This window comes from Nocardia sp. NPDC057455 (assembly GCF_042802775.1).
GTDB lineage: Bacteria > Actinomycetota > Actinomycetes > Mycobacteriales > Mycobacteriaceae > Nocardia.
Genome location: NZ_JBHVDM010000003.1, coordinates 97588 through 152506, shown reverse-complemented (window position 1 = coordinate 152506; position 54919 = coordinate 97588). Strand labels below are relative to the sequence as shown.

Here is a 54919-nt window from a genome sequence, read left to right as displayed (position 1 = left end):
GCGATGCCCTCCGTCGGCGGTGTTGCGCGGATGCCACGCCATCCCGATCGCGACCTCCGGCAGCGGCAGCGGTATCTCGAACACGCCCAAACCGATCGCGGGTAGGGTGCCGGCGCTCGACATGGCGGGCGCGGAGCAGACCAGGTCGCTGCCGCGCACCGCGAACAGCGCGCTGGTCAGCGTCGGCACGGTGGCCACCACACGCCGGGTGCGGCCGTGCAGGGCGAGACGGTCGTCGATCGGGCCGTGCGAACGACCGTTGCGCGAAATGCTCACATGCGGTGCGGCCGCGTACGCGGCGACGGTGACGCGATCGGTGACCAGGGGATGGTCGGCGGCGGCGACGCCGATCACGCGGTCGGTGAGCACTCTGCGCACGGTGGTCTCCGGGTCGGTGTGGTCGATCACTCCCACTTCGAGATCGACACGCCCGTCGCGCAGCGCGGCGGTGCCCTCCAGGATGTCGGGCAGGAAGCGCAACGTGACGCCCGGCGCCTGGGCCCGCACCGCGGCCAGCAGGGGCCCGGCCAGTTCGGTGAGCACCATGTCGCCGGCCTGCACCGCGAACGTCCGGCGCAGCGCCGCCGGGTCGAGGTCGTCGCGCGGTGTCAGCAGCGCGCGCCCCTGCTCGACCAGCGTGCTGACCTCGTAGCGCAATTCCAGTGCACGTGGTGTAGGCACCAGGTTGCGACCCGCGCGCACGAGCAACGGGTCGCCGAGCACCCCGCGCAGTCTGGCCAGCGTCCGGCTCATCGCGGGCGGCGAGGTATGTAGGCGCTGCGCGGCCAGGGTGACGCTATGGGTGTCCAGCAGTGCGTCGAGGGCCACGAGAAGATTCATGTCCAGCGCTTCCACCCTTGGATTATCGCCAACGCAAACAGCGGCTCCCGGTATTGCGCGGGCGATAACCGGGGGCGAGTCGCACCGGAGCGGCGACTCCGGAGGGTAATCGACGAAACCGTCCACGATCGAGCACGTCATAGCACCGTCCCTCGTCCTCATGTGGCCTGCTGACCTCCGGATATGCCCTGCACGCGTCGGCTATGGGCCGCGGAACACGCTCGGATGACGGCGCTGGAATCGGGCGATTCGCGCGGGCTCCCGCATACCAGCCGGACGCCTCGGCACGACTTCGCCGAGCGACGCCCGAGTTCGGCAGTCGATGCAATTGTGCGCACGCACCATTCCGCCGACCGATGACCGGAAAGAAGTGCCGCGCGCACCACAGCCCACCGTGTCCGGCGCCTGCCGCGTCGCACGAGAGAACCGGAATGTCGGATCGAACAATCTCACCGCACGACCCGCCAGTGGCGGAACACCGCCGGGAAGTACGGGCACGGAGGCCTGCCTAGTGGTTGACCCGGCCGCTGCCGCCCTCGTACGGAAGCAGTTCCGCCTCGATCGGGTCCGTCGGGGGCGCCACCGGCCCCTGCCCTGCCTTGCGGCGGGTGGCCAGTCCCCGGTAGGACTCCGGCTTGACTCGGCGGAACACCTGCGCCATGCGGGTGTGCAGGGGCAGACGATATTTCAGATCGCCGAGCATCTCGTCGATGTTCTGAATGGAGAACGGGACGACTGCCGTGCCGTGCGCGTGGCGGCCCGGCGTGCGTTCCTCCATCCAACTCAGGCGGGCGTCGATCTGCTCGTCGAGTTTCGCGGCGGGCGGCAGAGTGAGCCTGCCGGTGAGCAACGCAGCGGTCCAGTGCGCGGCGACTTCCGCGTTCAGCGTGCTGATCACCGACGAGTTGTAACCGGCGAAGGTCAGGTTCGGGACCTCGAGCGGCAGGATCTGGCGGTGCAGGCGGAAGTTGCCGTGCTCGTCGGTGAGCCTGCGCTGGATATACGGCGTGAGGAAGGGCACGCGCTGCTGGAATCCGGTCGCGCAGATCACCACGTCGGCCTGCAGCACCTGCCCGGTGGACAGCCGGACCCCCGGCGCCGCCTTCGGGCCGCCGCCCATCTCGGTGATCGTCGTGTCCCGATGCACCGTGATGCGTCCGTTGGCCACTTGCTCGTAGAAGCCCTCGCTCACCAGGCTCACGGTGCTGTCGGCGATCTCCTCGAACCGCCCGCCGGGCACCAGACCGAGTTCACGCAGGTGGGAGTGCTTGGTGACCAGTTCTTGGATCAGGTCGAAGTTGCTGATCCGGACCGATTCCCCGGGACCGTCCAGGAACCGGTCCATCCAGCGGGGCCGCAGGTAGTGGAAGTGCGCCTCGCCGAAGCGGGTCAGCATCAATCGTTCGTAGTCGATCACCCGGGCCAGCTTGCGCGGCATCTTCCACAGCAGCCGTCGGGCCACCACCGAGGTGGACGCCGCGACCTCGCTCACCGCGGTGGCGATGTCGCAGGCGGACTTGCCGTAACCCACCACGACGACCGACTTGCCGCGCACCGACTCCAGATCGGTGAACTCCGAGGAGTGGCACAGGCGGCCGCCCGCCGCGCGGAACCAGTCGGCGCCGCGGTACTCCGGCATCGCGGGGTCGCTGAAGATGCCGTTGGCGATCACCAGGTGGTCGCACGACGCCCGATGAATTCCGCCCTCGTCGCGAATTTCCAGCAACCAGCCGCTGTCCACCGGATCGGCGGCGACTACCTCGGTACGCAACCGCAGGTGCTCGGTCAGCCCGAAGTGCTCGGCATAGGCGGCCAGATATGCCTGCATATGCGGCCCGTCGAGGACGCGCGGGTAGTCGGCGGGCATGGGGAAGTCGGAGAAGTGATAGGTGTCCTTGGAGTTCTGCGTTTGCAGTCCCGGGTATCGCCGGGTCGCACTCCACACGCCACCGACATCGGGTGCGCGGTCGAAAATCTCGACCGGAAAACCCTCCTGTTTCAGCACTTTCGCGCAGGCGAGACCTGCGATACCCGCACCGACGATCCCGATGCGGCTTCCGCTTGTCATGGGCAGGAGACTACGTCGCCAGCGGCGCGCAGCAAAGTCGGTCGACCGAATCCGCTCGTCAGCGTACTGCGGGCGCACTCACCGGAACGACGGGAAGCTCCTGCAGCCCGCGGATCAGGATGCTCTCTCGCCACCGCAGGTCCACGTCGTCGAAGGCGGGCCGCAGCAGCGGATAGCGCCGCACCAGCCGGGTCAGCGCGACGCGGGTTTCGAGCCGGGCCAGACCCGCCCCCAGGCAGTAGTGGATGCCGTGGCCGAAGGCCAGGTGGCCGTTGGCGCCGCGGTCCGGGTCGAATGCCGCCGGCGCGGGGAAGTGCCGTCCGTCGTGATTGGCCGATGCCACCGAGACCAGCACCAACTCCCCCGCCGGGATGACGCTGCCACTCAGCGGGACCGGCGCGGTGGTGTACCGCAGGGTCGCCACATTGACCGGTCCGTTGTAGCGCAGCATCTCCTCCACCAGCGGTGCGACGCCCGCGGGGTCGTCGCGCAGTGCCAGGTAGCGGGATGTATCGGTGAGAAGTTCCAGCACGGTGTTGCCGATCAGGTTCACCGTGGTCTCGTGACCGGCGACCAGGATCAGGAAGGCCATGGAGATCAGCTCGTCGTGGCTGAGCCGGTCCCCCTCCTCGGTGGCGAGCAGCAGCTGGGAGATCAGATCCTCGCCCAGCCCTTCCTCGCGCCGTCGGGCGATCAGCCCATCGAAGTAGGCGACGATGGCGTCGGTGGCGGTGCGCATACCCTCCGGGGAGGACATGGGACTGTCCACCACCGCCGCCGACCACTCCCGGAACCGCGCGCGGTCCTCGACCGGCACGCCGAGCAGTTCGCAGATCACCGTGATGGGCAGGGGGAACGCGTACTCGGCGAGCAGGTCGACCGGCCCGGCGTCTGCGGCGCGACCCATCGAATCGAGCAAATCGTCCGCGATCGCCTCGATCCGGGGTACGAGGGCCTCCATTCGCGCGGGCGCGAATGCCGGGGTGACGAGTTTGCGCAGCCGCGAGTGCCGCGGCGGGTCGGCGTTGAGCAGATGGTGGCTCAGGCGTTGGTTGACCGCCGTGACGCCGCTGTCGCCCGCGGCTGAACGCCGGGCGTGGGCGCCCACCGGAGTGTGCGGGTCCTTGCGGACGTCGGGATGGCGCAGCACCTCCTTGGCGGCGTCGTAGTCGACCACCAACCAGGCACGAACGCCGGTGCGCAACCGGATCCGGTGCACCGGCCCCTCGGCACGCAACTGCTGGTAGAAGACATGCGGCGTGCGAAAGAAGTCCGCGGGCAGCTCTCTCATCCGGTCGGTTCCCCCTCGGTTCGCGAGTGTTGTTGCGGCCCTTCGATAGTGACACCGATCACCGGCGGCGGCCAGGCCACGCGCCCGGACCGGCCGTCCGATCACCGTGGCCGATAGCCCCGGCCGGGGCTGCCGCGCGCCGTTGCCACTGTCCGGCTACCCTGCGCCCATGAGTTCGATCGCGCCCGTCCTGCGGCGCGCCCGGATCGCGAACTCGTTCGCGTTCGGTCTGCAGGGTTTCTTCCTCGCCGTGGTGCTGACCGAATTGCCGCAGCAGAAGGAGCAGTTCGGCCTTTCGGACGGGGTGATCGCCGTCTCGGTCGTGCTGATCTCGTTGCTGGCAGGCGGCGGCAGTGTCCTGGCGGAACGGCTGGCGCTGCGCTGGTCCAGCCGCGCAGCGGTGCGGATCGGGCTGCTGCTGGTGGCCGTCACCGGCTCGGCGGCGGCGTTCGCGCCGAACACGGCGCTGCTGGTGGCCGCGCTCGGCTGTTACGGAATCGCGGTCGGGATCGTCGACGCGAGCACCAACATGCAGGCGGTGTTCATCCAGCACGGGTACGGGACGTTCATCCTGTCGTCGTTCTACGCCGCGTGGAGTGCCGGAACCATAGCCGGAGCGCTGTTCGTCTCCGGATGCGAGACACTGGAGGTGCCGCTGCGCGAATCGCTGCTCGTGGCCGCGGCGATCGTGCTACTGCTCGGCTGGGCGCTCGGGCCGGGGCTGCTCGGAGCGCGGGACGCGGAGACGAGTCCCACCGAGACCGCCGCGCCCGGCCCGGCGGTCGCGCTGCGCGCGTATCTAACGTTCGGGATCGCGGCGGCGTTCGTCTTCGCCGTCGACCTGGCGGTGGGCAACTGGTCGGCTCTGTACCTCACCGAAGACCTGCTCGCCGGTTCGGCGACCGCGGCACTCGCCTTCGCCGCATATCAGGGGACTTCGCTGGTCGCCCGCGCCGCAGGCGATGCGCTGGTGCGCCGCTTCGGCCCGCGCACTGTGGTGCGGGCCGCCGCGGGCACGGGGGTTCTCGGTCTGGCGCTCGTGGTCGCCGCGCCGAGTCCGGCCGTAGCGATCACGGGCTTCCTCATCGCGGGTGCCGGCCTGCCCGTGATCGCGCCGTTGTGCTTCGGCGCGGCCGGGCAACTCGCGACGGGACGGGAACTCGACGCACTGATCGCGCGTCTCAACCTGTTCAACTATGCGGGAACCCTGCTGGGCGGCGGCGTGGTCGGCGTGGTCGCGGCGAGCGCCGGGCACCGCGCGGGCTTCGTGCTCCCGCTGCTGTTCGCCGTGGCCTTGATCGCACTCTCCCGCGTCTTCGGCCCGCGGCGCGCCGCAAGCGCGCCGACCGCTCCCGATCCGCGAGAAACGACAGCGACGTAGCCCAGCGCGACCGCGCTGACCGCGCCGAGGACGATCGGCATTCGACCGGAACGAGCGCGATGGCGAGAATTCGCTCGGCGGCACCCAAGGGATGACGAAATGTCGCTTAGATTCCGGGAAATGAGATCGACACCTGGTCGTGTGCTCTGATGGAGGTATGAGCAACGTCCCAGTCATCGTCGACCGGGCCGGACTGTGGGACGCGGAAGCGCTCAGTGATGTCGCGGCGGCGACGTTTCCGCTGGCGTGTCCGCCCGAGGCGACGCCCGACGACATCGATGTCTTCGTCAGCGAAGCGCTGTCGGGCGAACGATTCGGCGAGTACCTCAACGACCCGGCCCGGATCGTGCTCAAAGCCGTCGCGGACGACGACATCGTCGGATACGCGATGCTGGTCACGGGCGGCCCGGCCGACCCCGCGGTGGCGGAATCGGTCGGGCCGCACCCGATGGTGGAGATCAGCAAGATGTACGTGCTGCCCAGCCATCACGGCACGGGGGTCTCCACCGCGCTGATGAAGGCCGCACTGGATTGGGCGCGCGCGGAGGGGCGCCCCGGAGTCTGGCTGGGCGTCAATCAGGAGAACGTGCGCGCCCAGCGCTTCTACGCCAAGCACGGCTTCGCCGAGGTGGGCACCAGGGCATTCACCGTCGGCAACCAGGTGCATCGCGACTACGTACTACGGCTGGTCTTCTAGCTCCGGCTCAGCGCAGGAAATCGACGAGCGCGGTGTGGAACGCGGGGTCCAGCACCGCCATCAGGTGATCGCCGGGCACCACGGCGAGTGCGCCGTTGGGCAGCGCCGCGGCCAAGCGCTCGGGTTCGGCGGCGAACGGGTCGTCGGCTCCCGCCAGCACCAGGGCGGGCACGGTGATGTCCGCCAACGTCTCGATGGGACGATCGTCGAGACCCGTCGCCACCGCGTGGATGGCGTCCACGTCCGCCCCGACCGCGTCGGCAAGCACCCGGAACATCTTCGCGGTCGGCGACGCGCCCGTGCCGTCCCCGGTCATCGCGGCTCGGAGGTCGGGCAAATCGATGACGCGGCGGTCGACACCGCCACAGTCCAGCACGCCCGAGCCGATGCCGCCGACGGCCAGCCGCCGCACCCGCTGGTCGGTCGCGGCCACCAGAAGCGAGATCACCCCGCCCATCGAGTATCCGACCTGCGCGACCTCCTCGAAGCCCAGCTCGTCGTAGAGCGCGCGCACGTCACGCGCCATGGCCTGCCACGAGTACCGCGCCGCCTCGTGCGGCTTACCGGAACGCCCGTGGCCGCGCGCGTCCAAGGACACCACGGTGCGCCCGGCGGCTTGCAGAGCCGCGACCACGCCGGTGCTCATCCAGTTCGCATTGGTGTCCGCGACCACCCCGTGCTGCAGCACGACCGGGACGCCCTCGCCCTCCCACACCCGATAATTGAGTTCCAGGCCGTCCCATGTCTCAAACTTCGCCATGCCGGGATCGTAGTGCACGCGACGGCACCCGATCGCCGAACTGGACGTTCGACCGAAACGCCGCTCAGCCCAGCAGACGGGCCCGCAAGGCGGTGATATCGCCGTCGGTGAGCCGCAATCCGTCCCGGACGTAAGCGTCGAAACTTCCGTAGGTCCGGTTCGCCTGGTCGAAGGCGGCGTCGAGCCACGACGCCTGGACGCCGTTGAGCGGATCGTCCTGACTCGCATTGCGGAACCGGTTGGACAGCAGGTAGTCCTCGGTGACGGTGGCTCGGTCTACGCCGAGCAGGGTGAGCAGCACCGCCGCCGCCCAGCCGGTGCGATCCTTGCCCGCGGTGCAGTGGAACAGCACCGCACCGTCGGCGCCGATGATGTCGCGCAGCACCGACGCGAACGCCTCGTCGGCACCGGGCGCGGTGATGAACGCGCGATACAGCCCGTCGCCTCCGGTCAGCGTGGTGGCGACGACCTCCGGCGGAGCCTGGCCGATCACGTCGGCCCAGTGCGCCGTCGCGCCTGCGGGAAGCCGGTCCGGCCCGAGTGCCCGCTCGTAGACCGTGCGCAGGTCGTGGACCGAACGCACACGGCGATCGCTCAGCGCGGCCAGATCCTCCGGCGTCGCGTTGTTCAACTGCCCCGTTCGATACACCAGACCGGAGCGCACGACCCGGCCGTCGGTCGTGCGGTACCCGCCGATGTCACGGGCGTTCTGCACCCCCCGCAGGTGCACAGCGGGATCGGCTACGACGGCCGCGGGCGGGTCGGCCTGCGCGACGCCGGCTACCGGTCCGAAAGCGACCGCCAGACCGGCCGCCATCGCGACCGGGCCACGGAAACGAGGGGCCATTCGGCTGCTCCAATCATCGGTCTGCGGGCTTGCACGTCGTCCTCGCCGAACCAGCGAGGTCGGTCGCTAGGCCGCGATTTCGAACCGCGACAGTGCGAGCAAGCGCGAGATGGCGCGCAGGTACTTCTTGCGGTAACCGCCCTCGAGCATCTCGGCGGAGAAGATCTCGTCGAGCTTCGCGCCCGATACCGTCACCGGGATGCTCGCGTCGTAGAGCCGGTCGGCCAGCACCACGACGCGCAGCGCCACGGCCTGATCGGTGACCGGATGCACGTTCGAGACGAATACCGACGAGACCCCGGAGATGAGCGCGCCGTACTTCGACGGATGCAGTGTGCTGAGGTGCTTCAGCAGCGCGTCGAACTCGTCGAGCGTCGACCCCGGTGTGATCGCCGCCCGCTCGGCCAGTACCTCCGGCGCGGTGGGCTCCGGCGCGGGCGGCAGGTCGCGGTGGCGGTAGTCCGGCCCGTCGACGCGCACCGCCTCGAAGATGGCGCCCAGCTTCTTGATCTCGCGCATGAAATCCTGTGCGGCGAAACGTCCTTCGCCGAGCTGGCCCGGCAGGGTGTTCGACGTGGCCGCGATCGAGACGCCGGCGGCGGACAGTTCGGTCAGCAGCCGGGAGACCAGCATGGTGTCACCGGGATCGTCGAGCTCGAATTCATCGATGCACAGCACACTGTTGCCGGAGAGACGGTCGAGGGCGTTGGCGAAGCCGAGCGCGCCGACCAGGTTGGTCAGCTCGCCGAACGTGCCGAACGATCTGGGCGCGGGCGAGCTGTGGAAGATCGAGGCCAACAGGTGGGTCTTGCCGACACCGAACCCGCCGTCCAGGTACAGGCCCGCGCCGTTGACCTGCTTCTTCTTGCCGAAGAAGCTCTTCTTGTGCGCGGCCTTGCTGATCTCGGCGACCTGCCCGGCGAACTCCTCGGCCTTGCCGACCGCCGCCGCCTGGCTCGGTTCCTTCGGGTCGGGGATGTAGGAGGCGAAGCTCACCTCGTCGAACATGGGCGGAGGCACCATCTGGGCGACGAGCTGATCGGCCGGGACCTCCGGGTGACGATCGACGAGGCGTTCTTGCATGGACGAAGCCTAGAGACGTGGTGTGATCTGGTCTCATGCAGCGTAGCCAGAATGCGATCCAGCTCACAGGACTCAGCCCCGACGACCTCGCGCAGTTGTACGCCTTCCCCGCCGCGCGCGACGCGCCCTGGGTAAGGGCCAATTTCGTCTCCAGCATCGACGGTGCCGCGACCAGCGGGAACCTCACCGAAGGCCTGGGCACGCCGGCCGACCGGACGGTGTTCATGTTGCTGCGGGAACTGGCGGAGGTGATCGTGGTCGGCGCGGGCACGGCGCGCGCGGAGAACTACGGCGGGGCCCGTACCGACCCGGCGCGCCGGCGCGCGTTCCACCAGCGCGGCATCGGCGGCCATCCCGACGGCGCGCCGCCGCCCATCGCGGTGGTCACGGCGAGCGCGGCGATCGACCCCGGCGCGCGCCTGTTCACCGATACCCAGGTGCCGCCGCTGATCATCACGACGGCCACCGCCCCAGCGGATCGCAAACAAAGCTTGGCGGACGCGGGCGCCGAGGTGATCGAAGCGGGTGACATCGCGGTCACGCCCAACGGGCTGCTGCGGGTGCTCACCGAGCGCGGCCTGCTACGCGTGCTCACCGAAGGCGGCCCGCACCTGTTCGGCGAACTGCTGGAGGCCGACGTGGTCGACGAACTCTGCCTGACCACCGCCCCGCTGCTGGTCGGCGGCGCGGCGCGGCGAATCTCGCTGTCCGCGCACGAGTTCCGTGTCCGCATGACGCGCGCGCACGTCCTGCTGGACGACGACGGCACGATGCTCACCCGGTGGGCCCGTCGATGAAAGAACAGCCCGAACCTGGCAGGCTGTAGCAATGCGCTGGACTCGGGCCGCCGTGCTTGCCGCCACCCTCTCGATCGTGACCGCCGGTTGCGGCGCGGGACCGTCGGATCGTCCCGGTGTCGCGGTGCAGCGCCCGCCCGTCGCGGGCACCGCGACGACCTCCGCCGCACCCGCGCCGCCGCCGAACGCGGAGCTGCCCAAAACCGATCTCAGCTGGCGTGAATGCACCCAGCCGACGTTGGATCAGCTCGGGCTCGGCCCCGCGCCCGAGGGACTCGTGCTGGACTGCGCGGAGTACTCCACCCCGATCGACTCGACCGGGGCGGTGCTGGGCAGCTTCCGTGCCGGCGCGTTGCGGGCCAGGCTGGCGCAAACCCCGGCCGACGCGCCGCCGCTGGTGCTCACCTCCGGTTCGGATCGCTCCTCCTCGGCCACTCTGGCCGGACTGGCCGCGGGCCCGGCCTCCGCGCTGCTGGCCGCCCGCCCGATCGTCGCGGTGGACCGGCGCGGCATCGGCACCTCGCAGCCGATCGACTGCCTGCCACCGGACATCCGCCACGGCCTGGCCGAGAACGCCCAGTCCGCGGGCGACCCGGTGGCGCGGATGACGAAGCTGAGCCAGGACGGCACCATCGCCTGCCGCGACTTCCTGCAGCCCTATGAGGGCGCTTTCGACGCGCCGCACGCCGCCGACGACATCGAACAATTGCGCAGGCAGTGGCAGGTGGAGCACATCGCGCTGCTGGGCACGGGCAACGGTGCGAAAGTCGCGCTCAGCTACGGCCGCAAATACGGCGACCACCTGGCCCGGCTGGCGCTCGACTCCCCCGAGCCGGTCGGGACCGATTCCGTGACCCGTGCCGAACAGGCTGTGCAGGGCGCCGAGGCGGCGCTGACCGCGTTCGCGCAGCGCTGCGTCGGAGTCGGCTGCTCACTCGGCGCCGACCCGCGTGCCGCGGTCACCGATCTGGTGAACCGGGCCGCGACCGGCGGGCTCGGCGACATCTCGGCGAACGCTTTGCTCACCGCGGTGTCGGGCTTCCTCGGCAGTCCGCGAGCCGATCAGGCCACCCGGGTCGCCGAACTGTCCGACGCGCTCGTCGCGGCCGGCCGCGGTGACCGGGGCTCGCTGAGCGCTCTGGTCACCCGCGAAACCGCCGCGATCGGGAGCGACGGCCAGTTCGTCAACCGGTGCACCGACACGCAGCTGCCGCCGACGCCGGACAAGGCCACCGAGCTGGCCGGTACGTGGGCGGGCAAATATCCCGTCTTCGGCAAAGCGGCGGCCATCGGGCTGATGGAGTGCGCTGCCTGGCCGGTGTCGGCGGCACCACCTATGCCGGAGAAGCTGGGAGTCCCGGTGCTCGTGCTGGGCGGGGTCGCCGACCCGGTGGTCGGCAACGGTGGGCAGTCGTCGGTGACCGGCGCGCTGGGTTCCGCGGGCGCCCGCCACGCGGCGCTGTCCTGGCAGGGCTTCGGCCATCCGGTGTCCGCCCACTCCGGCTGCGCGCAGCGGGCGGTGGTCGACTATCTGAAGGACGGCAAACTCCCCGCCGACGGCACCGCCTGCCCGGCCTGACCCCGCTCGAGCAGCTGTTGGAGCGGCGAGTCGGGCAGGTCCGGCCAACCGCCGGTAACCGATTCGGTGTACCGTGCCCCAGTGTTCCTTCGACAGCTCGAGCCCCGGACCGCTCGCACCACCGCCGAGGTGATCAAGTTCGCACTCTGGCCCCTGGCGGTCATGACCGTGCTGAACCGGGTTTTCATCAAGGCTGTCAACGGCTTCATCACCGACGACTACCGGCCGGTCTACCAGGCGTCGCTCGACTTCTTGAACGGGCGCCCGGTATACACCGCGAACTTCGACTCGGTGGACCCGCATTACCTGTACCCGCCCAGCGGCACCTTGCTGATCGCGCCGATCGCGGCCATCGACTACGAGAAGTCGCGCTGGCTGTTCATCGCGCTGAACGCGATCGCGATCCTCATCGCCTGGTATCTGCTGCTGCGATTGTTCCGCTACACACTGAACTCGGTCGCCGCGCCCGCGCTGCTGCTGGCGATGTTCACGTCCGAAACCGTGATCAACACGCTGGTGTTCACCAACGTCAACGGCTGTGTGCTGCTGGCGGAGCTGATCTTCATCCGTCTGCTGCTGAAACGGCAAGACCTCTGGGCGGGCGCGGCGCTCGGATTGAGTATCGCGGTCAAACCGACCCTCGCCCCCTTGCTGTTGATCGCGCTCGTGCGCGGGCAGTGGAAGGTGTTCGTCACCGCGCTCGGGGTGCCGCTGGCGCTTACCGCGATCGCCTGGCCGCTGTCGAAGGATCCGGAGAAGTTCCTCACCCGCACCGCGCCTTACATCTTCGAATCCCGCGACTACTTCAACAGCGCGATCGTCGGCAACGGCGAGTACTACGGGCTGCCCCCGTGGCTGACCTGGGGTATGCGCGTAGTACTCGGCGTACTCGTGCTGATCTCGCTGTGGCTGCTGTACCGCTACTACCGCGAGGACGAGCTGTTCTTCGTCTGCACCTCCTCCGGCGTACTGCTCACCGCCTCGTTCCTGCTCAGCTCGCTGGGGCAGATGTACTACTCGATGATGCTGTTCCCGTTCCTGATGACGGTGGTGCTGCGCAACTCGGTGCTGCGCAACTGGCCGGCCTGGCTGGCGATCTTCGGGTTCATGAGCTACGACAAGTGGCTGTCGGACCGCTGGCAGCACATCGGCCGCAACCTGGAATACCTGCGCATCACCTTCGGCTGGGGCCTGCTGCTCATCGTCGTGTTCTGCGTGCTCGGCGACCGCTATCTGGCCGCGCGGCGGGAAGGCCGACTGCCGTTCGGCATCGATCCCGCGTGGATGCGGTCCGCGCCGGACCCGCGCGGCGAGGCGCCGCAACGGCCCGCCCCTGCTCTGCCCGCGGAAACTTCCACGCCGCATAACGGTGCGGCGCCCGTGGAGCAGGATCGTATTAGCGTGGAGCCATGAGTTCCGAAGCCGACACGTCCCTGCCCGCGCCGCGCATTCAGCTCACGCCCCAGGAATGGCGGTTGAAGCTGGACCCCGAGGAGTACGCGGTACTGCGCGAGGCCGCCACCGAACGGCCGTTCATCGGCGAGTACACCGACACCACAACCGAGGGCGTCTACATGTGCCGGGCCTGCGGAGCCGAGTTGTTCCGCAGCACCGAGAAGTTCGACTCGCACTGCGGCTGGCCGTCCTTCTTCGATCCTGCGGCGTCCGAGGCGGTGATCCTCCGCTCGGACGACTCGCTCGGCATGCACCGGGTCGAAGTGCTGTGCGCGAACTGCCACAGCCACCTCGGCCACGTGTTCGAGGGCGAGGGGTACAACACGCCCACCGACAAGCGCTACTGCATCAACTCCATCGCCCTGCGGCTGCACCCCTCGGACAGCGCAGCGGAGTAACAGCCCGACGCTCATCGGCAGCGTACGGAGCCCCAGCGCTCGGCGCATGCCCCGAAAACATTGGGCAAGCGGTCCGGTGCGGCATCAGGGCAGGGCTGCGATCAGCTTCTCGACCTCCACGCGGGGGCCGGTGAAGAACGGGATCTCTTCGCGCACGTGCCGCCGGGCGTCGGTGGCCCGCAGGTCGCGCATCAGATCGACGATGCGGTGCAGTTCGGGCGCCTCGAAAGCCAGGATCCACTCGTAGTCGCCGAGCGCGAACGAGCTGACGGTATTGGCCCGCACATCCGGGTAGTCACGCGCGGCCTTGCCGTGTTCGGCCAGCATCCGGCGGCGTTCCTCGTCGGGCAGCAGGTACCACTCGTAGGACCGGACGAACGGGTACACGCAGATGTAGGCGCCCGGCTCCTCGCCGGCCAGGAATGCCGGGATGTGGCTCTTGTTGAACTCGGCGGGACGGTGCAGCGCCGTGTTGCTCCAGACCGGCGCGCTGGCCCGGCCCAGCTCGGTGGTGCGGCGGAAATCTGCGTACGCGGCCTGCAAGTCCTCGACCCGCTCGGCGTGCGTCCAGATCATGAAATCGGCGTCGGCGCGCATCCCGGCCACGTCGTAGATGCCGCGGACCACGATGTCGCGGTCGGCCAAGCCGTCGAAGAACGCCTTGGCCTCCTTGGTCGCGGCATCCCGGTCCTCACCCAGCACTCCGGGCTGCACCTGGAAGACCGAGAACATCAGGTAGCGGATGGTGGAGTTGAGAGCTTGATAGTCGAGTCGCGCCATAGCACTATCGTGCCACTCGCTCCGGAACACCCGCGTCGCCGGGCGCGAACTGCTCGATGTACGCCCCGGGCATCCGGAACCTCGAGGGCGCGCAGCTGACGCTGGATTTCGCTAGGCACATATGCGGACCGCAGACGTAGACGTCGGCGGGCAGGTTCGGTGTCAGTAGATCGACCCGGGCCGTGCCGGACGCCGGGAGCCGGTTCCTCGTTTGCCCGCCGCTACGCCGATTCGTGCGCATCTTCAGCGGGAATTGCCGAGCAGGGCCGCGAAAATCGGCGATATCACATCAGCGGTATCGCACCGGATCTCGTTGTCCCGGCGGGCACGCCCCCGGTCCGCTCAGCGCGCGCTGTCCGCACCCACCGTCGCCGCGATCCGCTGTGCGGCGGCTGCGCCGGAGGCGACGCACGCGGGCACCCCGACGCCGTGCAGGTACGCGCCCGCTAGCGCCAGCCCGTCGAGCGCCGCGACCTCGGCTTCGACGGCCGCGATGCGGGCCGGATGGCCGGGCGCGTACTGGGCGAGGCCGCCCGGCCAGCGCTGCACGACAGCCTCGATCGGCTCGATGGCTGCCCCGGTGACGGTGGCCAGGTCCTCGGTGGCGGCGGTGACGAGTTGCGCATCGGGCCACGACAGCGGGGAGTCGTCCCCGAATTTGCCGAACGAGACGCGGACGAGGGCCGTTTCGCGTTGCGCGAGATGCGTCCATTTGCGGCTCGACAGGGTGAACGCCTTCGCGCGCAGCGGCTCTCCGGTGGCTACCAGGATGCCGGAGTTCTGCGGTAGCGCGGTCTCGCGGGGCAGTGCCAGCGCGACCACCGCCGACGAGGAGAGTTCGACGCCCGCCAGTTCCGTCGCGGCAGCGGGAGCGACGGTCCTCAGGAGTCGCGCGGTCACCGGCGCAGGGGTAGCGAGCACCACCGCGTCGACGGCACCGATCGGGTCGACCACCCAACCGCGCAGCCCCCTGGCCAGACGTGTTCCCGGGGTCGCGGTGACGAACCTCGCCCCGGAGCGTTCGGCGAGTGCCTCGAGCAGCACCCGGTACCCGTCGCGGATGGCACCGAAAACCGGGGCGTTCGAAGGTGGTGGCAGCGCGGCGCCGACGGCGGCGGTGAGGCTGGGCGCGCCGTTGTCCAGCGCGGCGGCGAGGGTGGGCAGCGCGGCGCGGACACCGATGGATCGGGAGCTTCCGGCGTACACACCACCGAGCAGGGGGTCCACGCTGCGCTCGGCGACCTGCGTGCCGAAGCGGTCGGCGACCAGATGGTAGACGTCGATATCGGAGCCCGGCTTCCAGGTCAGCGGCCGGTCGGGTTCGGCGGCGATCCGCCGCAGCGTCTCGGCGTCGACCAAATCGCGCATCGACTCGGCGTTCGATGGAACACCCATCAACGTGCCCTCCGGAAGCGGATGGGCGGCTCCGGAGGACCACACCAGTGGCCGCAGACCGGCAGGCGTCACCAACTGCGACTCGAGCCCGAGTTCCCGCAGCACCGCGGGTACCTCCGGCCGTCGGCCGACGAACGCTTCCGCGCCGAGATCCAATGACTCCCCGGCCAGTTCACCGGTGTAGAGGATGCCACCGACCCGTTCGGCGCGATCGAGCACGACCACGTCGGCATCCGGCCCGAGCAACGTCCGCAACCGATACGCGGCCATCAGCCCGCTGACCCCACCGCCGACCACCGCGATACGCATGCCTCGACCGTATCGTGTCCCGCCACGGCGACCGTCCAACGGTCGACGCCCGAATGACCCGTAACACGTGGTGTTCACCGCGACAGCAGCCGTGCCGCACGCGGCTACCGCCCGGACCGGAACCCCGCCCGATCAGACGAGCCTCGCGGCGGACGGACACGCGTGGAGCCGGTGGACGCGGTTCTCCTTGTGCACCGGCTCGGGCGACCGAGGCCCGGCGGGTCAGTCAGCGCATGCGGACTCCCGACCGGCATTGCGGTTGCCCGCTTCGGCCTTCCCCTACAGCTCGTGCACGAGCTCCACCAAGGCGGTCAGCACGCCGGGATCGGTCTCCGGCAGCACCCCGTGGCCCAAGTTGAAGATGTGTCCGGTGGCGCCGAGGGTGATCGCCTCGTCCGCTTCGCGCGCGATCCGCCGGGCCTGCTCCTCCACCGCGGCGGGGCCCGCGAAAAGCACGGCGGGATCGAGATTGCCCTGCAACGCTTTTCCAGGCCCGACACGGCGGACGGCCTCGGTCAGCGGCACCCGCCAATCGACACCGACCACGTCGGCGCCGGCCTCGCCCATGGCGCCGAGCAGTTCACCGGTCCCTACCCCGAAGTGGATGCGCGGCACCCCCGCCTCGGCGATCTCGGCGAACACCCGCTCCGAATGCGGCAGCACGAAACGGCGGTAGTCGGCCAGCGAGAGCGCACCCGCCCAGGAGTCGAACAGCTGCACCGCGTCCACCCCCGCCACCAGCTGGGCCTGCAGGAACGCGATGGTGATATCGGTGAGCACGCCGAGCAGCGCGTGCCAGGTCTGCGGGTCGGCGTACATCATCGCCTTGGTGCGCTCGTGGTTCTTGCTCGGGCCGCCCTCGACCAGGTAGGAGGCGAGGGTGAACGGCGCGCCCGCGAACCCGATCAGCGGCGTCTCCCCCAGCGCGTCGATGAGCAAGCGCACGCCGTCGGTGACCGCCCCGACCTCCTCGGGGCGCAAACGGGGCAGCGCGCGCACGTCGTCGACCGTCCGCACGGGCGCGGCGACGACCGGCCCCACGCCGGGCACGATGTCCAGATCGATCCCCGCCGCTTTGAGCGGAACGACGATGTCGGAGAACAGGATCGCCGCGTCGACCTGGTGCCTGCGGATCGGCTGCAGGGTGATTTCGCACACCAGCTCCGGGTCGAAGCAGGACTCGAGCATCCCGACACCCGCGCGCACCTCGCGGTACTCGGGCAGCGAGCGTCCGGCCTGGCGCATGAACCACACCGGACGCCTGCTGGGCGTCGCGCCGGTAGCGGCGGCCAGGAACGGGGCATCGGTCAACCGGCGGCGGGTATGAGTGCTCATCACGGCTATCGTATGCGGGCCCGGCAGGAGGGGCGGACGCGGAGGCGGCAGCGATGACCGCACGGACGCCGCGTGGCCCGCAGCGGCGCGCCTCCGACTGCGCCGGGGGCACAAGGTCTACCGTCAGCATTCGTGACACCGCTCGACTTCCGCGACGGCGCCGCACCGACCGAAGGACCTCATGGCGAGCCAGCTCAATTTCGCGCCGCGGTCGAGGCGATGGGCACCGCAACCGTGCATCCTCGGATCGAGCTCGCGCCTATCCGGCCCCCGCAACGGCTCGCACCGTACTCGTACGCCATCGGCGCTGAGGTCGCCCATCCCGAAACCCCCGTCGTGCCAGCCGATTCCGAAGGCGACGCGTTCGGCAGATTGATCTTGCTGCACGATCCGGACGGCGACGACACCTGGCACGGCACGCTGCGTCTGGTCGCCTACATCCAGGCCGACATCGACGCGGCGCTCGCCACCGACCCCCTGCTGCCCGAGGTGGCGTGGAGCTGGCTGGTGGACGCCCTGGAATCACGGACGGAACCGTTCACCGCGCTCGGCGGCACGGTGACCTCGACCAGTTCGGTGCGCTACGGAGACATCGCCGGGCCGCCGCGCGCCCATCAGCTGGAGCTACGCGCCTCGTGGACGCCCGTCACCACCGATCTGCGCCCGCACCTGGAGGCGTTCTGCGAGGTGCTGGCCTACGCGGCGGGCTTACCGCCGGCCGGGGTGACCCAGCTGCACATACCACCCGGCCTGTCCGGCGATCGTCCCTGAGTAACCCGCCGGTGTGGCGTGACCTGCGCCGGAATCGCCGTCACCCGGCTCACCGGGCACATCGTGCGCGATCGGTCGACACACTTATGCGCCGATAGGACGGCGGCGTCGTAGAGTCGACACGTAGAGTTCAACACCATGTCCGTACCAGACCAATCCGAACCCTCGGCCGCGACGCCGCTGCTCGCGCCGGTGGAGGGCGTGCCACCGGTACTGGACACCGCCGCCGAGATCAGCGCAGCCGCCGCCCGGCTGGTCGCGGGCACCGGTCCGCTGGCCGTGGACGCCGAGCGCGCCTCCGGGTTCCGCTATTCGGCGCGCGCGTATCTGATCCAATTGCGCCGCGCGGGCGCGGGCACGTTCCTCATCGATCCCATCCCCGTCACCGACGCCCTCGGCCCGCTGGCCGACGCGATCAACGGCCTGGAGTGGGTGCTGCACTCCGCGGACCAGGACCTCCCCGGGCTGGCCGAACTCGGCTTGCGCCCGGCCCGGCTCTTCGACACCGAGTTGGGCGGACGCCTGGCGGGTTTCGAGCGCGTCGGGCTCGCCGCGATGGTGGAGCGGCTCCTGGGCCGTGCGCTGCGCAAGGGGCACGGGGCGGCCGACTGGTCTACCCGCCCGTTGCCCGCCGACTGGCTGAATTACGCCGCCCTGGACGTCGAACTGTTGCTGGAACTGCGTGACGCCGTGGCCGCCGCTCTCGACGAGCAGGGCAAAACGGATTGGGCGGCACAGGAATTCGAGCACATCCGCACCTTGGATCCGCCCGCGCCGAAGGCCGAGCGCTGGCGGCGCACCTCGGGCATCCACACGCTGCGCCGCACCAGGCAGCTCGCGGTGGTGCGCGAGCTGTGGACCGCCCGGGACGCGCTGGCCCGCGCTCGCGACGTGGCGCCCGCCCGCATCCTCCCGGATGCCGCGATCATCGCCGCGGCGTCCGCGGAGCCCAGATCCATCGCGCAGTTGCGCACCCTGCCGGTGTTCGGCGGTCCACGGCAACGCCGGTACTCGCGCGAATGGCTCGCCGCGATCGAGCGCGGCCGCACCTTGCCGGACAGCGAACTGCCGCCACTTACCCAGCCGTTCGACGGCCCGCCGCCGGTCAACCGCTGGGAGCGCCGCGATCCAGCCGCGGCGGCCCGCCTGACCCGGGCGCGAGCCGCCATGGGTGAGCTGTCGGGCGAGCACTCGATCCCGGTGGAGAACTTGCTCGCGCCGGACCTGGTCCGCCGCCTGTGCTGGGACGGGCTGCCCGACTACGACATGGTCGACCCCTCCGCCGTCGACGGATTCCTGAAGTCCGGCAGCGCCCGGCCGTGGCAGCGAGAGCTGGCCGTGCCACGGCTGGCCGAGGCGTTGCTGCCCTCGGACTAGCACCCGCCCGACCGGTCCGGCTTCAGCGGGCGGCGAGCCACCCGCTGATCCGCCGGGCGATATCCGGGCCGGTGAGGCCGAGTTCGGCGTGCACTTCGCCCCGCGCGGCATGGTCGAGGAACTGCTGCGGAACTCCGAGGTCGCGGGTCGGGATGTCCAGCCCCGAGTTGCGCAGGCGAGCCGACACCGTAGAACCGATGCCACCGTGCAGCCCACCGTCCTCCAGCGTGACCACCATCCGGTAGTTCTCCGCGAGCTTCAGCAGGGTGTCGGAGACCGGCAGCACCCAGCGCGGGTCGAGGACGGTGACCGAGATCCCTTCGGTATCCAGCAGATTCGCCGCTTCCAGGGCCGCACCGGCGAACGAGCCCACCGCGACGAGCAGGACATCGCCGTGCACCGCCTGCACCGAACCGCCCTCCGGCTCGGCCATCCGCAGCACGTCGATACCGTCGAGCCGTTCGACCGCCGAGATGTCCTCGGCCACGCTGCCTTTCGGGAAACGCAGCGCGGTCGGCCCGTCGTTGACGGCCAGCGCCTCGGCCAGTTCCTCTCGCAGTGTCGCGGCGTCGCGCGGAGCGGCGACCCGGATGCCCGGAATGATCCCGAGAACCGATAGATCCCACATGCCGTTGTGGCTGGCGCCGTCGGAGCCGGTGATGCCCGCGCGGTCCAGCACCACGGTGACCGGCTGCTTCAGCAGCGCCACGTCCATCAGCAACTGGTCGAAGGCGCGGTTGAGGAACGTCGAGTAGATCGCCACCACCGGATGCATGCCGCCGAGCGCGAGCCCCGCCGCGGAGGCCATGGCGTGCTGTTCGGCGATGCCGACGTCGAACATCCGGTCGGGAAAGCGCTCCCCGAACGCGGCCAGCCCGGTCGGGCCCGGCATCGCCGCTGTGATGGCCACGATGTCGGCGCGGCGCTCGGCGTGCGCGATCAGCTCGTCGGAGAACACCGAGGTCCAGCCGCGTGCCTTCGGGCCGCCGACCGGGACGCCGGTCAGCGGATCAATGGGATCGCAGGCGTGCATCTGGTCGGCGACATGGTTCTCGGCGGGCGCGTAGCCGCGGCCCTTCTGCGTCACCGCGTGCACCACGACGGGGCCGCCGAAGTCCTTGGCCCGGCGCAGCGCGGCCTCCAGGGCGACGACGTCGTGGCCGTCCACCGGCCCGACGTACTTGAGGCCGAGGTCGCTGAACAGTTCCTGCGGGCTGACCGCGTCCTTGATGCCCGCCTTCACCGCGTGCACCATCGAGTACGCCGATTCCCCCACCCCCGGGATGCTTTTCAGGATGCGCTTGCCCGCGTCCAGCGCGTGCTCGTAGGCGGGCTGGGTGCGCAACGCGGTCAGCCGGTCGGCCAGGCCGCCGATAGTGGGCGCGTAGGAGCGGCCGTTGTCGTTGACCACGACGACCACCGGGCGGTCCGAGGCGGCGATGTTGTTGAGCGCCTCCCAGCACATCCCGCCGGTCAGCGCGCCGTCGCCGACGACCGCGACCACGTGCCGGTCCTGCCCACTCAGCGCGAACGCCTTCGCCAAACCGTCCGCATAAGACAACGCCGCGGAGGCATGCGAGGACTCTACCCAGTCGTGGGCGCTCTCCGCCCGGCTCGGGTAGCCGGACAGGCCGCCCTGCTTGCGCAGCGAGTCGAACTGATCTTTGCGCCCGGTCAGGATCTTGTGCACGTAGGCCTGGTGCCCGGTGTCGAAGATCAACGGGTCGGCCGGTGAGTCGAAGATCCGGTGCAGCGCGATGGTGAGTTCGACCACACCGAGGTTGGGGCCGAGGTGCCCGCCGGTCGCGGCGACTTTGCGCACCAGGAACTCGCGGATCTCCTCCGCCAGCTCACGCACTTGCGGCGCGGTCAGCCGGCGCAGATCATCGGGCGTATCGACCCGGGAAAGCACTCCCACCTGAACTAGCTCCCTCCGGATAGCGCATCTGATCCGATCAGTCTACGGAGCGGCGGCTGATGCTCCCGCACGAGAACGATCACACCAACCGACATGGCGTCGAAATGTGAACCTCGACATACGGTACCCGGACGGAGTGACAAGGTGTTCCGGCCCGGGCAAGTGATCTCGCTGCGCGAAGAAGCAAGCGGGTGCCTGCGCCGATCGGCGGCAATCTCCACCCCGAGCAACTCGCCCGAAGCTCTCGCGGGAGACGACATCCGCCGCGGCCCTCGAAGCAGGCACGATGGTGCGGTACGCACCGAGAGCGAGCGACGAGGAGAACGCTGTGGGCAAGAAGACCGATTCGCGCGCAGGCACCGTCACGACCTACGGGCACGGCACCGCCCGCGCCACCCCCGATCTGATGCGGGTGACGATCTCCGTCGAATCGCGGGCGAGCAAGGTCGCGCTCGCCTACAGCCATGCCGGTGAGCGCGTGGCCGCGGTGACGCGATCGCTGCGCTCCGACGGCGTGGACGGCGCGGACATCGCCACCAGCGGACTGTCGGTGCAGACCGAGACCGTGTGGACCGAGGGACAGGGCAACCGCATCACGGGATATCTCGCGAGCACGTCGCTGACGGTCGCGTTGCGCGACGTCGGCGAGGACGCCGATCCCGCCCCTGGCACCGTCATCGCCAACTGCGTCGAGGCGGGCGGTGACGACGTCCGCCTCGGTGGGCTAGTCCTCACCTTCGCCGACCAGGAGTCGCTGCTCACCCGCGCTCGCGACGCCGCATGGGAGAACGCCCTCGCCAAGGCCGAGCAGTACGCCCGGCGCGCGCAGCGCTCGCTCGGCGAGGTCGTCGAGATCACCGAGAACACCGCCTCCGCGCCTCCGGTGCCGCGCGCACAGTCCATGTCCGCTCCGATGGAGGCCTACCGCGCCGCCGCCATCCCGGTCGAGCTCGGCGAGAGCGAGATCTCCGCGGGCATCCGCATCACCTGGCAATTGGACTGACGGCAGCGTGGGTGCGCTGTCCGGCGTCGCCGACCGGTCCGCCCGCGCCGCGTTGCCGGTCCTGCGCGCCTGCCGGACAGCACGATCGGACGTGATGAATCATCGTTGCCTCGCGCCCGGGATCCGGTTCACGATCCGTGACCGAGACCTCGCACCAGCAGGCTGACCGTGTCCGCTCCGGCGTGACGATCCTTCGAGATTTCCTGATATTCCGGCGATTCGGCCCAGGCGCGGAAGGACGGCTCGTCGGGGAAGGACATCAGGACCACCTTCTCGCGGTCGGTGACGCCCTCGACGGTCTGCGGGGATTCGTCGGCGGCCAGCACGGTGCCGGAGTAGCGGAGGAAGACGTCGAGGAAACGCGCCTGGTAGCGATCGTAGGCGGCGCGATCGGTGAACTTCAGTTGTGCAATTACGTACACGGTCATGACTGTGACTCTAATCGGACGGCCCGGCGCCCCGGCTCGGATCCTGCGGCGGCACGCGCCAATTCACCGCTGTGCGGGGTCCGTCGTGCCTATATTGAGGTCGTCACCGATCGGGAGGTCGCATGTCGTTCGTGCTCATCGACACACCACGGCCCCACATCGCCCTGGTGACGCTCAATCGGCCCGAACGGATGAACGCGATGGCGTTCGACGTGATGATTCCGCTGCGCGAGGCGCTGGAGCAGGTGCGCGCCGACAACGATGTGCGGGTCGTCGTGCTGACCGGCGCGGGACACGGCTTCTGCTCGGGAGCCGATCTGACCGGTGCCGGGACGGTGCCGAACGTCGACGGGCTGACCGTCAGCAGTGTCGCGCGGCGTTCGATGGATCTGCTCAACGACGTGCTGATCACGCTGCGGCGGATGCACCAACCGGTGATCGCCGCGGTGAACGGCGCGGCCATCGGCGGCGGGCTGTGCCTGGCCGTCGGTGCCGACATCCGGATCGCCGCCGAGGACGCGTATTTCCGCGCCGCGGGCATCAACAACGGCCTCACCTCGGCCGAACTGGGTCTCAGCTACCTGCTGCCCCGCGCCGTCGGCACGTCCCGCGCGTTCGAGATCATGCTGTCCGGCCGCGACGTCGATGCGACCGAAGCCGAGCGCATCGGTCTGGTCTCCCGCACCGTCCAGGGGCCGAAACTGCTGGACACCTGCTTCGACTTGGCCGAGCGCATCATCGGCTACAGCCGGGTGGGCACCGAACTCACCAAGCGCATGCTGTGGAGCGGCATGGAGGCGGGCGGCTTCGAATCACACATGCAGCACGAAGGCACGGCGCAGCTCTACGTGCGCCTCACCACCGGCAATTTCGACGAGGCGATGCGCGCCCGCCGCGACCGCAGGCCGCCGGTCTACGAGGACTGACCGTTCACCGTTGCAGCAGCGCCAGGCATTCCACGTGGTGCGTCGCGGGGAAGGCGTCGAAGGCGCGCAGATCGGTCAGCCGGTAGCCCGCGGCCTGATACAGGCCGAGGTCGCGGGCGAACGCGGCGGGATCGCAGCCGACGTGGACGATCCGCCCCGGTCCGCTCGCGGTGACGGCGCCGATCACCTCTTTGCCCGCGCCTGCGCGCGGCGGGTCGAGCACGACGACATCCGGGGCGGCCCCGCCGACGTGCTCGAGCACCCAACGCTCCACCCGCTGTGCCCGCAGCTCCACCCAGGGCAGATCGCGCAAGGCGGCGGCGCCGTCGGCCACCGCGGGCCGGGCTGACTCCACCGCGAGCACCACACCGGTCCGCCCGGCCTGCTCGGCGAGGCGCGCGGCGAAGACCCCCGCGCCGCTGTAGAGATCCCAGGCCCGCCCGCCTGGCCCGAGTTCCGACCATTCCGCGATCAGGTCCGAATAGCGCTGCGCCGCACCGCGATGGGCTTGCCAGAAGCCCGTCGCCGCGACTTCCCAACGGCGGCCCGCCACGTACTCGACCGCGCGCCCGCTGCCCTCGAACACCCACTCGTCGCGCGCCGCGTGCGCCGCCGCGCGCCGCGCGGACGCCGCGCGCCGGTCGTCGCGGCGGGTGGGGTCCGCGGCGGTCCACTCCGCGCCGCGCCGGCCGCGGCTGTGCGGGCGGTCGCGCCGGCCGCTTCCGGCGCCCCCGCGCCGATCCCGGCCACCCGCCTGCGGCCCGCTGCCGCCCGGGCCGCGGCGCTCCCCGCCACGGCTGCCCGGCTCGGCCTCGGACGGCGCCAGCTCGACGACATGCCGGATCCCGTCACCGTCCACCGCGATCACCAAATCGGCGCCGGGGGTCCACTGCCGGTCCGCGATGCCGTCCAGCGCTCCCGCGACCGGTTGCGGGCACCGCAGATCCGCGATCACGCCGGTGCTGCGATATCGGTGCACGCCCGCGCGTCCGTTGGCGTCGACCGCGAGGCGCACGCGTGTGCGCCACCCGCCGATCGCGTCGCCGGACCCGATCGGCTCCACCAGCACTTCCCGCTCGATCCCGGCCAGCCGCCGCATCTGTTCGGCCACCACCGTGGCCTTCAGCGCGCGCTGCGCCTCCGGCGTAGCGAAGGAGAAATCGCAACACCCAGCTCCACCGGGACCGGACACGGGGCAGGTGGACCGCACTCGGTCCGAAGACGCCTCGATCACTTCCACCGCGTCGGCGCGGCAGAACGAGCCGCCACGATCCTCGGTGACCCGGACCCGCACCAGTTCGCCGGGCAGCCCGTGCCGGACGAACACCACACGTCCCTCGTGCCGTGCGACACAGAAGCCACCGTGCCCCGGCGGCCCGAGCCGCACCTCGAACGTGCTGGTCCGCCGATCGCTCATCCCGAATGCTCCACTGGCGTCATGTCCGGTCCTCGTACCCGCGCCGGAACGCGCCCGGCGCGTTCACCACCCCGGGCGTCTTCAACCGCGCGGACGAGCTCAGCTGCCACGGCACGCTGGTCACCATCACGCCCGGCTCGAACAGCAGCCTGCCCTTCAACCGCAGCGCGCTCTGGTTGTGCAGCACTTGTTCCCACCAACGGCCCACCACGTATTCGGGGATGAACACGGTCACCACGTCGCGCGGGGCGTCCTTGCGCACCCGTTTCACATAATCGAGCACCGGCTTGGTGATCTCACGGTAGGGCGATTCGATCACTTTGAGCGGCACCGTGATATCGCTGTTCTCCCATTCCCGCACCAGCGCCCTGGTGTCCGCCTCGTCGACGTTCACCGTCACCGCCTCCAGCGTGTCGGGGCGGCTGGCCCGCGCGTAGGCGAGGGCGCGGCGGGTCGGCAGATGCAGCCGGGAGACCAGCACGATGGAATGCGAGCGGCTGGGCAGCACGCCGTCCCACTCGTGCTCGTCCAGCTCCCGCGCGACCGAATCGTAATGCCTGCGAATCAGCTTCATCACGACGAAGATGGCGACCATGGTGAAGATGGCGATGTAGGCGCCCGCGAAGAATTTGGTGATCAGCACGATCACCAGCACCGCTCCGGTCGCGCTGAGCCCGACCGCGTTGATCACCCGCGATCGCTTCATCCGCGCGCGCTGCGCCGGGTCGGTCTCGGTGCGCAGCAGACGCGTCCAGTGCCGCAGCATGCCGGTCTGGCTCAACACGAACGACACGAACACGCCGACGATGTACAACTGGATCAGCTTGGTCACCTCGGCGCCGAAGAGCACCACGAACGCGATGGCCGCGCCGGAGAGGAACAGGATGCCGTTGCTGAACGCCAGCCGATCGCCTCTGGTGTGCAGCTGGCGCGGCAGGTAGCGGTCCTGCGCCAGGATCGAGCCGAGTACGGGGAACCCGTTGAACGCGGTGTTCGCGGCGAGCACGAGAATCAGCGCGGTCACCGTCGTGATGAAGAAGAATCCGATCGGGAATCCCTCGAACACCGTCTCGGCGAGCTGCGCGATCAGCGTCTTCTGGTGGTAGTCGGACGGTGCGCCGGTCAGATCGGCGACGTTGTGCGCGTACACGACTCCGATCTTCTGGGCGAGGATGATGATGCCCATCAAGAGCACGATCGCGATCGTCCCCAGCAGCAGCAACGTGGTGGCGGCATTGCGCGACTTCGGTTTGCGGAACGCGGGGACACCGTTGCTGATCGCCTCGACACCGGTCAGCGCGGCGCAGCCGGAGGAGAACGCGCGCGCGACCAGGAAGGCGAACGCCAACCCGTAGAGATGCTCGTGCTCGGCGTTCAACCCGAAGCCCGCCGACTCGGCCCGCAACTCCTCGTCCAACACGAAAATCCGGACCAGGCCCCAGCCGAGCATGATGAACATGCCTGCGATGAACGCGTAGGTCGGAACGGCGAACGTGGTGCCCGATTCCCGCACGCCGCGCAGGTTCATCGCGGTGAGCACGGCGATGGCCACGACGGCGAACAGCACTTTGTGGGTGGCGACGAACGGAATGGCCGAGCCGATGTTGGACGCGGCCGAGGAGATCGACACCGCGACGGTGAGCACGTAGTCGACCAGCAGCGCGCTGCCGACGGTCAGGCCTGCGGTCGGCCCCAAGTTGGTGGTGGCGACCTCGTAGTCACCGCCGCCGGACGGGTAGGCGTGCACGTTCTGCCGGTAGCTGGCCACCACCACCGCCATGACGAAGGCGACCGCCAATCCCACCCACGGCGCGTACAGGTACGCCGTCACTCCGGCGGCCGACAGCACGAGGAAGATCTCTTCGGGGGCATAGGCCACCGATGACATGGCATCGGAGGCGAACACCGGGAGCGCGATTCGCTTCGGCAGCAGCGTGTGACCCAGCGAGTCGCTACGGAAAGGCCTGCCCAGCAGCACTCGCTTCGCTGCCGTCGTCAACTTGGACACTGGAGCGAGCATAGGCCCCCGCACGGTGGATCGCGCGCGTGGCTCGCAGGTTTGCTCGCCGGCCGGAGGGGGAACGTGGCCGGTGGAATCATTCGACGGGTAGCGTTCGACCGGACAGCAAACCAGACCGAACACCATGGTTCCAGGAACGAGGTTGCACGGTGTACGTAGTGATCATGGGGTGCGGGCGCGTCGGCTCGTCGCTGGCCCAGGCCCTGGTCCGCGTAGGTCACGAAGTCACCGTGATCGATCGGGATTCCAGTTCCTTCCTGCGCCTGGGATCGGATTTCCCCGGTGAGCGGGTGACAGGTGTCGGATTCGATCGAGATGTGCTGATAAAGGCGGGAATCGAGCGGGCGAACGCGTTCGCCGCGGTCTCCTCCGGCGACAACTCGAACATCATCTCCGCGCGAGTCGCACGGGAGATGTTCGGGGTGGAGCGGGTGGTCGCCCGCATCTACGACGCCAAGCGCGCCGCGGTCTACGAGCGGCTCGGCATCCCGACCATCGCCACGGTCCCGTGGACCACCGACCGCTTCCTGCGCGCACTCATCGGCGATACCGGTACCACCACCTGGCGCGACCCCACGGGAACGGTTGCCGTCACCCAGCTGACGCTGCACGAAGAGTGGTACGGCCGCACCGTGCGCGACTTGGAGCAGACCATCGCGGCCAGGGTGGCCTTCATCATCCGGTTCGGCCAGGCACTGCTCCCCGACAGCAAGACCATCATCCAGGCCGATGACATCGTCTATGTGGCAGCCGCATCCGGCACCGTGGGCGAGGCCGTCGCCCTGGCCACGAAGCCCCCAGCGAGCGAGGACTGAACATGAAAGTGGCCATCGCCGGAGCAGGCGCCGTCGGCCGGTCGATCGCCAGGGAACTCCTGCGTGGCGGGCACCGGGTCATGCTGCTGGAACGCGAACTCGAGCACATCGATTCCGCCGCGATCCCGGACGCGTTCTGGGTGCACGCGGACGCGTGTGAACTGGCTTTGCTGGAGCAAGCCGGGCTGGAGACCTACGAGGTGGTCATCGCGGCCACCGGTGACGACAAGGCCAACCTGGTGCACAGCCTGCTGGCCAAGACCGAGTTCGGGGTGCGGCGGGTGGTGGCACGCGTCAACGACCCGCGCAACGAATGGCTCTTCGACGGTTCCTGGGGCGTGGACGTCGCGGTGTCCACACCCCGGCTGCTCGCCTCCCTCGTCGAGGAGGCGGTGTCCGTCGGCGATCTGGTGCGCCTGATGACGCTGCGTCAGGGCCAGGCGAACTTGGTCGAGATGACGCTGCCCGCGGACACCGCGCTGGCGGGCAAACCGGTGCGCACGCTCACCCTGCCGCGCGACGCCGCCCTGGTGACCATTCTGCGCGGCGGGCGCGTGATCGTGCCGCAGCCGGACGACGCGCTGGAAGGCGACGACGAGCTGCTGTTCGTGACCTCGGTGGAAGCCGAGGAAGATCTCCGGCTGGAACTCGCCAACCACGGCATCAGGCCATAACTCCCCGAATACGGCCGGACGTGGGTCCTCGGGCGAAGCACCGCCGGAGAGCTACGCGGCCAGCTTCAGCTCCGCGCGCAATTTGTTCAGCGCGCGGTGCTGCATCACCCGGACCACGCCCGGGCTGGTGCCGATCGCCTCGGCGGTCTGCGCCGCCGACCAGCCGAGCACGATGCGCATCACCAGCACCTCGCGGTGCGCGGGGGCCAGCACCTTCATGAGTTCTTTTGTGGCGGCGCGTCGTTCGGAGGCCAGCGCCCACTCCTCCGGCCCGGCGGCGGAGGACGCGTAGTCCGGCACGTCGGCCATCGGGTAGGCGGGGTGCTGCTGCGAGCGCCGGAAGGCGTCGGCGACCTTGTTGGCCGCGATGCCGTAGACGAATGCCAGGAACGATTTGCCCTGGTCGCGGTAGCGCGGGATGGCGTTGACGGTGGCCAGCAGGATTTCCTGCACCACGTCGTCGGCAGTGACCTGCAGGTGAGCCGTGTTGCCAAGGCGAGCGCCGCAGTAGCGCCGCACCAGCGGGTGCACGATCCGGATGATCTCGGCGACCGCCTGGCGATCGCCCGCCGCCGCCGGCCCGATCAGCTTGTCCAGCTCGGCCGATACCCGCCTGCTCTCCGAGAGAGCGGGGTGGTGGTTCTTGGGCAGCGCCGCGGTGTTGTGCTCGGTAGCCACGTCCGAGTCCTTTCTTGCCGATCAGTACGTGTTTTTCGGTACACACTGATCGTCTGAGAAACTCGGAAGTGCGGCCAGGCACCCCAGGGTGGGGAAGCACCCACCTCGACGGTGGGACTTACCCCACCCCTGTGCTTTTCGCGGGGCGGCCGCAAAGGGTTAACGCTCAGGCCGGCCCGGTCGCGACCACCGACTTGGTGGGCAGATGGCCTGCCCGCCGCACCGCCCAGATGGTGACGCCCAGCGCCACCGCGGTCAGCGGCCAGCCCATCGCGATGCGGGCGAAGGCGAGCCAGCCGGTGCGATCGGTGTCGTAGAGCTGCGACTGCACCAGGTAGCGCGCCCCGAACACCACGATCCAGGTAGTGGTGGCCAGATCGTAGAGGCGCACCGAGCGCGGATCGGAGCGCCAGTCGGAGCCGTGCCCGTTCAGCACGCCCCAGATCACGCCGACCAACGGCCGGCGGACGAGGATGGACGCGAAGAACACCCCGGCGTACACGAGGCTGGTGTAGATGCCGAAGAGGAAGAACCCCTTGGCCTCGCCCATTCGGTAGGCGATGAAGGCGCATATGCCGACACCGAAGAAGCCGGAGATGGCGGGCTGGATGGGATCGCGCCGCACCAGGCGCCAGACGAGGATGGCGACGGCCACCCCCAGGGCCGACCAGATCGCGGCGGTCAGTCCGGCGAGGCTGTTCACGGGAACGAACACGACGACGGGGAGCGTCGAGTAGATCAGGCCGCTGAAGCCGCCGAGTTGTTCGAGGAGAGTCTGCTCGGCACGTTCCTCGTCACGATCGGGCACATTCGGCCCGGTGCGGTCGTCCGATCCTGCGTAGTCGTCGCTCAATGGCATACGTCAGCTGTTCCCGCGCAATTCGTAGTAGGGGTTGAAGATCACTTTGCGGCCGTCGCGGTCGCCGACCCGGCCACGGACGAGGATGCGCCGACCCGGCTCGATGCCGGGAATGCGCCTGCGTCCGATCCAGACCAGTGTGATCGCGTCGGTGCCGTCGTAGAACTCGGCCTGGACGCTGGCGCCCGCCGACTTGGGACATGCTTCGACACTGCGGAGCCTACCGAGCATGGTGGCCTCGTCACCGCGCCGACACTCCGACGCGTGCGACGCGCCCGATGCCTCGGATGTCTCGGCCAGTTCTTCGGCATCCAGCTGGTCGAGGTCCTGGGTCAGCCTGCGGCCCAGACGTCGAAAATACCCTGAGGCTGCGGATGACATTGTGCACGCTCTCCTGCATAGAGCAGATGGCGTGGGTCGCACACCATCGTGAGGGATCCGATCCGCACGACCCGCTACGGCCGTACAACGCCACTGTAGATGGGCCCGGCCACCCCCGCTACGCTCGGACCGATGTTCGACTCCCCACACCCCGCTCGCGTCGTGGCGCTGCCCGGCACCGGATCCGACGCCGATTTCGCCCGGCGCGCCTTCGGGCCTGCCAGCGCGGCACGCGGCTCGGATTTCGTCGCGGTGGAACCGGACCCCCGCCGGGTGGTGGCGAGCTGCGTGGCCGCACTGGAAGCGGCGGCCGACTCGGGCCCGGTGTTGGTGGCGGGCATCTCGCTCGGTGCGGCGATCGCACTGGAATGGGCCGCCGTGCACCCGGATCGCGTCGTGGGTGTGGTGGCGGCGCTGCCCGCGTGGACCGGCCCCGACACCGCCGCCTGCCCGGCCGCGCTCAGCGCCGCGGCCACCGCGGCACAACTGCGCACCGACGGTCTGGCCGCGGTGCTCGACCGGATGCGGGCGAGCAGCCCGCGGTGGCTGGCCGACGCGCTGACCCAGTCGTGGCGGGCGCAGTGGCCCGATCTTCCGCGAGCGCTCGAGGAGGCCGCCGACTACAAGTGGCCCGCCGCCGAATTGCTGGCGACGTTCGAGCCGCCGCTCGCGGTGGTCACCGCGGTCGACGACCCGGTGCATCCGCGCGCGGTCGCCGAGCAGTGGGCGGCGCTGGCTCCGCGCACGCATCTGTCCCGGATCACCCTGGACGAACTCGGCACCGACCCCGCGATCCTGGGACACACGGGTATCGGCGCCTTCTGGTGAGTTCGGCCGCTCAGTTCAGGCCGAGCTGCTGCATGGCGGACCCGTCCGCGCCACGGCGCGGGCCCTGCGGCATCCGCGGCACCGCCGGCTGCGCACCGGTCTGCGCCGCCACCTGCGCGGCCATCGCCTGCTGCTGGGCTTCCGCCTGCTGTTGATGGGCCGCGGCCAGCTGTTCGGCCAGTTGCTGCGGCAGCACCACCGGCAACGGCTCCCGTACCGGCAGCGGGTCCTCGCCCCGCCGCACGACCGTCTCGCTCAGGATGGCCCGCGCCGCCTTGACCAGCGGGGTGCCGTCGTTCGCCGCACCGGAGGGGCCCGCCGCGACCAGCCGCACCATCCAGCGATAGCCGTCCACACCGATGAAACGCAGGTCCGCTCCTTCGGTCAGCGCCAGCAGCTCCCGGCCCCAAGGGCCGTTCTCGACCGACACCCGGGCGCCGTCCTTGCGCAGCGAGTCTGCGAGGTCCGCGGCGACCAGCCGCCATTGGCCCGAGGTCTTCGGCGCGGCGTAGGCCGCGACGGTGATCCGGCCGTGTTCCGTGGCCAGGTGCACCGCTTGCGGCTGCCCCTCCGGCGTCATCTCGACCTGCAGCTGGCCACCCGGCGGGACCGGCAACAGCACCGACCCGAGATCCAGCCGCTGCTCGGACACCGCGTCCAGCAGTTCGGCGACCTCGTCGTAGTCATACGGGCCCGGTCTGCCGTGCGGGCGCTCGGCGTTGAGGTCCACGCCCTCGTAGGACCGCTCGTCGGTGGGGGCGTCGTCGTAGAACTCGTCGTCGTACTCGTCGGCGTAGGCGGACTCGTAGTCGGCGTAATCGTCCGCCTCGTCGTACCGGTCGTCCGCGGCCCGGCTCACGTTCTTTCTCTTTCCGAACATTCCCGTCATGCCTCCTTGCCGGCCGTCCGGCCCACCCCGTTCGTCTGTGCGGTCAAGCTCGCGTGACCACCGCTGGAGCCGTAGCCGCCCGCCCCCCGGGTCGTCTCGTCGAGCGAGTCGACCTCCGCGAAATCCACCAGCTCCACTCGCTGCACCAGCAGTTGCGCGATCCGGTCGCCGCGACGCAACTCGATCGGCGTACGCGGGTCGTGGTTGATCAGGCACACCTTGATCTCGCCCCGGTACCCTGCGTCGACCGTGCCCGGCGTGTTCACCACCGACAGCCCGGTCTTGGCCGCCAGACCCGAGCGCGGATGGATCAGGCCGACCGTGCCGACCGGTAGCGCGACGGCGACACCGGTGCCGACCAGCACCCGCTCCCCCGGCTCCAGGATGACGTCTTGCGTGGTGCACAGATCCACGCCGGCGTCGCCCGTATGGGCGCGCGTGGGCACGGGGATGCCGGGGTCCAGCCGCAGCAAGGGTATGGGTGAAAGTGCGCTCACGTTGGACGAGCCTACGCGTAGGCTGTTTGCCCTCGTGACTTAGTGTTGACTCGTGTCGGACCAGCCCAATCCCAGGACCACGGACGAGAAAAAGCAGCCCGCGCACCACTACCGGGAGCGCCTGTGGGTACCGCTGTGGTGGTGGCCGGTGGCGTTCGCCATCACCGGATTGCTCGCGGCGGAGATCCATATGGGCGCGCCGGGGCTGCGTGCGTGGCTGCCCTACGTGCTGTTGTTCCCGGTGCCGGTCTGGGTGCTGCTGTGGCTGAGCCGGCACCGTGTCGAAGTGGCACCGGACGCGAACGGCACACCGGAGCTGCGCGCCGATCGTGCGCATCTACCGGTGAATTTCGTGGCTCGCGCGGCCGCCGTCGCCCCCACCGCGAAAAGCGCGGCGCTGGGTCGCCAGCTCGACCCCGCCGCTTATGTCCAGCATCGCCCCTGGGTCGGGACGATGGTCTTGCTCGTGCTCGACGACCCGGACGATCCGACGCCGTACTGGCTGGTCAGTACGCGGCGGCCCGAACGGGTTCTCGCCGCGCTCGGTCTACCGAGCGCGGGCTGACCTGTCTGCTCGATCTCGTCGAGATCAGGCGGCGCAATCCATGCAGATCATCTGGCCGCCCTTCTCACTGGCCAGCCTGCTCCGGTGATGAACCAGGAAACAGCTGGAACAGGTGAACTCGTCGGCCTGCTTCGGGATCACCCGAACCGTCAGCACTTCCTCGGACAGGTCGGCGCCGGGAAGCTCGAACGACTCCGCGGTATCGGATTCGTCGATATCCACGACGGCGGACTGTGCCTCGTTACGACGAGCCTTCAGCTCCTCCAGCGAATCCTCCGACACATCGTCGGATTCGGTGCGCCTCGGTGCGTCATAGTCGGTTGCCATGTCGTCTTCCCCTCGTCCTAACTCCGTATATCCCGGACCGATCCGCTCACACCCGATTCCTGCTGGAATCGGCGCGACCGGTACCGCCCCGCCGGTGGTGCACGTCACACGTACACCGGTCGCCTATCAGGGCGGATCGTGCAGATCCACTCCCGATAGCGCTGGGTAAACGCAGGACATGCCCTTCTTGTTCCCGCGACCGACCACTGATTTCCGCACCGGTGATTCGATCTGGGCCGCCAGACAATAGCGGACCCCGGAGGAAAAGTCGCAATCAAAACACAGCCTTGTCGAAAATGAGGGGCAATCGACACCATCTGGGGAACGCACCGAGACCTTGCGCCGGGTACCCGTCAGATTTTCGTAGAGTGTGCTGGTGGTTTCACTGATCACCGAAGGTACCTCGACGGATCCGCTAGGGCGGCCGTTCCTGCGACGCCGCCCCCAGCCCTGGCTCATCATGCTCGGCGTTCTCGCTCTGATCTGCGGGATCGTCTGGGTCAAAGCCCTCACGACACACGACGCCGACCACACCGCGATGGCGTGCAATTCGCCCAGCCCGGCGTCGGATCCCGCTGCGCCGCAACCGACTCCGCTCGGCCAGCGGGTCGGCTCGGGCCGGCTGCAGGACGTGGAACCAGCCCCGCTGGCGGCGAGCAGGGTGCGCGTACTCAACGCGAACAACCAGCGCGGCCAGGCCGCGCACGTCGCCGCCCAGCTCGGCGATCTGGGCTTCGCGAGCGCACCCGGCACGCAATACGGCAACGATTCGGTATACGTCAACGGCGACCTCGAATGCACCGGGCAGATCCGCTTCGGCGTCAACGGCCGTCCGGCCGCCGCCGCCGTGCAGTTGGTCGCGCCGTGTGCCGAGCTGATCGAGGATCAGCGCGGCGACGAGACCGTCGATCTGGTGCTCGGCTCCCTGTTCCGGGACATCCGGCCCAGCAACGACGCCGAGGAAGTGCTGCGTTCGCTCAAGAACCCGGCGCCGGGCAACTCCACATCCATCGATATCAAGTTGCTCGACGCCGCGCGGCAGGCCCGCTGCTGATCAGCGGTCCGGAATCGGCTCGGTAGCACCCACCCGGGCCAGCAACTCGCCCAGTTCGTCGGCGATGCCGGGCGCGGCGGCCACCACAAGGTCGCCGTCGGTGCCCGGCGCCGTCGCGGGCGGAAGCGTCAGCCGCGCGCCGGCCTCCGCGGCGATCAGCGCGCCGGCGCCCCAGTCCCAGGCGTTCAATCCGTGCTCGTAGTAGGCGTCCACCCGACCCGCCGCGACATGACACAGATCCAGCGCCGCCGCACCGAAACGGCGGATGTCACGCACCTGCGGCAGCACCTGCGCGACCAACTCGGCCTGCCTGGTCCTGCGCTGCCTGCCGTAGGCGAATCCGGTGGCCACCAAGGACATCGCGACCGATTCGACGGGCGTACAACTCAGGTGCTCCACCACGCCGTCGGCGTCGACCCGCAGCGCACCGAGTCCGAGCCCGGCGCTGTAGGTGGCCGCCCGTGCGACGTCGACCACGGCGCCCGCGACCGGCCGCCCGCCACGCAGCGCGGCCACCGACACCGCGTAGCCGGGGACGCCGTAGAGGAAGTTCACGGTGCCGTCGATCGGATCCACCACCCAGTGGACGATGTCCGCGCTCGCGTCGTCGATGCTGCCGCCGCCCTCCTCACCGAGAATCGGGTCGCCGGGGCGCTGTTCGGCGAGCAGTTTTCGGATCAGGTCTTCGGTCTCGGTGTCCACGATGGTCACCGGGTCGGTCTCGTGGCTCTTGGACTGCACGGCCCCTTCGGCGTGCGCGCCCGCGGGCCCGAACACCTCGGGACGGCGAGCGCGGACATGGGCGGCGGCCGTCTCGGCGATGTCGACCGCGATGCGACGCAGGTCGGCTTCGTCGCCACGCGCGACGATCGAGACGAAGGAGTCGGGGGTGTAGTCGGACACTGGCGATGAGGTTTCCGGCACGCCCTCCATCGGATCACACATCCTCGCCGAACGCCCAGCCCCGTGGTCCCATTACTCTTGTCGTGCACGACACAGCGCCGTCGTCGGGCATCCCATTCGCAGCGCCGCCGTGGCGTCGTGGGCCCCGTGCAGCGCTGTCATCACACCGGCCAGCACAGGGAACGAGGGGTTAGTCATGTCCGCTCGGGGGCACGCATTCGGCATCGACATCGGCGGCAGCGGCGTCAAAGGCGCCGCGGTCGATCTGGCCACCGGCGAGTTGGTCCACGAGCGGATCAAGATCGCGACGCCGCACCCGGCGACACCGCTCGCCGTGGCGGAGGCGGTGGCCGAACTGGTCGCCGAGGCCGGATGGACCGGGCCGGTCGGCCTCACGCTGCCCGCGGTGGTGATCGGCGGCGTGGCGCGCACCGCGGCGAACATCGACAAAACCTGGATCGGCACCGACGCGCGGGCACTGTTCTCCGCAGCGCTCGGCGGCCGTCCGGTCACCGTGCTCAACGACGCGGACGCCGCGGGCATGGCCGAGGATCGTTTCGGCGCGGCAAGGAATTTCGCGGGCTTGGTGATGCTGCTGACCTTCGGCACCGGCATCGGCTCCGCGTTGCTCTACCACGGCACGCTGGTGCCCAACACCGAACTCGGCCACCTGGAAATCCAGGGGATGGAGAGCGAGCACCGCGCGGCGGCCTCGATCAAGGAACGCGACGGCCTGAGCTACGAACAGTGGGCAGCGCAGGTCAGCCTGGTGCTGACCACGCTGGAAAACCTGTTCTTCCCGGTCGTCTTCGTCGCGGGCGGGGGCATCAGCAGGGACGCCGAGCAATGGATCCCCCTGCTCACCAGCCGGACACCGGTCATCCCGGCCCGCCTGCGCAACACCGCGGGCATCGTCGGCGCCGCCATGGCGATCGCGGGCGGAGTCGCACCCTGAGGCGCGCGGGTACGGCGAGGATGCCGTCACCGGCATCGTGCCGTAGGTACCCTGGTTAGATCGTTACAATGGAACGTGCCCGGCTGAGCCGGAGAAACACCGACCGGCCTTCCGCCGGTGAAACCCGACAGATCGCTCCGCCGGAACACTACTCTGGCGTGACGCCGCACGAGACCGTCACGAAAGGGCGTACGTGGTAGCCACGAATACCCGTCAGACCGCCGAATCGGCCGATGCCGACTCCGCAGATGTAACCGCAGCACGGCCGGTCCGTAAGGCTGCCGCGAAGAAGGCTCCGGCGAAGAAGGCCGCCGCCAAGAAAGCGCCTGCCAAGAAGGCCGCGAAGGCGGCCAAGGCTCCCGCGAAGAAGGCCACCACCAAGAAGGTGGGCCCGGACGGCGAGCCGGGGGCCGACGAGGGGATCGAGGACGAGTCGCTCGAGCTCGACGATCTCGGCGATCTGGAAGTCTCCGAAGAGGACCTCACCGAAGGCGACGATCTGGTCGACGTGGCCGAGGGAACCGAGACCGAGGAAGCCGCAACCGAGTCCGACGAGCCGACAGCCGCGGACAAGGCGTCCGGCGATTTCGTCTGGGACGAGGAGGAGTCCGAGGCGCTGCGCCAAGCCCGTAAGGACGCCGAACTCACCGCCTCGGCCGACTCGGTCCGCGCCTACCTGAAGCAGATCGGCAAGGTCGCGCTGCTCAACGCCGAGGAGGAGGTCGAACTCGCCAAGCGGATCGAGGCGGGCCTCTACGCCGCGGAGAAGGTGCGCGAATTCGCCGAGCAGGGTGAGAAGCTGCCGGTCGCGATGCGCCGCGACTACAACTGGATCGTCCGCGACGGTAACCGGGCCAAGAACCATCTGCTCGAGGCCAACCTCCGCCTGGTCGTCTCGCTGGCCAAGCGCTACACCGGCCGCGGCATGGCGTTCCTCGACCTGATCCAGGAGGGCAACCTGGGTCTGATCCGCGCGGTGGAGAAGTTCGACTACACCAAGGGCTACAAGTTCTCCACGTACGCCACCTGGTGGATCCGGCAGGCCATCACCCGCGCCATGGCCGACCAGGCCCGCACCATCCGCATCCCGGTGCACATGGTGGAGGTCATCAACAAGCTCGGCCGCATTCAGCGCGAGCTGCTCCAGGATCTCGGCCGCGAGCCGACGCCGGAGGAGCTGGCCAAGGAAATGGACATCACGCCGGAGAAGGTGCTGGAGATCCAGCAGTACGCGCGTGAGCCCATCTCGCTCGACCAGACCATCGGCGACGAGGGCGACAGCCAGCTCGGTGACTTCATCGAGGACTCCGAGGCCGTGGTCGCCGTGGACGCGGTGAGCTTCACGCTGCTGCAGGATCAGCTGCAGTCGGTACTGGAGACGCTGTCGGAGCGGGAAGCGGGCGTTGTCCGCCTGCGCTTCGGGCTCACCGACGGACAGCCGCGCACCCTCGACGAGATCGGCCAGGTCTACGGGGTCACCCGCGAACGCATTCGCCAGATCGAGTCCAAGACCATGAGCAAGCTGCGCCACCCCAGTCGCTCGCAGGTCCTGCGCGACTACCTCGATTAGCTCGTATCCGCCGAGACGCCCGCATTCGTCGTGCCGCTCGATTCTCCAGCGGCCGGTGAATGCGGGCGTCGCGCTTTCCGTGGCCCAGGTCGCGCGCGTGATCGCTCGCTCGGGATTCCGGGCATCGGTTCGGCCGGTGCACCGATCTTCGGGCGAACTCCGCCGAGTAGCGCGGACGCCCCGACGCCGGTGCCGTGACGCAGCGCACAGGGGGCCGCACGGCGGCCCTAAGCCCGGCGCGGCAGACTTGCGAGGTGGTTGCCCCGCCTTCGACTTCGCCCGTGCCGCGGTCGCCGTGGACGCAGACCGCCGACCTGCGCGCCGAACTGCGTGATGCCTGGGAATGGCTGCGTCGTCCCGAATTGCCACGGCGGATCCTGCCCGCGATCCGGGGGCATCTGGGGGCCGCGCCCGCGAGCACCGCATACGCCTTCACGCTGTTCGTCACCTGGTGGACGTTGCGAGGAGTCGGAGACTCGGTCGAACGCAGGCTGATCTTCTCGGCGTCGACCAACCTGTACAACATGCGGCACAACCCGGTTCAGGTGCTGGTCGCCTCGGCGTTCTGGACCGAAGGCGGTTTTCCCTGGGCCACCATCGCGGGTTTCCTGGTCGTCATGGCCTATGCGGAGCGCTGGCTGGGCACCGGGCGCTGGACTCTGCTGTTCGCGACCGGCCACATCGGCGCGACACTGCTGACCGTCACCGGCATCGCCAACGCCATCGACCGCGGCGTCATTCCGCTGCGGGTGGCCGTCGCCGCGGATGTCGGCACCAGCTACGGCTTCTCGGCCGTGCTCGCGGCACTGGCGTTCCGGTTCCGCGGCAAGGTGCGACCGGTGTGGGCCGGAACGATCCTCGCGGCACTCGGGGCGGCGCTGTGGGTGGAACCGACCTTCACCGACTACGGCCATCTGTGCGCCGCCGTGATCGGGCTGGCGGTCGGCGCGACCGCGAGCTTGTTCTGGCACCGGCTGGAACGGACCGCCGCCCGCAAGGTCCTCTCCACGCGGAACTGATCAGGAGACCGAAGGCTCGGGACGGCCGCGGTTGCGCAACAGCCCGACCACCGGTTCGACCACACGCGCCGCGATCGGGCCGAGCACCGCCATCAGCAGGACGTAGGTCGAGGCGAGCGCGGTGAGCTGACCGTCCATCGCACCCGCGCTCACGGCCAGTCCCGCGATGACGATGGAGAATTCTCCCCGGGCGACCAGGGCCGCACCCGCGCGGGCACAGCCCAGGGGACGGATGCCCTCACGTGCCGCGGCCCACCACCCGGTCGCCACCTTCGTCACGACGCTGATCACGGCGAGCACGATGGCCCAGCCCAGTACCGGCGGAACCGATCGCAAGTCGGTGCTCAGGCCGAAGGCCACGAAGAAGATGGCGGCGAACAGGTCGCGCAGCGGTTCGAGGATTTTCACCGCCGCGCGCGCGGTCGAGCCGGAGATCGCGATGCCGAGCAGGAACGCTCCCACCGCCGCCGAAACACTCAGCGCCGAGGAAGCGCCCGCCACCAGCAGCGCCGCGCCGAGCAGCGTCAGCAGGAAGACCTCCCGGTCGGCGCTGGCCACGACCGCCGACACGTACCGCCCGTAGCGCAGGGCCACCACGAGGACCAGCGTGATGGTGATCAGGGCCACCGCCAGGGCGCGCAGCCCGCTCATCCAGCTCAGCCCGGCCAGCACCGTGGTGAGGATCGGCAGGTAGACCGCCATCGCCAAGTCCTCGAACACGAGGATGGACAGGATGACCGGCGTCTCCCGGTTGCCGAGGCGCCCGAGGTCGTCGAGGACTTTCGCCACGATGCCCGAGGACGAGATGTAGGTGACCCCCGCCATCGTGATCGCGCCGTTGACGCCCCAGCCCAGCATGAGCGCCACCACCGCGCCCGGGGACGCGTTCACCACGATGTCCATCAGACCGGCCGGCCAGGAATGGCGCAGCCCGGTCACCAGCTCCGCGGCCGTGTACTCCAGCCCGAGCAGCAACAGCAGCAGCACCACGCCGATCTCGCCGGCGACATGGCCGAAGTCGTAGGCGGCCCGGAGTTCGATGAGACCACCCTGGCCGAAGGCGACACCGCCGAGCAGGTACAGCGGGATGGGCGACATACCGACACGGCCGGCGACACGACCGAGCATGCCGAGAACGAAAAGAACCGCTCCGAGCTCGATCAGGGCGAGCGCGGTGTCCGTCACGGCTCAGCCGTGCGTCAAAATCTTCGCGGCGGCGTCCAAGCCCTCCGGAGTGCCGACCACCACGAGCAGATCGCCGGCGGTGAAGGTGAAATCGGGTCCGGGCGAGGGATGCAGCTGCCCGGCCCGCATGACCGCGACGATGGAGACCTTCGTGCGGGTGCGCATCTCGGTCTCGCCGAGGGTGCGGCCGTCGTACGGGGAGTCGTCCCCGATCGGGAGCTGGCGCGTGGTGATGCCGGGCAGGTCCCGGTGGTCGTCGTTGAGTTTGGCGACCAGTTGCGGCGCGCCGAGCAGGTTGGCCAGGACCGCCGCTTCATCGGTGGTCAGCGGGATCTGGGCGGCACAGGCGTCGGGGTCGTCGAGTTTGGAGACGATCAGGTCGATATCACCGTCGCGGTGGGCGACCACGCCGATTCGGCGACCGGAACGCACTTCGAAGTCCTTGCGGACACCGATGCCGGGTAGTGCGGTGACGTCGACGTTCACGCCCTCCAGACTAACCGGATCACCGGGCCCGCGACTGGATCGGTCATCACTTCGGCCGATGGCGCGTCGCGGACGCTGTGCTGTGATGGAGGCGTGCGGCGGTGGTCGGATGTGCCGGAGCGAACGCGGGATGCGCTGGGCGCGGTGATCGCGTTCGCCGGTGGCGCGGCGCTGTACCTCACCGGCTTGTCCACCATGACCGAGCGGGGCGAGCAGCTGTCGTTGTGGGTGCGTTTCGGCGTGCTCGCCGTGTTGTGCCTGGCGACCTTCGCCCGGCGCCGGACGCCGATCGCGGCCATGCTGGGCGGTCTCCTGCCCCTCGCGGTGGACATCCGGCTTGGCGCCACCGTGCCGGTGTGGATCATCTACGCCGACTTGATCTACGCGGCCGTGCTGTACGCCGGGCGCCGGGCGTCGCGGCTCACGGCCCTGTCCTGGTCGGCGCTCGCCGGCCTCGCCGTGGTGCTGACCCTGGCGTCGACCGGCGACCCGCGCGCGGTAGCGGTGGCGCTGGTGGGGGTGTTCAGTTTCGTCGCGACGCCGATCTGGTGGGCGAACTCGGTGCGCACGCACAAGGACGTCGCGCATGCCGAGCGCTCCCGCACCCAAGCGCTGACCCTGGTCGCCGAACTCGACCGACGCGCGGCCATCGCCGACGAACGCACCACGATGGCGCGCGACCTGCACGACGTGATCGCCGGGCATCTGTCGGCCATAGCGCTCCACTCCGAGGCGGCGCTCGGGGTGCTGGCCCGCCGCGACGCCGACCCCGCGGTGGCCGGGATCATGCGATCCATCCGTTCGAACAGTGTCAGCGCCCTGGAGGAGATGCGCACCATGATCGGGTTGCTGCGCAGCGACGACGCCGCGGCGGAGGTCGCCGCACCGCGCACCCTCGCGCAGTTACCGATCCTGGTGGACGCCGCACGCGCGGCGGGCATCTCGGTGCGGGTGCGCGAAGCGCTGGACGGCGCCACCCTGCCCAGCGCGGTCGACCAGACCGCCTATCGCATCGTCCAGGAGGCTTTGACCAACGCCATGAAGCACGCACCGGGACAGGAGGTCCGCATCGACGTGCGGGCAGAAGGCGAGACGCTGCACATATCCGTCCGCAACCGGACCGTATCGGCGCGGCCGCGGCATCCGACGGCCGGATCAGGGCGCCGCGGTCTGGTGAATATGCGCGAGCGGGCCGGAGCGCTCGGCGGAAGCCTGCGCGCCGGAACGGATTCCGGCTATTGGGAAGTTCTGGCCCGACTGCCGCTCGGCTCCGTCGGTGCCGCATGACGATTCGGGTGGTGATCGCCGACGATCACGCCGCGATCCGCGCGGGCCTGCGGATGATCCTGGACGTCGAAGACGATATCGAGGTGGTGGGCGAGGCCGCCGACGGCGATGTGGCGGTGGCGCAGGCCAAGGCGTTACGGCCGCAAGTGGTGCTGATGGACGTGCGGATGCCCGGGATGGACGGGATAGCCGCCACCGAGCGGATCACCGCCGACGACCTGGCGAAGGTGCTCATCCTCACCACATTCGACTTGGACGAGTACGTCTTTCGCACGCTGCGCGCGGGCGCCTCGGGATTCGTGCTGAAATCCACGTCGGGACGGGCACTGGTCGAGGCGGTGCGCGCGGTGGCGGCGGGTGACGGCGTGCTGGCTCCGGAAGTGACGCGCGCGGTGATCTCCGCGTTCGCCTCGGCGAATCAGGCTGTTGCGCAACCCGCTCCCGCCGGGCTCGACGAACTCACCGACCGGGAACGCGAAGTGCTCGATTGCCTCGGCGACGGCCTGTCCAACGCGCAGATCGCGGGCAGGCTGTTCATCGGCGAAACGACGGTCAAGACGCACGTCTCCCGAGTGCTGACGAAACTGGGTGTGCGGTCGCGGGTTCAAGCCGCCATCGTGGCGCGCGAGATCCGCGACCGATAGTCACTCCGCGAGTGGGGCGAATGTCCCGTCCGCTTCGGGCAGGTACTCCTCGACACCCGTGACCGCGGCCACCGGCAGGGGCCCGTACAGGTGCGGGAAGAGCATCGCCTCCGGATCCGTCGGCACGCCGGGCTCCCATTCGATCGGCGACCCGACGCGGCCGGGGTCGATACGCAACAACACCATGTCGCGCCGCCCTGGGAACAACCGGTTTGCGGGCAGGTGGACCTGCTGCGGCGACGAGAGGTGGATGAACCCTGCCTCGGCGAGCGAGGGCGTGCGGTACTCCCCCGTTTGCCGAGCGGAAAGCCATTCCTCCGAAGTGCATAGGTGAACAAGCGTGTGAGTGTCATAGGTCACGGGTAATCTCCCGGTAGACAACTGAATCGGTCGATCGAGAGTGTGACGCAGCGCACATCGACGGCGCGACCTGTGGCGTTCGCCCGTAGCGAAATCCCTGGTCGTGTTATCGAAAACACACTGCTTCATATGCGGGAACAAAGTCCCCCGTCCCGAACGTCTGACAGAGTAGTCATACCCCTGCTGGGAAGTAGCGGTAGCGAGCTCGTGGTGAGTGACCACGGGCCCCACACCAGGTGAACGGTCGTCGGGACCGGGAGCCAGGACGGAGGAGTCATGCCAGGAACCCTGACAAGCACCCCACTGACCGCGGTCGATCGTTGCGACCGCTGCGGGGCGGCCGCGCGAGTGCGTGCCGTACTGCCCGCGGGTGGAGAGTTGCTCTTCTGCCAGCACCACGCGAACGAACACATGGATCGACTGCGAGAGCTGGACGCCGTGATCGACACGGAGTCCGCTCCCGCATCCTGATCCGCTCCTCGCGTCCTGACACAACAGCATCGGACAACAGAACACCGTTTCCACCGGCAGCGGGCGACCGACAGGTCGCCCGCTGTCGGCGTGCCCGGGACGATCACTCCCCGGACACCGTGCCCAAGATGCCGTCCAGCAACCTGGCCAGGCCGTATTCGAACGCGCCGCCCGGGTCGGCGGGCGCCTGGTACAGCTCGCCGACCGCCGCCCCGACCCGCGACGAGAGCGGGAACCGGCTCGACGGCATGACCTCGGCCAGCAGCGGCCCGTGCAACTCCCACCACTCCGCGTCGCTCATCCGGCCGGTCTCGCGGGCAGCGGCCACCACCATGCGCGCGTTCCCGGTGGCGAACTCCGTCAGCACGGCGATCACCCGGTCCATCGCCACATCCGGCAGGCCGAGCCCCTCGATCGCGGCGAGCTGCCGCTCGTAGCGACGCATCCGTCCCGGCCCGAGCACGAGCCGCCAGGGCGGGACCTCGAGCAGCCAGGGGTGCGCGACGTACTCCTCGTGGACCTGGCGGGCCACCGCGGCCAAGCGCTCACGGGGCGGCAGATCCCCCGGTATCGGCGGGTCCTCGTCGGCTACCGCGTCGACCATGAGGATTGTCAGCGCGTCCCTGCTCGGCACGTACGTGTACAAACTCATCGGCCGCAGCCCCAGTTCGGCGGCGACCGCGCGGATGGAGACCTTCGTGTAGCCCTCCCGGTCGGCAAGTGCGACCGCCGCCGCGACCACCGCGTCGACGGTGACCGTCTGCTTCGGACCGCGCCCCACCGGACGCGGCGGGAGTTCGTGCCGCCACAGCAAGCTCATCAGCTGCCTGGCTCGGTCGGGTGTGCTGTCGTCGCTCACCGGCTCCTCGGAACTAATTCGGTACGGTGTACGTTGAAACGCTACTCCGTACGCCATACGTTGATTCAAAGGGGTGCGCTCTGCCCAGCACACACGCCACTTACCTACCGGATCGCCACATGTTCGCGCTCTGGACATGGGCGGGACACGCCCCCGGTCCGGCGCCCACCGGCCCCGGTGACCGCGAAACCCTCGCGCTGGCCGTCCCGGTCACCGCGGACGGAGCGCTCGGAGTCACCGACGTCGACGTCACCCTGGTGGACCTCGCGACCTTCGCCGGATCGACATTCGAACACCCCGGCGAGTCGATCCCGGCCTGGCAGCGAATCGTGCGTTCCGTCCTCGCTGACCCTGCCGGGGAACCACTCGACACGGAGACCGATGCCCTGCCCATCGCCGCGCATGCGGTGCCCGACGCCTCCGGCACCGCGATCGTCTCCGCGCAACGCGCGCTGCGCGTACTGCACGACACCGAAGCCCTCGCCGCGAACCTCGCAGCGACGCTGAAGGCGCGGCTGCGTCCCTACCAGGCGCGCGGAATCGGCTGGCTGCGCGAAACCGTGGCCGCGCACGGCGGGGCGGTGCTCGCCGACGAGATGGGACTCGGCAAGACCGTGCAGACCATCGGCTTCCTGCTCGACCGGGCCGCGTCCGGCCCGCAGTTGGTGGTCTGCCCGACCTCGCTGGTCGGCAACTGGGCACACGAGATCGGCCGGTTCGCGCCGGGGCTGCGCGTCGCCATCTGGCGCGGTGGCGCCGTCGACGCCGACGGCGCCACCGTCGTCGTCACCGGCTATCCGGCCTTGCGGCTGCACGGACCGCTGCTGACGCGGCGTGGCTGGGCTACGGCCGTCTTCGACGAGGCGCAGGCGCTCAAGAACCCGCGCACCCAGGTCGCGAAGGCCGCGCGTGCGATCGACGCGGACGCGACCGTCGCGCTGACCGGCACGCCGGTCGAGAACCACCTCGAGGAGCTGTGGGCACTGCTGCACCTGGTGACGCCTCGACTGTTCGGGCATCGGACACAGTTCCGGCGTCGTTTCGTGCGGCCGATCCACGAGGGTTCGGCGGCCGCCGCGGCGCGTCTGCGCGACACCATCGAACCCGTGGTGCTGGCACGCACGAAGAGTCAGGTCGCCGCCGCGCTGCCCGCGAAGATCCACAGCGACCTGCTCTGCGACCTCACCGCCGAACAGGAGCGGCTCTACGACCACCTGCTCGACAAAGCCGTCGACGACGGATTCGGCGCGGGCATCGAACGCCACGGCCGCGTGCTCGCGGCGCTGACCGCCCTCAAGCAGGTGTGCAACCATCCCGGGCTGATCACCGGCGAACTCGGCGAACTGGCCGGCCGCTCCGGAAAACTCGACCTGTGCACGGACATCATCGCCACCAATCTCGAAACCGCAAGTCCCACCTTGATCTTCACGCAGTACCGCCAGACCGGCGAGCTGCTGGTGCGGCACCTCGCCGAACAGTTCGGAGTGCGGGCGCCGTTCTTCCACGGCGGGCTCTCCCAAGCCGAGCGCGCCGATATCGTGACGGGGTTCCAAGCCACGGACGGCCCACCGGTGCTGGTGCTCAGCCTGCGCGCGGCGGGTACCGGGCTCACCCTGACCCGCGCCGCCGACGTCGTCCACTTCGATCGCTGGTGGAACCCGGCGGTGGAGGCTCAGGCCTCCGACCGGGTCCACCGCATCGGCCAGACCCGCACGGTCACCGTCACCACGCTCACCTCGGCGACCACCGTGGAGGAGCACATCGCGGGCATGCACGACCGCAAGGCCGCGCTACGTGACCTGGGCGACGCGGCGGGCATCGCGGCACTGGCCGCCCTGGACGACGACCAGCTGATCGAGATCCTGCGGCGCAAGAGGGAGAATTGATGGCGGACAACGAATTCGGCTACACCGCGTGGGGCATGGACTGGGTGCGGCTGGCCGAACCGCTGCGCCAGACCCGGCCGGACCCGCTGCTGCCCCGTGCGCGCAGCATCGCCCGCAACAGCGGTGTGCGGGCCACCGTCGAGGACCGGGTGGTGCGGGCCACCATCCACCGCGGCGGCGAGGCGTCGCTGACCCACGTGGAGGTGGCGCCACTGTCCCGGCAGACGATCACCGCGATAGCCGCGATCGTCCCGGATCCGACCCTGCTGACCGACGACATGCACCATGCGATCAGCGCGGCCGGGATCGCGCTCGCGCCACAGCTCGCAGGCACCGACTGCTCGTGCACGGCGCGCAAGGCACGGTGCGTACACATCCTGGCCGTCTACTACGAGATGGCGCGGCAAGTCGACGAGAATCCGCGATTGGCCTTGGCGATCCAGGGTTACTTCGCTGCCGCGCCGGAGGATTCGCGGGAGCCCGCCCCGCAGGCGCGGTGGACGCCGATCAGTGCGCTGGATCCGCGGCGATTCTTCACGACGACGCCCGGCTGAACGGCCGGACGACCTCCGACCCACCCCTCGGGTGCCTGCCCACCAGCCGCTGCCGAACTCGGACCGCACTCCGGCCGTCGAGCCCGGAAGCGGAAACTCGAAACACCGGTGTCGATCCGCACGTCGGTGAAGCCGATCCGGCACAGCCGGTCGGCGGCGGTCTCCGGTGGTACGGGCACGCAGGTGTCGCCGAGGCGCATGAGCCGGAACAGCCTGCCGTCGAGCCCGTCGCTGCCCGCGAAGACCCCGCCCGGACGCAGCACTCGCAAGGCTTCGGCGAACAACGCGTCCTGTCTACCGGGTGTCGGCACGTGGTGCAGCATGGTGAAGCGGATCCCGATCGGTGCGCGAGTGCCCACCGACCCCAGGGCGCGACAGGTGGCCGACGCGCTCGCCGCCGATCCGGCCGACCCGCGCACCCTCGCCGAGTTCGCCGTCCACGTCGCCGCCAGCCCGCGCACGCTGGCCCGGTTGTTCGTGTCGCAGACCGGCCTCGGCTTCGGCCAGTGGCGCACGCAGGCCCGGCTGGCCGCTTCGCTGCCACTGCTCGCCGCGGGGCTGCCGGTCGCCCGGATCGCCGGCCGGGTGGGCTACGGGACGCCGAGCGCTTACGTCGCGGCGTTCCGGCGGGCGGTCGGGATCCCGCCGGGACGGTATTTCTCCGGCTGATCAGGCGTTGGTGCCGCTGTCCACGGTGAGGAACGCGCCGGTCACGCTGCGACCGGACGGTCCGGCCAGGAAGGCCACCGTGGCCGCGACATCGTCGGCGGCGCCGAAGCGGCCGAGCGCGGTGAGGTCGCGCTGCCGCTGCGCGTGTGCGCCGTCGCCAGGGTTCATGTCGGTGTCGGTGGAGCCCGGCTGCACGAGGTTCACCGTGATCGCCCGCGGGCCCAGTTCGCGCGCCAGCGCCTTGGTGAAACCGTTGAGCGCCGATTTGCTCAGGTTGTAGAGCGCCAGACCGTCGAACGGCGCGTGATCGGTGAGGTTGGTGCCGATGCTGATGATCCGACCGCCGTCGGTCATGTGCGCGACCGCGGCCTGTGCACCGACGAACGCGGCACGGGCGTGCACGCCGAGCGCGTTGTCGATCTCCGCGAGGGTGAACTCCTCGAACGGCTTCGCCGGGAAGATCCCCGCGTTGTTGACCAAGATATCCAGCCCGCCGAGTTCGGACGCGGCGCGGTCCACCGCCGCGCGCACGGCCGTGGCGTCGGCGCTGTCGGCCTGGATCGCGACGGCTCGGCGGCCGAGCGCCTGCACCTCGCCGACCACCGTCTTCGCCTGCGCTTCGGCGTACTGGTAGGTCAGCGCCACGTCCGCGCCCACCGCGGCAAGGCGGCGCGCGATAGCCGCTCCTATCCCGCGGCTGCCGCCGGTGACCAGCGCGACCTGGCCCGTGAGGTCCGACATCGGTGCTCCTCCAATTTTTGTGTCGATCAATACATAAATAGCCAAGCGCATCGTCCACACCGTGTCAAGGGGTATATTTAACGATCGACACAGAAAGGTCTGGGATGGCTGAGCGAGGACGGCCGCGCGCCTTCGATCGCACCGAGGCGTTGCGCTGTGCCATGGAGGTGTTCTGGGAGCACGGCTACGAGGGCGCCTCGATGAGCGACCTCACCTCCGCGATGGGGATCAACTCCCCCAGCCTGTACGCCGCGTTCGGCGGTAAGGAGGCGCTGTTCCGCGCGGCCGTGGAACTCTACGGGCACACCGACGGCGGCTACACCGCCCGCGCCTTGCGCGACGAGCCGACCGCGCGGGCGGCTGTCGAGGCGATGCTGCGGGACAACGCGAGGGCTTACACCGAGGAGAACAAGCCGCACGGCTGCATGGTCGTGCTCGCGGGATCCACCTACACCACCCGCAATACCGGCATTCGCGACTTCCTGATCGACAAGCGCCGCGAGACCACCGCAGACATCCGGCGACGGCTCGACCGCGGTGTCGCCGAGGGCGACCTACCGGAGAGCGCCGATACCGCGGCGCTGGCCGGTTTCTACACCACCGTCCTCTACGGCCTGTCCATCCAGGCACGCGACGGCGCGTCACCGGCGGAACTCACCGCGTCGATCGACTTCGCCATGGCCGCCTGGCCCACCCCGGCCGCCTGACGCGGGCTACTTCCGGCGCAGCGCGGCGATGCGCTCACCGAGTTGCTCGGCGGAGGCCAGCGCGGTCGGCGGCCCACCGCACTCGCGGCGCAACTCGCCGTGGATCACGCCGTGCGGTTTTCCGGTGCGATGGTGATGCATCGCCACCAGGCTGTTGAGTTCCCGTCGCAGTTCGCCCAGCCGATCGGCGGTGGCGACCCGCTCGGCGGCTCCGGCCACCTGCGCACCGGGGTCGGGGGCGGGCGCGGGCACACTGCGCTCGGCGACCTGTTTGGCTTGCCGATCACGCAGCAGTGCGCGCATCTGCTCGGCGTCCAGCAGGCCCGGGATCCCCAGGTAATCAGCCTCCTCGTCGCTGCCGGCGAAGGTGGCGGTGCCGAAGGACGATCCCTCGTAGATCACCTGGTCGAGTTCGGCGTCGGCGGCCAGCGCGATGAAGGACTTCTCCTGCTCGCCGGGCTCGTCCTGCTGCTTGTTCGCGTCGATCAGCAGTTCGTCGTCGAGGCCGTTCTTCTCCCGGTGCGGCTTGCCGATGACGTGGTCGCGCTGCAACTCCAGTTGCGCGGCCAGATCCAGCAGCACCGGCACCGAGGGCAGGAAGACGGTCGCGGTCTCGCCGGGCTTGCGGGCACGCACGAACCGCCCGATCGCCTGCGCGAAGTACAGCGGGGTGGAGGCGCTGGTCGCGTAGACCCCGACCGCCAGGCGCGGCACGTCGACGCCCTCGGACACCATACGGACCGCGACCATCCAGGCCTGGGTGCTGTTGCTGAATTCGGCGATACGGTTGGAGGAGGCCGGGTCGTCGGAGAGCACCAACGCGGGCTTCTCGCCCGAAATGTGTTCGAGCAGTTCGGCGTAGTCTCGGGCACGGTCTTGGTCGGTGGCGATCACCAGTCCGCCCGCGTCCGGCATGCCGGAGGCGCGCTTCTGGCGCAGCCGGGTGTCGGCGGCGCGCAGTACGGCGGAGATCCAGTCGCCCGCCGGGTCCAGCGCGGTCCGCCAGGCGCGGGCGGTCTGTTCGGCGTTCAGCGGCTCGCCGAGGCGCGCGGAGTACTCCTCGCCCGCGCTGTCCCGCCAGTGCGCCTCGCCGGAATAGGCCAGGAAGACCACCGGCCGCACCACGCCGTCGGCGAGCGCCTCGGCGTAGCCGTAGGTGTGGTCGGCACGGGACTTCGGGAACCCCGACTCGTCGGGTTCGTAGACGACGAACGGGATCTGGCTGTCGTCGCTGCGGAAAGGGGTACCGGTCAGCGCGAGGCGGCGGGTGGCGTCGCCGAACGCCTCGGCGGTCGCCTCGCCCCAGCTCTTGGCGTCTCCGGCATGGTGGATCTCGTCGAGAACGACGAGCGTCCTGCGGTTTTCGGTGCGCACGCGATGACGGAAGGGATGCGCGGCGACCTGCGCGTAGGTGACCACGACTCCGTGATAGTCACCGGAAGTGCCGCCGGTGGAGTTGGAGAATCGCGAGTCCAGTGCGATCCCCACGCGCGCGGCGGACTGCGCCCATTGGTGCTTGAGGTGCTCGGTCGGCGCCACCACGGTGATCTGATCCACTGTGCGGTCGGCCAGTAGTTCGGCGGCCACCCGCAGCGCGAAGGTGGTCTTACCCGCGCCCGGGGTGGCCACGGCGAGGAAGTCGCGCGGCCCGGTGGCCAGATACTTCGTCAGCGCACGTCGCTGCCAGGCGCGAAGCGAGCCGCCGACGACGGTACTCGCCGCTGTCGAATCGCCCGGCGTCTCTGCTTCTCCCGCCACAGCGGCGCCACCCGACCCAGTCACGCAGACGACCCTAGCGGCCCGCCATGGTGTGTCGCCAAACCGACGCGGCGGGCGCGACGGGCATCACACGGCCACCAGCAGGGACGCTGGGAGTTCACCCGATGCGCATCGACACGTCGCGTGCACAGTCCGATGCCGATCGCCGAAGTGCGCGATGCTGTAAGCACGATGACCGAGCACCGCGCCCTCCCGGGCGATCCGCCGCGGACCGACGCACCGTCGCCCCGCGCCGCCGCCGTGCGGGCCCCCACGTGGACCGACCGCGCGGGCGCGCGGGCGGCGGTGGTGAGCAGGGGCGCCGCCGCGCTGATCGTGCGGGTGGCGCGGAAGGCCTGGACGGATTCCATCTTCGCCAAGTCGGCGGCGGCGGCGTTCTGGCAGACGCTCTCGCTGGCCCCGCTGTTGCTCGGCGTACTCGGCAGCCTCGGTTACGTCGGCGGCTGGTTCGGGCCGGACACGGTACAGATCGTCGAGGCCAAGATCATCGCGTTCAGCCAGGAGCTGTTCAGCGCGAATGTGGTGTCCGACCTCATCGAGCCCACGGTGCAGGACGTCCTCGGGCGCGGGCGCGGCGCGGTGGTGTCGGTGGGCTTCGTGCTGTCGCTGTGGGCCGGGTCGTCGGCGATGGCGACCTTCGTCGACTCGATCGTGGAAGCCCACGACCAGCAGGACGCGCGGCACCCGGTGTGGCAGCGCATCTTCGCCCTGTTGCTGTATGTGCTGTTCCTGGTGGCGGCGGTGTTCATCCTGCCGCTGGTGGCGCTGGGACCCACGCTGATCGGGCGGGCGCTGCCCACCGCGTGGCGGGCGACCGGACTCGGACTGCTGGACTTCTTCTACTACCCGGGCGTCGGGCTGCTGCTGATCGTCGGACTGACCACGCTGTACAAGCTGGCGCTGCACACGTCGCTGCCCTGGCACCGGCTCTTCGGCGGGGCACTGGTTGCCGGGGTCTTCTTCATGGCGGCCAGCGACGTGCTGCGCCGCTACCTGTCCTGGGTCACCCGCACCGGCGTCACCTACGGTGCGCTGGCGACGCCGATCGCGTTCCTGCTGTTCACGTTCTTCCTCGGCTTCGCGGTGATCCTGGGCGCGGAGTTCAACGCGGCGGTACAGGAGTTCTGGCCCGCCCGCGCGACGCGCATGGAGCAGGTGAAGGAGTGGATCGCCAACCAGGTGCGCGGCGAGGGCGGCGCCGACGAGGACACAGCAGACCGGGACGAGGCCGGGCCCGACGGCTCGCACGCTGTGTCCGGTCTGCGCGGAGCGGGGCCCTCGTCCGGCGAGTTGTAGCTCTCAGTCGCCCTTGCGTAGGCCGTCGTAGACCTTTTTGCACTCCGGGCACACCGGAGAGCCGGGCTTGGGCGAGCGGGTCACCGGGAAGACCTCTCCGCACAGAGCGACCACGTGGGTGCCCATGACGGCGCTCTCGGCGATCCTGTCCTTCTTCACGTAGTGGAAGAATTTCGGGGTGTCGTCGCCCGTCGTCTCGTCGGTCGTCGTATCCGGGCGAACCATGGTGTCGGTGCTCACGCATACCATGATGCCGCATCGGGTGGTATCGGGCCGAGCACGGTGTCGCATCGGCGGTGACCGAGTTTCTCGGAGCGGAAGCCGACCGCGGGATCGCATCGGACGTGCCCCGCGATCTCGGAGCGGAAGCCGACCGTATGTGCGCGGATCGACCGCGAGTGGAAGACTCGGGGTATGCAGCAGAACGGCGATTCCTCATCCGCCGACGGCCGCGACCGCGAAGAGCACCCCGATGTGACGATGCCGACGCAGCCCCGCCGTTCCCCCGGATACTTTCCAGGCAATGACGACAAGCACCCGGTGTTGATCACCGAGGCGGCGCCGTCCCTCGAAGACCAGCACCGGGCTCGGGTACGCCGGTACACGATCATCATGGCGTTCCGCATACCGTGCCTGGTCCTCGCCGCGATCGCCTACAGCGCGTTCGGCAGTCCGCTGTTGTCCATCCTGATCATCGTCGCGTCGATCCCGCTGCCCTGGATCGCGGTGCTGATCGCCAACGATCGCCCACCCCGCCGCAAAGACGAGCCGAGCCGCTGGGACCGTCCGCGTACGGCAATCGAGTCGCGTCCGCACAACGCGATCGACGGCTGATTTCTCCGGCCGGCCCGCTCATCGGGCGCCGAGCGCCCCGCCGCGGGCCGGCGCGCGGCGGATGACCGCCGACATCACCGCGGCGGCGCCGCAGAGACCGCCCGCCAGATACCAGGCGAGGTCGTAGCTGCCTTGGAGGTCGCGGATGACACCGGCGCCGGTGGCCGCCACCGCCGAGCCGATCTGGTGGGCAGCGAACACCCAGCCGAACGCAACGGGACCGTCGGCGCCGAACAGTTCGCGGCACAGCACGACCGTCGGCGGCACGGTGGCCACCCAGTCCAGGCCGTAGAAGATGATGAAGACCCACAGGCTCGGCTGCGTGTCCGGGCCGAGCAGCGCGGGCAGGATCAGCAGCGACAGACCGCGCAGCGTGTAGTAGCCGATCAACAGGTAACGCGGGTCCATCCGGTCGGTCAGCCAGCCCGAGGCGATGGTGCCGGCGACGTCGAAGATGCCGACCACGGCCAGCAGGCTCGCCGCGGTGGTCGGCGGCATGCCGTGATCGTGCGCGGCAGTGACGAAATGGGTACCGACCAACCCGTTCGTGGACGCGCCACAGACCGCGAACCCGCCCGCGAGCAACCAGAATCCGGGACGGCGGGCGATCGTGACGAGCACCGTGAGCGCCCGCGACGCGCCGCCCGCGGCGGGCACCCGCAGGCCCACCGCGCTGTCCGGCTCGGCGCCGTAGGCTCGCACGCCCAGATCGCTCGGATAGTCCCGGATGAACAGCAACACCAGCGGCGCCACGGCCAGCGCCGCACCCGCGACGATCAGCGACGGCACCCGCCAGCCGTGCGCGTGGGCCAGCGCCGAAACCAGCGGGAGGAAGATCAGCTGTCCGGTCGCGCCCGCGGCGGTGAGCACCCCGGTGACCAGTCCGCGCTGGCGCACGAACCACCGGCCGGTGATCGTCGCGACGAACGGCATCGACATCGACCCCACGCCGACCCCGACCAGCAGCCCCCAGGTCAGCACCAGGTGCCACGGCCGGGACATGAACACCGTCAGCCCGCTGCCCGCCGCGACCAGTAGCAACGCACAGGTCACCACTCTGCGAATGCCGAAACGGTCCATCAGCGCGGCGGCGAACGGCGAGATCAGCCCGTAGAGCAGCAGATTCAGCGAAACGGCGGTCCCGATGGTTGCGTGTGACCAGCCGAATTCGTCGTGCAACGGGTCCATCAGCACGCTGGGCACCGACCGGAACCCGGCCGCGCCCAGCAGCGCGATGAAGCCGATACCGGCGACCGGCCATGCCGGATGCACGCGCCGGCGCGGCGCGGAATCGAGGGAAATCGGGGGCGGCGTCCGCAGTTCGGTCACCCGATGAGCCTGCCGGAACTATGCCCACGCAACGAGTGGCTGAAATGCCACATACCATCAAATTCGTGCCAGACGCGAAAGGGCCGGTATTTCCTCGACAACGCGGGCACGCGTACTTAGGGTCGCATGGGACCTCGCGCACCACGATCACCGACCACGGTTTGTTGCGGGCGACAAGACAGGAGTGAACATGATTCGGTGGATCTGGGTCTTCCTGGACCGCCCGACGCAGCGTTTCGACGACTGTGCGAAATTCTGGTCCACGGTCACCGGCACCGAACTCTCCCCTCGGCGCGGTGCGAACGACGAATTCCTCACCTTGTTGCCCGACCCCGCGCTGTTCGCCGCGGCGAGCGTCAAGATGCAAGCGGTGACCGGCCTGGGCGGGGTGCACCTCGACCTGGACGTCGACCACATCCCTTCCGCTGTCCGCACCGCCCTCGACCTCGGGGCGGAGCTGGTCGCCAACCATCCGGACTACGCCGTGCTGCGCTCCCCCGGCGGTCAGACGTTCTGCCTGACTCCCAGCGGCCGTGCGAGGAGCACGCCCGCGCCCGCCGTCCGGGCGCCGGACGGCACGCTCTCGCGCCTGGACCAGGTGTGCCTCGATATCGGCCCGCTCGACCACGAGGTGGAGACCCGCTTCTGGAAGCTGCTCACCGGGTGGACTTTCCAGCCCGGCAGGCGGCCGGAATTCGCCCGCCTGCGTTCCGAACAACAGCAGCTACCCGCGCAACTGTTGTTGCAGCGCCTCGGCGAGAACCGACCGACCAGCGCACATGTCGACCTGGCCGCGAGCGACATCGATGCCACCGCCGCGTGGCACGAGTCGCTCGGCGCGACCGTGGTGGAGCGCCACGAGCACTGGATCGTCCTGAGCGATCCGGCCGACGCGCTGTACTGCGTCACCGGACGCGATCCCAGCGGAGTCTGATCACCCAGC

Annotated in this window: 56 protein-coding genes; 28 read left to right on the top strand and 28 right to left on the bottom strand. The window is 69.7% G+C overall.

The features are described 5' to 3' along the window. The 3 genes from ACFU5M_RS02530 to ACFU5M_RS02520 form a co-directional block, all read right to left on the bottom strand. A partial coding sequence (locus ACFU5M_RS02530) for a LysR family transcriptional regulator (RefSeq protein ID WP_379042465.1) occupies positions 1-846 on the bottom strand: 846 nt, incomplete at its 3' end. A gap of 502 nt (positions 847-1348) precedes the next feature. Further along, positions 1349-2908 carry a flavin-containing monooxygenase gene (locus ACFU5M_RS02525; RefSeq protein WP_379042435.1) on the bottom strand — a complete coding sequence of 520 codons (1560 nt, stop codon included), beginning with the start codon at positions 2906-2908 and terminating at the stop codon, positions 1349-1351. 58 nt (positions 2909-2966) lie between these two features. Further along, complete coding sequence (locus tag ACFU5M_RS02520) at positions 2967-4199, bottom strand: cytochrome P450 (protein WP_379042431.1); 1233 nt, start codon at positions 4197-4199, stop codon at positions 2967-2969. A gap of 169 nt (positions 4200-4368) precedes the next feature. Here ACFU5M_RS02520 and ACFU5M_RS02515 point away from each other — a divergent pair, with 169 nt between their 5' ends. Beyond that, positions 4369-5580, top strand: coding sequence for an MFS transporter (locus ACFU5M_RS02515; protein WP_379042428.1), 1212 nt, complete (start codon positions 4369-4371; stop codon positions 5578-5580). 157 nt (positions 5581-5737) lie between these two features. After that, positions 5738-6277, top strand: a complete 540-nt coding sequence (locus ACFU5M_RS02510; protein ID WP_379042425.1) for a GNAT family N-acetyltransferase — start codon at positions 5738-5740, stop codon at positions 6275-6277. A 7-nt stretch (positions 6278-6284) separates the two neighbouring features. Here the strand turns inward: ACFU5M_RS02510 and ACFU5M_RS02505 are convergent, their stop codons facing one another. The 3 genes from ACFU5M_RS02505 to zapE all read right to left on the bottom strand — a co-directional run bounded on the left by ACFU5M_RS02505 (position 6285) and on the right by zapE (position 8967). After that, positions 6285-7037 carry an alpha/beta fold hydrolase gene (locus ACFU5M_RS02505; protein ID WP_379042422.1) on the bottom strand — a complete coding sequence of 251 codons (753 nt, stop codon included), beginning with the start codon at positions 7035-7037 and terminating at the stop codon, positions 6285-6287. Positions 7038-7101: 64 nt separating this feature from the next. After that, positions 7102-7884: a tyrosine-protein phosphatase gene (locus ACFU5M_RS02500; RefSeq protein WP_379042419.1), complete on the bottom strand. Its 783-nt coding sequence runs from the start codon at positions 7882-7884 to the stop codon at positions 7102-7104. 66 nt (positions 7885-7950) lie between these two features. Then, positions 7951-8967 (bottom strand): cell division protein ZapE, encoded by a 1017-nt coding sequence (zapE, locus tag ACFU5M_RS02495; protein ID WP_379042416.1) that lies wholly within the window; start codon positions 8965-8967, stop codon positions 7951-7953. 35 nt (positions 8968-9002) lie between these two features. On the opposite strand from zapE, the gene ACFU5M_RS02490 reads away from it, so the two are divergent. The 4 genes from ACFU5M_RS02490 (at position 9003) to msrB (ending at position 13196) form a co-directional block, all read left to right on the top strand. Continuing rightward, positions 9003-9764: a pyrimidine reductase family protein gene (locus ACFU5M_RS02490; RefSeq protein WP_379042413.1), complete on the top strand. Its 762-nt coding sequence runs from the start codon at positions 9003-9005 to the stop codon at positions 9762-9764. Between the two features lie 31 nt (positions 9765-9795). Further along, entirely contained in the window at positions 9796-11343 is a 1548-nt protein-coding gene (locus ACFU5M_RS02485; RefSeq protein ID WP_379042410.1) for an alpha/beta hydrolase, read from the top strand. An 81-nt stretch (positions 11344-11424) separates the two neighbouring features. Beyond that, complete coding sequence (locus ACFU5M_RS02480; RefSeq protein ID WP_379042407.1) at positions 11425-12756, top strand: glycosyltransferase family 87 protein; 1332 nt, start codon at positions 11425-11427, stop codon at positions 12754-12756. After that, on the top strand, positions 12753-13196 hold the full coding sequence (msrB, locus tag ACFU5M_RS02475; RefSeq protein ID WP_379042404.1) for a peptide-methionine (R)-S-oxide reductase MsrB: 444 nt from the start codon (positions 12753-12755) through the stop codon (positions 13194-13196). The genes ACFU5M_RS02480 and msrB overlap by 4 nt, the downstream gene beginning before the upstream one ends. Before the next feature lie 84 nt (positions 13197-13280). Here msrB and hemQ read toward each other — a convergent pair whose 3' ends face one another. The 3 genes from hemQ to hemE form a co-directional block, all read right to left on the bottom strand. Further along, a complete protein-coding gene (gene hemQ, locus ACFU5M_RS02470) occupies positions 13281-13976 on the bottom strand; it encodes a hydrogen peroxide-dependent heme synthase (protein ID WP_379042401.1) in 696 nt (231 codons plus the stop codon). 342 nt (positions 13977-14318) lie between these two features. Continuing rightward, a complete protein-coding gene (locus ACFU5M_RS02465; protein WP_379042398.1) occupies positions 14319-15680 on the bottom strand; it encodes a protoporphyrinogen oxidase in 1362 nt (453 codons plus the stop codon). A gap of 279 nt (positions 15681-15959) precedes the next feature. Further along, complete coding sequence (gene hemE / locus ACFU5M_RS02460; RefSeq protein WP_379042395.1) at positions 15960-17015, bottom strand: uroporphyrinogen decarboxylase; 1056 nt, start codon at positions 17013-17015, stop codon at positions 15960-15962. 132 nt (positions 17016-17147) lie between these two features. On the opposite strand from hemE, the gene ACFU5M_RS02455 reads away from it, so the two are divergent. Further along, positions 17148-17786, top strand: a complete 639-nt coding sequence (locus tag ACFU5M_RS02455; RefSeq protein ID WP_379042392.1) for a DUF3000 domain-containing protein — start codon at positions 17148-17150, stop codon at positions 17784-17786. A 138-nt stretch (positions 17787-17924) separates the two neighbouring features. Beyond that, on the top strand, positions 17925-19163 hold the full coding sequence (locus ACFU5M_RS02450; RefSeq protein WP_379042389.1) for an HRDC domain-containing protein: 1239 nt from the start codon (positions 17925-17927) through the stop codon (positions 19161-19163). A gap of 22 nt (positions 19164-19185) precedes the next feature. Here the strand turns inward: ACFU5M_RS02450 and dxs are convergent, their stop codons facing one another. After that, on the bottom strand, positions 19186-21081 hold the full coding sequence (dxs, locus tag ACFU5M_RS02445) for a 1-deoxy-D-xylulose-5-phosphate synthase (protein WP_379042386.1): 1896 nt from the start codon (positions 21079-21081) through the stop codon (positions 19186-19188). A gap of 328 nt (positions 21082-21409) precedes the next feature. Between dxs and ACFU5M_RS02440 the strand changes: the two genes are divergently transcribed. Continuing rightward, positions 21410-22084, top strand: a complete 675-nt coding sequence (locus tag ACFU5M_RS02440) for an SIMPL domain-containing protein (RefSeq protein ID WP_379042383.1) — start codon at positions 21410-21412, stop codon at positions 22082-22084. Between the two features lie 128 nt (positions 22085-22212). On the opposite strand, the gene ACFU5M_RS02435 is transcribed toward ACFU5M_RS02440, so the two are convergent. Continuing rightward, complete coding sequence (locus tag ACFU5M_RS02435) at positions 22213-22512, bottom strand: DUF1330 domain-containing protein (RefSeq protein WP_379042380.1); 300 nt, start codon at positions 22510-22512, stop codon at positions 22213-22215. 122 nt (positions 22513-22634) lie between these two features. Here ACFU5M_RS02435 and ACFU5M_RS02430 point away from each other — a divergent pair, with 122 nt between their 5' ends. Continuing rightward, positions 22635-23438: an enoyl-CoA hydratase gene (locus ACFU5M_RS02430; RefSeq protein WP_379042377.1), complete on the top strand. Its 804-nt coding sequence runs from the start codon at positions 22635-22637 to the stop codon at positions 23436-23438. Between the two features lie 4 nt (positions 23439-23442). Here ACFU5M_RS02430 and ACFU5M_RS02425 read toward each other — a convergent pair whose 3' ends face one another. Beyond that, a complete protein-coding gene (locus tag ACFU5M_RS02425) occupies positions 23443-24855 on the bottom strand; it encodes a class I SAM-dependent RNA methyltransferase (protein WP_379042374.1) in 1413 nt (470 codons plus the stop codon). A gap of 19 nt (positions 24856-24874) precedes the next feature. Next, positions 24875-26863 (bottom strand): APC family permease, encoded by a 1989-nt coding sequence (locus ACFU5M_RS02420; protein WP_379042371.1) that lies wholly within the window; start codon positions 26861-26863, stop codon positions 24875-24877. A gap of 161 nt (positions 26864-27024) precedes the next feature. Between ACFU5M_RS02420 and ACFU5M_RS02415 the strand changes: the two genes are divergently transcribed. Together ACFU5M_RS02415 and ACFU5M_RS02410 are read left to right on the top strand one after the other, a co-directional pair. After that, positions 27025-27690, top strand: coding sequence for a potassium channel family protein (locus ACFU5M_RS02415; RefSeq protein ID WP_379042368.1), 666 nt, complete (start codon positions 27025-27027; stop codon positions 27688-27690). Positions 27691-27692: 2 nt separating this feature from the next. Then, positions 27693-28364, top strand: coding sequence for a potassium channel family protein (locus ACFU5M_RS02410; RefSeq protein ID WP_379042365.1), 672 nt, complete (start codon positions 27693-27695; stop codon positions 28362-28364). 51 nt (positions 28365-28415) lie between these two features. Here ACFU5M_RS02410 and ACFU5M_RS02405 read toward each other — a convergent pair whose 3' ends face one another. From ACFU5M_RS02405 to ACFU5M_RS02395, 3 genes are all read right to left on the bottom strand, one after another. Then, on the bottom strand, positions 28416-29042 hold the full coding sequence (locus tag ACFU5M_RS02405) for a sigma-70 family RNA polymerase sigma factor (RefSeq protein ID WP_379042362.1): 627 nt from the start codon (positions 29040-29042) through the stop codon (positions 28416-28418). Positions 29043-29208: 166 nt separating this feature from the next. Further along, the gene (locus ACFU5M_RS02400; RefSeq protein WP_379042359.1) at positions 29209-29901 is read right to left on the bottom strand and encodes a DUF3159 domain-containing protein; all 693 of its coding nucleotides are present in this window, start codon (positions 29899-29901) and stop codon (positions 29209-29211) included. 3 nt (positions 29902-29904) lie between these two features. Then, positions 29905-30282 (bottom strand): OB-fold nucleic acid binding domain-containing protein, encoded by a 378-nt coding sequence (locus ACFU5M_RS02395; RefSeq protein WP_379042355.1) that lies wholly within the window; start codon positions 30280-30282, stop codon positions 29905-29907. A gap of 132 nt (positions 30283-30414) precedes the next feature. On the opposite strand from ACFU5M_RS02395, the gene ACFU5M_RS02390 reads away from it, so the two are divergent. Further along, positions 30415-31110 (top strand): alpha/beta fold hydrolase, encoded by a 696-nt coding sequence (locus ACFU5M_RS02390; protein ID WP_379042352.1) that lies wholly within the window; start codon positions 30415-30417, stop codon positions 31108-31110. 10 nt (positions 31111-31120) lie between these two features. Here the strand turns inward: ACFU5M_RS02390 and ACFU5M_RS02385 are convergent, their stop codons facing one another. After that, on the bottom strand, positions 31121-31990 hold the full coding sequence (locus tag ACFU5M_RS02385; protein WP_379042349.1) for a DUF3710 domain-containing protein: 870 nt from the start codon (positions 31988-31990) through the stop codon (positions 31121-31123). Positions 31991-31995: 5 nt separating this feature from the next. Continuing rightward, the gene (gene dut / locus ACFU5M_RS02380; protein ID WP_379042346.1) at positions 31996-32496 is read right to left on the bottom strand and encodes a dUTP diphosphatase; all 501 of its coding nucleotides are present in this window, start codon (positions 32494-32496) and stop codon (positions 31996-31998) included. Between the two features lie 52 nt (positions 32497-32548). Here dut and ACFU5M_RS02375 point away from each other — a divergent pair, with 52 nt between their 5' ends. After that, positions 32549-33061: a DUF3093 domain-containing protein gene (locus tag ACFU5M_RS02375; protein WP_379042343.1), complete on the top strand. Its 513-nt coding sequence runs from the start codon at positions 32549-32551 to the stop codon at positions 33059-33061. Positions 33062-33085: 24 nt separating this feature from the next. Here the strand turns inward: ACFU5M_RS02375 and ACFU5M_RS02370 are convergent, their stop codons facing one another. Next, positions 33086-33388 (bottom strand): DUF4193 domain-containing protein, encoded by a 303-nt coding sequence (locus ACFU5M_RS02370; protein ID WP_039799153.1) that lies wholly within the window; start codon positions 33386-33388, stop codon positions 33086-33088. Between the two features lie 376 nt (positions 33389-33764). Here ACFU5M_RS02370 and cei point away from each other — a divergent pair, with 376 nt between their 5' ends. Further along, a complete protein-coding gene (cei, locus tag ACFU5M_RS02365; protein WP_379042340.1) occupies positions 33765-34442 on the top strand; it encodes an envelope integrity protein Cei in 678 nt (225 codons plus the stop codon). Here the strand turns inward: cei and ACFU5M_RS02360 are convergent, their stop codons facing one another. Then, complete coding sequence (locus ACFU5M_RS02360) at positions 34443-35375, bottom strand: inositol monophosphatase family protein (RefSeq protein WP_379042337.1); 933 nt, start codon at positions 35373-35375, stop codon at positions 34443-34445. A 166-nt stretch (positions 35376-35541) separates the two neighbouring features. On the opposite strand from ACFU5M_RS02360, the gene ppgK reads away from it, so the two are divergent. The 3 genes from ppgK to ACFU5M_RS02345 all read left to right on the top strand — a co-directional run bounded on the left by ppgK (position 35542) and on the right by ACFU5M_RS02345 (position 38889). Then, the gene (gene ppgK, locus ACFU5M_RS02355; protein WP_379042333.1) at positions 35542-36300 is read left to right on the top strand and encodes a polyphosphate--glucose phosphotransferase; all 759 of its coding nucleotides are present in this window, start codon (positions 35542-35544) and stop codon (positions 36298-36300) included. A gap of 193 nt (positions 36301-36493) precedes the next feature. Then, complete coding sequence (locus ACFU5M_RS02350) at positions 36494-37870, top strand: RNA polymerase sigma factor (RefSeq protein ID WP_379042331.1); 1377 nt, start codon at positions 36494-36496, stop codon at positions 37868-37870. A 281-nt stretch (positions 37871-38151) separates the two neighbouring features. Further along, positions 38152-38889, top strand: a complete 738-nt coding sequence (locus ACFU5M_RS02345) for a rhomboid-like protein (RefSeq protein WP_379042329.1) — start codon at positions 38152-38154, stop codon at positions 38887-38889. Here the strand turns inward: ACFU5M_RS02345 and ACFU5M_RS02340 are convergent, their stop codons facing one another. Further along, on the bottom strand, positions 38890-40074 hold the full coding sequence (locus ACFU5M_RS02340; protein WP_379042327.1) for a cation:proton antiporter: 1185 nt from the start codon (positions 40072-40074) through the stop codon (positions 38890-38892). 3 nt (positions 40075-40077) lie between these two features. Continuing rightward, complete coding sequence (locus tag ACFU5M_RS02335; protein WP_043727907.1) at positions 40078-40560, bottom strand: cation:proton antiporter regulatory subunit; 483 nt, start codon at positions 40558-40560, stop codon at positions 40078-40080. Positions 40561-40671: 111 nt separating this feature from the next. Between ACFU5M_RS02335 and ACFU5M_RS02330 the strand changes: the two genes are divergently transcribed. Together ACFU5M_RS02330 and ACFU5M_RS02325 are read left to right on the top strand one after the other, a co-directional pair. Continuing rightward, the gene (locus ACFU5M_RS02330) at positions 40672-41847 is read left to right on the top strand and encodes a sensor histidine kinase (RefSeq protein ID WP_379042324.1); all 1176 of its coding nucleotides are present in this window, start codon (positions 40672-40674) and stop codon (positions 41845-41847) included. Further along, a complete protein-coding gene (locus ACFU5M_RS02325) occupies positions 41844-42491 on the top strand; it encodes a response regulator (protein WP_379042322.1) in 648 nt (215 codons plus the stop codon). Before ACFU5M_RS02330 ends, ACFU5M_RS02325 begins: the two co-directional genes overlap by 4 nt. Here the strand turns inward: ACFU5M_RS02325 and ACFU5M_RS02320 are convergent, their stop codons facing one another. Further along, positions 42492-42851: a DUF952 domain-containing protein gene (locus tag ACFU5M_RS02320; RefSeq protein WP_379042320.1), complete on the bottom strand. Its 360-nt coding sequence runs from the start codon at positions 42849-42851 to the stop codon at positions 42492-42494. Between the two features lie 276 nt (positions 42852-43127). Between ACFU5M_RS02320 and ACFU5M_RS02315 the strand changes: the two genes are divergently transcribed. Beyond that, positions 43128-43322 carry a hypothetical protein gene (locus tag ACFU5M_RS02315; RefSeq protein WP_345496112.1) on the top strand — a complete coding sequence of 65 codons (195 nt, stop codon included), beginning with the start codon at positions 43128-43130 and terminating at the stop codon, positions 43320-43322. 103 nt (positions 43323-43425) lie between these two features. On the opposite strand, the gene ACFU5M_RS02310 is transcribed toward ACFU5M_RS02315, so the two are convergent. Then, on the bottom strand, positions 43426-44142 hold the full coding sequence (locus ACFU5M_RS02310; RefSeq protein ID WP_379042462.1) for a TetR/AcrR family transcriptional regulator C-terminal domain-containing protein: 717 nt from the start codon (positions 44140-44142) through the stop codon (positions 43426-43428). A 158-nt stretch (positions 44143-44300) separates the two neighbouring features. Between ACFU5M_RS02310 and ACFU5M_RS02305 the strand changes: the two genes are divergently transcribed. The 3 genes from ACFU5M_RS02305 to ACFU5M_RS02295 all read left to right on the top strand — a co-directional run bounded on the left by ACFU5M_RS02305 (position 44301) and on the right by ACFU5M_RS02295 (position 47290). After that, complete coding sequence (locus tag ACFU5M_RS02305; protein WP_379042318.1) at positions 44301-46067, top strand: DEAD/DEAH box helicase; 1767 nt, start codon at positions 44301-44303, stop codon at positions 46065-46067. Next, entirely contained in the window at positions 46067-46621 is a 555-nt protein-coding gene (locus ACFU5M_RS02300; RefSeq protein ID WP_379042316.1) for a hypothetical protein, read from the top strand. The genes ACFU5M_RS02305 and ACFU5M_RS02300 overlap by 1 nt, the downstream gene beginning before the upstream one ends. Before the next feature lie 198 nt (positions 46622-46819). Continuing rightward, on the top strand, positions 46820-47290 hold the full coding sequence (locus ACFU5M_RS02295; RefSeq protein WP_379042314.1) for a helix-turn-helix domain-containing protein: 471 nt from the start codon (positions 46820-46822) through the stop codon (positions 47288-47290). Here ACFU5M_RS02295 and ACFU5M_RS02290 read toward each other — a convergent pair whose 3' ends face one another. After that, positions 47291-48031 (bottom strand): SDR family NAD(P)-dependent oxidoreductase, encoded by a 741-nt coding sequence (locus ACFU5M_RS02290; protein ID WP_379042311.1) that lies wholly within the window; start codon positions 48029-48031, stop codon positions 47291-47293. Between the two features lie 104 nt (positions 48032-48135). Between ACFU5M_RS02290 and ACFU5M_RS02285 the strand changes: the two genes are divergently transcribed. Then, a complete protein-coding gene (locus ACFU5M_RS02285) occupies positions 48136-48738 on the top strand; it encodes a TetR/AcrR family transcriptional regulator (RefSeq protein ID WP_379042309.1) in 603 nt (200 codons plus the stop codon). A gap of 6 nt (positions 48739-48744) precedes the next feature. Here the strand turns inward: ACFU5M_RS02285 and ACFU5M_RS02280 are convergent, their stop codons facing one another. Beyond that, a complete protein-coding gene (locus tag ACFU5M_RS02280; protein WP_379042459.1) occupies positions 48745-50496 on the bottom strand; it encodes a DEAD/DEAH box helicase in 1752 nt (583 codons plus the stop codon). Positions 50497-50688: 192 nt separating this feature from the next. On the opposite strand from ACFU5M_RS02280, the gene ACFU5M_RS02275 reads away from it, so the two are divergent. Continuing rightward, entirely contained in the window at positions 50689-51813 is a 1125-nt protein-coding gene (locus ACFU5M_RS02275; RefSeq protein ID WP_379042307.1) for a YihY/virulence factor BrkB family protein, read from the top strand. A gap of 3 nt (positions 51814-51816) precedes the next feature. Here ACFU5M_RS02275 and ACFU5M_RS02270 read toward each other — a convergent pair whose 3' ends face one another. Continuing rightward, positions 51817-52053, bottom strand: a complete 237-nt coding sequence (locus ACFU5M_RS02270; protein WP_195083704.1) for a DUF3039 domain-containing protein — start codon at positions 52051-52053, stop codon at positions 51817-51819. Positions 52054-52227: 174 nt separating this feature from the next. Between ACFU5M_RS02270 and ACFU5M_RS02265 the strand changes: the two genes are divergently transcribed. Beyond that, positions 52228-52647 carry a DUF3099 domain-containing protein gene (locus ACFU5M_RS02265; protein ID WP_379042305.1) on the top strand — a complete coding sequence of 140 codons (420 nt, stop codon included), beginning with the start codon at positions 52228-52230 and terminating at the stop codon, positions 52645-52647. 18 nt (positions 52648-52665) lie between these two features. On the opposite strand, the gene ACFU5M_RS02260 is transcribed toward ACFU5M_RS02265, so the two are convergent. Further along, positions 52666-53976, bottom strand: a complete 1311-nt coding sequence (locus tag ACFU5M_RS02260; protein WP_379042303.1) for an MFS transporter — start codon at positions 53974-53976, stop codon at positions 52666-52668. Positions 53977-54166: 190 nt separating this feature from the next. Here ACFU5M_RS02260 and ACFU5M_RS02255 point away from each other — a divergent pair, with 190 nt between their 5' ends. Continuing rightward, positions 54167-54910, top strand: coding sequence for a VOC family protein (locus ACFU5M_RS02255; protein WP_379042301.1), 744 nt, complete (start codon positions 54167-54169; stop codon positions 54908-54910). The last annotated feature ends 9 nt before the right edge of the window (positions 54911-54919 follow it).

What these genes read in the sequence shown, in the direction of transcription:
- ACFU5M_RS02325 (WP_379042322.1), top strand. Translation starts at nt 41,844, where the DNA reads ATGACGATTCGGGTGGTGATCGCCGACGATCACGCCGCGATCCGCGCG.
- zapE (WP_379042416.1), bottom strand. Translation starts at nt 8,967, where the DNA reads ATGCAAGAACGCCTCGTCGATCGTCACCCGGAGGTCCCGGCCGATCAG.
- ACFU5M_RS02255 (WP_379042301.1), top strand. Translation starts at nt 54,167, where the DNA reads ATGATTCGGTGGATCTGGGTCTTCCTGGACCGCCCGACGCAGCGTTTC.
- ACFU5M_RS02400 (WP_379042359.1), bottom strand. Translation starts at nt 29,901, where the DNA reads ATGCCATTGAGCGACGACTACGCAGGATCGGACGACCGCACCGGGCCG.
- ACFU5M_RS02265 (WP_379042305.1), top strand. Translation starts at nt 52,228, where the DNA reads ATGCAGCAGAACGGCGATTCCTCATCCGCCGACGGCCGCGACCGCGAA.
- ACFU5M_RS02425 (WP_379042374.1), bottom strand. Translation starts at nt 24,855, where the DNA reads ATGAGCGATCGGCGGACCAGCACGTTCGAGGTGCGGCTCGGGCCGCCG.
- ACFU5M_RS02315 (WP_345496112.1), top strand. Translation starts at nt 43,128, where the DNA reads ATGCCAGGAACCCTGACAAGCACCCCACTGACCGCGGTCGATCGTTGC.
- ACFU5M_RS02370 (WP_039799153.1), bottom strand. Translation starts at nt 33,388, where the DNA reads ATGGCAACCGACTATGACGCACCGAGGCGCACCGAATCCGACGATGTG.
- ACFU5M_RS02525 (WP_379042435.1), bottom strand. Translation starts at nt 2,908, where the DNA reads ATGACAAGCGGAAGCCGCATCGGGATCGTCGGTGCGGGTATCGCAGGT.
- ACFU5M_RS02510 (WP_379042425.1), top strand. Translation starts at nt 5,738, where the DNA reads ATGAGCAACGTCCCAGTCATCGTCGACCGGGCCGGACTGTGGGACGCG.
- ACFU5M_RS02430 (WP_379042377.1), top strand. Translation starts at nt 22,635, where the DNA reads ATGTCGTTCGTGCTCATCGACACACCACGGCCCCACATCGCCCTGGTG.
- ppgK (WP_379042333.1), top strand. Translation starts at nt 35,542, where the DNA reads ATGTCCGCTCGGGGGCACGCATTCGGCATCGACATCGGCGGCAGCGGC.
- ACFU5M_RS02275 (WP_379042307.1), top strand. Translation starts at nt 50,689, where the DNA reads ATGACCGAGCACCGCGCCCTCCCGGGCGATCCGCCGCGGACCGACGCA.
- ACFU5M_RS02295 (WP_379042314.1), top strand. Translation starts at nt 46,820, where the DNA reads ATGAGCCGGAACAGCCTGCCGTCGAGCCCGTCGCTGCCCGCGAAGACC.
- ACFU5M_RS02310 (WP_379042462.1), bottom strand. Translation starts at nt 44,142, where the DNA reads ATGAGCTTGCTGTGGCGGCACGAACTCCCGCCGCGTCCGGTGGGGCGC.
- ACFU5M_RS02465 (WP_379042398.1), bottom strand. Translation starts at nt 15,680, where the DNA reads ATGCGTATCGCGGTGGTCGGCGGTGGGGTCAGCGGGCTGATGGCCGCG.
- ACFU5M_RS02450 (WP_379042389.1), top strand. Translation starts at nt 17,925, where the DNA reads ATGTCCGTACCAGACCAATCCGAACCCTCGGCCGCGACGCCGCTGCTC.
- ACFU5M_RS02300 (WP_379042316.1), top strand. Translation starts at nt 46,067, where the DNA reads ATGGCGGACAACGAATTCGGCTACACCGCGTGGGGCATGGACTGGGTG.
- ACFU5M_RS02290 (WP_379042311.1), bottom strand. Translation starts at nt 48,031, where the DNA reads ATGTCGGACCTCACGGGCCAGGTCGCGCTGGTCACCGGCGGCAGCCGC.
- ACFU5M_RS02385 (WP_379042349.1), bottom strand. Translation starts at nt 31,990, where the DNA reads ATGTTCGGAAAGAGAAAGAACGTGAGCCGGGCCGCGGACGACCGGTAC.
- ACFU5M_RS02390 (WP_379042352.1), top strand. Translation starts at nt 30,415, where the DNA reads ATGTTCGACTCCCCACACCCCGCTCGCGTCGTGGCGCTGCCCGGCACC.
- ACFU5M_RS02500 (WP_379042419.1), bottom strand. Translation starts at nt 7,884, where the DNA reads ATGGCCCCTCGTTTCCGTGGCCCGGTCGCGATGGCGGCCGGTCTGGCG.
- ACFU5M_RS02490 (WP_379042413.1), top strand. Translation starts at nt 9,003, where the DNA reads ATGCAGCGTAGCCAGAATGCGATCCAGCTCACAGGACTCAGCCCCGAC.
- ACFU5M_RS02435 (WP_379042380.1), bottom strand. Translation starts at nt 22,512, where the DNA reads ATGACCGTGTACGTAATTGCACAACTGAAGTTCACCGATCGCGCCGCC.
- ACFU5M_RS02520 (WP_379042431.1), bottom strand. Translation starts at nt 4,199, where the DNA reads ATGAGAGAGCTGCCCGCGGACTTCTTTCGCACGCCGCATGTCTTCTAC.
- ACFU5M_RS02360 (WP_379042337.1), bottom strand. Translation starts at nt 35,375, where the DNA reads ATGGAGGGCGTGCCGGAAACCTCATCGCCAGTGTCCGACTACACCCCC.
- msrB (WP_379042404.1), top strand. Translation starts at nt 12,753, where the DNA reads ATGAGTTCCGAAGCCGACACGTCCCTGCCCGCGCCGCGCATTCAGCTC.
- ACFU5M_RS02505 (WP_379042422.1), bottom strand. Translation starts at nt 7,037, where the DNA reads ATGGCGAAGTTTGAGACATGGGACGGCCTGGAACTCAATTATCGGGTG.
- ACFU5M_RS02515 (WP_379042428.1), top strand. Translation starts at nt 4,369, where the DNA reads ATGAGTTCGATCGCGCCCGTCCTGCGGCGCGCCCGGATCGCGAACTCG.
- hemQ (WP_379042401.1), bottom strand. Translation starts at nt 13,976, where the DNA reads ATGGCGCGACTCGACTATCAAGCTCTCAACTCCACCATCCGCTACCTG.
- ACFU5M_RS02305 (WP_379042318.1), top strand. Translation starts at nt 44,301, where the DNA reads ATGTTCGCGCTCTGGACATGGGCGGGACACGCCCCCGGTCCGGCGCCC.
- hemE (WP_379042395.1), bottom strand. Translation starts at nt 17,015, where the DNA reads ATGAGCACTCATACCCGCCGCCGGTTGACCGATGCCCCGTTCCTGGCC.
- ACFU5M_RS02410 (WP_379042365.1), top strand. Translation starts at nt 27,693, where the DNA reads ATGAAAGTGGCCATCGCCGGAGCAGGCGCCGTCGGCCGGTCGATCGCC.
- ACFU5M_RS02395 (WP_379042355.1), bottom strand. Translation starts at nt 30,282, where the DNA reads ATGTCATCCGCAGCCTCAGGGTATTTTCGACGTCTGGGCCGCAGGCTG.
- ACFU5M_RS02285 (WP_379042309.1), top strand. Translation starts at nt 48,136, where the DNA reads ATGGCTGAGCGAGGACGGCCGCGCGCCTTCGATCGCACCGAGGCGTTG.
- ACFU5M_RS02485 (WP_379042410.1), top strand. Translation starts at nt 9,796, where the DNA reads ATGCGCTGGACTCGGGCCGCCGTGCTTGCCGCCACCCTCTCGATCGTG.